Here is a 57,671-nt window from a genome sequence, read left to right as displayed (position 1 = left end):
TCAATTTGGTTGATAGTTAAAATGCCGGTTACATCAACCTTAAAACCAAATAAAACAATGGCGGTTTGGCCGTAGCTTAAGGCGCCCTGGGTTATGCCGTTGCTGGCGCTGTTATAGCCGGTTATGGTAACACTGGGCAGTGCTAACGAAAAATTTGTGCCGTTTACATCGCTGGCAACAGCAACATTTGAGCTTATAGGGCTGCTTTGCACGATGGAGTTTGATGTAGATGTCGCGAATTTGAACTGTGTTGTGCCGGGCACAGTACCATAATAGCCGGAATAAAAATCGCCAACGATAAAGTAATATACCGGTGCTGCGTTTGCAGTATAGCTTTCATTTAAGCCGGAAATAGTGAGGCCCGGTGTTGAACCCGATGTGAAACTAACAGAGGCCGTATTAAGGAGTGTTGCGGTGCCCGTAGAGAAGGTGCTTGATGTTGAACGATAAATTTTTCCGTTATTGAAATAACTTGCAGGGACGCTGGTGCCCGTATTGTTTAAATTAAAGCCAGTTACTGTGGCGGCCGCATTTGTACTTACGCCGAACCCGAATAATACAATGCCGGTTTCGCTTGGTACCAAATTGCCTTGTGTAATGCCGTTTGCCCCGCTGTTTGCGTCGGTTATAGTGTAGGTTGGGTTGGTGAATTTAAAGGAAGCCCCGGTAATATTTGAAGAGGCGGTTATGTTTGAAGCATTACTTAATATAAGGGCGTTGGTTTGAGACGTTTGAAACTTAAATTGGATGTTTGAAGGCAGCGTGCCGGCTGTTTGGTTAAAATCAGCAACCAAAAAATAATATGCAGTGGTGGTGGTAACTGCTTCAGACATGCCGGATATGGTTACGCCAGGTGTATGTTGATATGTGCTGAATGATACAGTGGCCGGGTTTACCTGCGTTGCAGTGAGCAGGGAAAATGTGCTCGACGAAGACCTGTACAGCTTTCCGTTGCCTAAGTATGAAGCCAGATAGCTTTGGGTACTTGACGTATTGATATTAACCGTGCTTACTGTTGCGTTGGCATTGGCAGATAAGCCAAACCCAAACAAAACAACGCCTGTTTGGCCGGGAAGCACATCGCCTTGTGTTATCCCATTTGATGAAGCATTGGCATCCGTAATAGTAAGGGTAGGATTATTAACGGTATAATTTATACCATTGAAGCCACTGCCGTAAGAAGTATAGGGGCTGTTTCTGATGGCCGAACCAAAACTGAATTGAATTGTAGCCGGCAATGCGCCGGTGGCATTAATGTCAACCACCAGAAAATAAGTATAGCTGCTATTGGTAATGGTTTCATTTACACCGATAGCCATGTAATAGCCCGCTGAAAGTGTTGCAATTTGCGTTGCCCCTGAAAAGCTTACGCTGCCCGCCGTAGACCGGTACAGCCTGCCATTAGTAGCGAGCCCCTGATTGGCAGTAAGTACAAATTGATTAAAGTTAACACTTCCACCCGATACAGCAACTTTAAAACCTAATACGACAGCATCTTTTTGCCCATTTACCATCGGGCTTGAACTCACCCCATTGGTCGCTACGCTGTTAGCACTGGTAATCGTTACCGTTTGTCCTTTACTACTCAGCCCAAAAAAACATAAGAATATAAACGATACTAACGCCGATTTGTATATGAGTGCTTTCAATTTAAATTAAAAAGGGTAAATATTTATCAATATCGCGCGTATTGCAAAAATGATGCAAACGCCGGGTTTTAAGCCGTTTAATACCTGTAATGTGGCAATCAGGGCTATTTACGATGAAATAAATACAAAAGATTTTTAACCTTAACTAAAAATCCTGTTTCGGAAAATGTAAAAGTGGGTAAATATTCCACAAAATGGGGAAAAAAAGCCACACTGTGGAATATTGTCTTTGATTTTAACTTTATGTTTATTAATTGAAGAGAAATTTTAGCACGAATGGCGCAATGTTCCTGTGAGTTTTACTAAAGTCATTAATTATAGTTCAAATTCCAGGCCAGATAATTTAATATTTATAGGATGCCAAAATATTATCTAAAACATTTATTTTTAGCATGCACTATTTTTAATGTATGGGCAAAAAATACCCGGCACTGTTTAGTTTCCTTCTGTTTATTGCCTGTACCATTCAGGCATTTGGCCAGCAGCAAATACCGTTTAATGCTGCACGGCAGCAAAAATTAGATTCACTTTCCTTACGGTCGGCCCAAAATTTTATCACCGCTCATCAAAAAGCCCTGCAAATGGCGCCCGCCAAGGGTTGGGCTATCCGCAGGGTCACAAAAGCCGGCAACCTTGTGGCCCTGCAAGGTGTAAACAGCCTGGGCTTTCCGGTTTTTTTGATCACGCATAACAATACTATTTCGGCAGCAACTACGGGCACCAACACGGTGCAGCCCGGCGGCGCCTTAGGCCTGAACCTGAGTGGGAGCAGCACGTTTTTGAACAATAAGCTGGGTATATGGGACGGCGGCCAGGTGTACAAAGCCCACCGCGAATTTGCCGGCAAAACCATTACCGCAAAAGATAACGCGGGTGTGCTTGACCACTCTACGCATGTGGCCGGCACCATGATAGCCAAAGGGGTATACGCCCCGGTAAAGGGTATGGCCTATGGCGCGCAAACCCTGTTGGCCTGGGACTTTGATGACGATGTATCCGAAATGAGCGCGGCGGCATCGGGCCTGCTGCTGTCAAATCACTCGTACGGCGACGTTGGCGGCTGGGATTACAACAGCAATGACGGCCGCTGGGAATGGTATGGACTGCCCGGCGATACTGAAGATTATAATTTTGGTTTTTACGACGCCCGTGTGCAATCGTGGGATAAGATAGCCTATAACGCACCCTATTATTTGATAGTGGAATCGGCGGGTAACAGCAGGTCGAGCAACGGGCCGGCCATAGGGTCAACCTATTACGGCTATGCCAGCCGCACAAACCCAACATTTGTAAATAAAGGGCCACGCCCGGCCAATATCAGCAGTAATAACGGTTATGATATTATCACCACAACAGGTACCGCAAAAAATATACTTACGGTTGGCGCGGTAGGCCCTTTGCCTAACGGGCCGGTTAACCGCGCCGATGTGGCCGTTTCGTTCTTTAGCAGCTGGGGGCCTACAGATGATGGCCGCATCAAGCCCGATATTATGGGCAACGGCGAAAACGTGGTATCTACGGGCACGCAAAACAGTAGCTCGTATATCACACTATCGGGCACATCCATGGCGGCACCCAATATCACCGGGTCGTTATACCTTTTACAGGAGTATTACGCGCAAAAAAACAACGGTAACTTTATGCGGGCCGCCACTTTAAAAGGCCTGGCCTGCCATACCGCGTTTGATGCAGGTAACGTTGGCCCCGATTATATTTACGGGTGGGGCCTGTTAGATATGCGCCGTGCCGCACAGGCCATTACCGATAATGGCGTAAAAAGTATCATCAGCGAAAACACCCTTACACAAGGGCAAACAAAAAGTTTTGATGTGGTCGCATCGGGCGAAGGGCCTTTATCAGTAACCATTTCGTGGACAGATCCCGAAGGTACCCCGACGGCCGGCACAACCATAAACGACCGTACCCCAAAGCTGGTGAACGACCTTGACCTGCGGATAAACGATGACGCGAACATTTATAATCCCTGGGTGCTTACGCCCGACAACCCTTCGGCACCGGCCACAACCGGCGATAATATCAGGGATAACATCGAGCAGGTATACATTGCCAATGCGGTGCCCGGTAAAAAATATACCGTTAACATATCGCATAAAGGTACATTGCGCTCGGGCAGCCAGGCCTATTCAGTTATTATGACCGGAACGGGCGGCAACGCCTATTGCGCCTCGGCACCGGTATCAACGGCCGATTCAAAGATCAGCAAATTTACATTGGCTAATATCAGCTATACAGCGGGAGCAGGCTGTACAGGCTATACCGATAACACCAATTTGTCCGTACAGCTGGAAGCCGGTAAAATTTATCCCTTTAGCCTTACATTAGGTACTTGCGGCGCTGATTTTAGCAAAGCCGCAAAAATATTTGCCGACTGGAACGGCAACGGCGTTTTTGATGCTGATGAGTTGGCAGCTACTACTGATGTTGTTGCCGGCAGCAATACCGTTACAGGAAATATTGCTGTACCGGCAACGGTTATGCCGGGCAACATCAGTCTGCTGCGGATAGTATTGAATGAAACTGCCGATCCGGCCGCTATTAACGCCTGTGGTACCTATAATAAGGGCGAGACGCAGGACTACCGTATACAATTTTTAAAACCATCTGTTGATGCGGGCGCTATTGCTATTGTAAACTCTGAGGCCGGCGCCACCTGCGCAAGGGCGGTAGCAGTTACGGTAAGGCTGAAGAATTTTGGCAGCTCGGGCATAAGCAATGTGCCGGTTACCGTAACGGTTACCTCGCCAAATAATGCGGTGACAACTTTAACCGAGGTGTACACCGGCTCGTTAAGTCCCGAAGAAGAAACCGACTTTACCTTTGCCGGTAAATTTAACGCGGTTGCGGGCTCTACTTACAACATCACTGCCGAAACCACCATACCCGGCGACCCCATAACCGCCAACAACAAAACAACAGGTACCATCACTATTGGTTACCCGCCAGAAATTACCGGGCTGCAAGCTTACTTCTGCACCAATACCAACGCCTACGAATTATCCGGCACCGGCGACGGGCAGTTACTTTGGTATAAGTCGGCTACCGATGCTATCCCGGTAGGGTATGGTTCGCCTGCATCGGTAATGCAGGCCCCGGTTAACAACACTTTTTACGCGGGCTTAAACGATTTTAGCGGCAAGGTTGGCCCGGCTACCAAAAACGTGTTCAGCGCAGGCGGGTATAACCAGTTTACGCCGGGCGTTAAAGTAAACACAAAAATACCGGTGATGATTGAAAGCGCGCGGTTATATGTGGGCAATGCCGGACGGGTTATTTTTACGGCGACTAACGATAACGGCGAGGTGGTATCATCGGTAACACTGAATGTTACCGCAACAAGTTCATCGTCGCAGCCCGGCGAACAGCCCGACGACCCAACCGATCAGGGTAAGGTATATACGCTTAACCTGTTGCTGCCTGACGCCGGTAACTATACCATCACCCCATCGTACGAAGGCGGTGCAACCATCTACCGTAACAACGGCGGGGTAAAAGGTTATCCGTTTACGATTGGTAATATTTTCAGCATCACCGGCAATGATGCCATATCCGATGCAGGCGAAAGCGATACTACCTATTATAGGAACTTTTATTACTACCTGTACGATATGCAGGTACGCAGTCCGGGTTGTCCAACTGCTCAGCGTGCGGCTGTCACGGTTGCCAATCCGGTCATCACGCAAAATGGTGATATATTAAACTCGAGCGTAGCAACCGGTAACCAGTGGCTTTTAAATGGAGAAGTTATTGAAGGCGCTGTAAATGCCAGTTACACACCACTGGTTAGCGGCAATTACCAGGTACAGGTAACGCACGAAAGTGGCTGTGTGACGGTGTCGGATGTGTTTGCGTATGCGCTGGTAGCCAAACACCCTGATAAAACAACAGATATTGGCCTGGCCGTATTCCCGGTACCGGCAAATACTTACTTTAATGTGCTTTTTGAAGCTAAGGCGGCGGGCAATCTGCAGTTATCGCTCGTGAACAGCGCCGGGCAAACCGTGTATCAAACAACACAAACTATTGCCGCGGGTAATTTTAGTACTGCAATAAACACGGTTAACCGCATACCGGGCACTTACATCCTGAAAATAAAACTGGGGGATAAAGTTTATTCAAAAAAGATAATTATCGCGAAGTAATAATAAACACCGGATATCCAACATCCAACTTTTTACTTTATTATTCGATATTGGATATACGATGTTCTACATTTAAAGGAATACTGATCGTTTACTTAAAAAGTATATTTTAACCCAAGGCCGGGGGCAAGGTCAAAAAATGGCCCGGTTGCCAGTTCAACACGTGGGTTTAAATCAAGGCTAATGGCTATAGGGGCATCGGGCAATTTGTATTCAAGGCCTAAAACCCCATCAGCGCCAAGCAAAACCCGGCTGTCGCTGTAATAGTTATCATCGCCAAAGCGTTTGTAAACGCCGCTGCCCACAGCGCCAACGTGCGCGCCAAAACCATAGTAAAACTTAAGCAAGGGAGTATTAAAAGCAGGTTGATGCAATTCGTATAAGCCTGTTACAACAACGCCGTGGTTACGGATGCCTAATATCCCTTCAAGCGCGGTGGTGCTGTTCATGAAATATTTAACAGAGGGGCCATTTTCGTAACCGCCGAATTTAAGGCCGACAGCGGTTTTGTAGTCTTGCGCCTGAGACCGGTTAGCAAGCAGCAAAAAGGATGTTAGTACTACTGCAATAAGGGTAAATTTTTTCATAGTGAATTTTTTTTGATGCGGTTTGTATTCATACCGCATGCGTTGCGTAAATGGTTTAATAGTTAACGTAATTAACGGCATAGATAGCGTTTTATGCTGTTTAAATAAAAATGATGCTGCAATAATATATCACATAACTGATTTCCAGACGTAAAATAATCAACATTTCCACATTGTATTTGTAACCTTAAATACCTTAAATTGCCCCAATATTACCTGTTATGATCAATTTTAAACCTATAATAGCGTACACGGCCGTTGTGTTTTTTGTAAGCCTGAGCTTTGATGCCCCTGCACAGCAGCAAACTATTAATCCCGCAAAATACCGTAAGGGTATGGTGGTGTGTGCCTATCCCGATGCGGCAAACGCGGGGCTTGAAGTATTGAAAAAAGGGGGCAACGCGGTAGATGCGGCGGTTGCTGTGCAGTTTGCACTTGCGGTTACACACCCGCAGGCCGGTAATTTAGGCGGCGGGGGATTTATGGTTTACCGTTCGGCAAAGGGCCTTTCGGCCACGCTCGATTTCAGGGAGAAGGCGCCGGCCAAAGCGAGCACCAATATGTATCTTGATGCCTCGGGCAACGTTATCCCGGATATGAGCCTGTACACCCACCAGGCCTCGGGCATACCCGGCTCTGTTGATGGTATGATTGCTGCACATAAAAAGTTTGGTAAATTAAAATGGGCAGTATTGGTACAGCCTGCAATTAACCTGGCGTTTAACGGGTTTAAAATGACCAAACGCCTGGCATCGGATATCAACCGCAATAGTTCGGTATTTAGAAAACTTAACCCGGGTAAAACCTATTTAATTAAAGATACCCCCTGGCAGGAGGGCGATACATTAATACAACGCGACCTGGGCGAAACCTTGGCGCTGATACGCGATAAGGGCCGGGCCGGTTTTTATGAGGGCAAGGTAGCCGACCTGATTATTGCTGAAATGAAAGCGGGTAAAGGCTTGTTTACCAAAGCTGACCTTCAAAATTATCATTCGGTATGGCGTAAACCGCTTACCGGTATTTATAAAAACTATAAGATCATTACCATGCCGCCGCCGTCAAGCGGGGGTATAGCGTTACTTCAATTGCTCCGTTCGGTAGAAAGCTTCCCTTTACACCGGTATGGCTTTAACAGCGACAGCACCGTTCAGGTAATGGTTGAGGCTGAACGCAGGGTATATGCCGACCGCTCGAAATACCTGGGCGACCCGGATTTTTATAATGTCCCTGTTGATAGCCTGCTTAAGCCACAATATCTAAAAAACCGTATGCAAAGCTTTAACTGGGATGCCGCCACACCAAGCGCGGCTATACAGCCGGGTACTTTTATAGGTTACGAGAGCGACCAAACCACCCACTATTCTATTGTGGATAATGAGGGGAATGCTGTAGCCATCACCACCACGCTGAACGACACTTTCGGTTCAAAGATATTTGTGGCGGGCGCCGGCTTTTTGCTGAACAATGAAATGGACGACTTTAGTTCGAAGCCTGGGGTGCCTAATATGTATGGGCTTGTTGGCGGTAAAGCCAATAGCATACAGCCGGGCAAGCGTATGCTATCCAGCATGACACCCACTATTGTCGAAAAAAACGGCGGGTTGTTCATGGTGGTAGGAACTCCGGGTGGTTCAACTATTATTACATCGGTGTTTCAAACAGTGCTGGATGTTATTGAATTTGATATGGATATGCAGCAGGCTGTAAGCGCAAAGCGGTTCCATCACCAATGGCTGCCCGATGAGGTAGGCAGCGAACCCGGTGCCTTATCTGATGCGGTAAAAGATAAGCTTACTAAAAAGGGATATAAGTTAACCAACAGGGGAGCGATTGGCCGGGTAGACGGTATATTGAAAACGAAGACTGGTTACCAGGGCGGTGCCGACCCGAGAGGGGATGATACGGCAGCAGGTTGGTAAGTAGTGATTAGTGAGTAGAGAGTGGTGAATAGTGAGGTTGAGTTAGTAATACAAATAACCACTCACCATTCACTGCTCACCAATCAACTAAAAACATTATGTTTGTGAGTTATGCGAAGCAGTGTAAAACACCAGGAAACGATTGATTATTTTTTAAAGATAGTTTGGCAAACTGTTGCCAACCGTTATAACCAGTTAGTTACCGAATTTGGTATTACACAGTCTATTGGTTACCTGCTCATCAATATCGACGAAGAGGGTACTACAGTATCGCAGGCGGCAGCGCTACTGGGCCTTAAATCAACCAGTTTATCGCGTATGTTGAACCAATTGGAACAAACCGGGCTTATTTACCGCGAATCGAACAAAGGGGATAAACGTTCGGTAAAAATATATTTAACCGAGTTGGGTAAAGAGAAGCGCCAACTGGCAAAAAACGTTGTAAAACAATTTAATAATTACCTTAACGCCCATATAAGCGATGCTGATAAACAGTATTTGACTGAGATGCTTAAGAAAATAAATCAGCTTACCCTCAACTACAAACCATAAAACACACTTTTTAACGTTATGCTAATTGTTAAAAAGTGTTAAGCTGCTGATTTTGCGATATAAAACAATAAATTTGCCTTTTGAAACTGGGATGAACAGGATACTGTTGATATTATTTTTATCGGTTGTTTGTTTTTCGGCCTGCAAAAAAGGGTATGACCCCATTGCCGAAGAGCGGGTGCAGGCAGAGAAAGATGATAAAATAATACAGGATTACATAGCCGCTACGCCGGGCTTAAGCTCGGTAATAAAAAGAGTGGATAGCGCGGGAGTTGCAACCGGTGTTTACTATGTGGTGTTAGCGCCCGGAAGCGGTAATGCATTGTACACAAACTCTACACGTATTACGGTGGACTATACGGCCAAAATACTTACAACCGGCGAAGTGTTTGCGCAAAGCAATAATTTTCACCCATCCTTTATATTAGGAGTGGATGTTTTCAGGGCCTGGCGGTTGGGGATACCGCAGATACAAAAAGGTGGTAAAATACGGATCATTGCCGCATCAAGGTATGTTTACGGTCCGTACGACCAGCCCGAGCTTAATTTACCCAAAAATTCGGTGGTAGATTTTGAGATAGAACTTTTAGATGTAACGAACTGATTTAGATGAAACAAAAGATTTTTACTTTTTTATTAATAGCAGCCACAGGTTTAACCGCCTGCAAAAAAAATACCGATAACCAGCCGGATATCAGGGAGTACGATCAGCAGCAAATTCAGGCCTATATAAGCGCCAATGGCTTAACGGATTTTAGCCAGGATACCACGAAAGATGGTACCGGCACTACCGGTATGTATTATAAAATTATAACACAGGGCAGCGGCGATACGCTGAAATATGCCGACAGGATATCAATGGTATATACCTTAAAGACTTTGGATGGGAAGTATGTATCATCAGATACTATTACCAACCATTTATATGAGTATTTGGGACACCTTGTTAACGATAACCTGCCGCAGGGTTTACAACTTGCGGTTCATAACCTGTTGCAACACAAAGGGGCCAGTATGCGCGTGCTTATTCCGTCGAGGCTTGCCTATGGGCAAAAGGGTTACGGATCGGGTAGCATAACCAATGTAAATACCCGTATCGGCGGTAACCAAAGCCTTGATTATTATGTACACGTAATTGCCGACCAGGAGGTTTATGATGATAAGGTTATTAATAATTACATAGCCGCCAACAATTTAACCGGATATACTAAAGACCCGCTGGGCTATTATTATAAGATAACTACCCCCGGTACCGGCCCGGAAGGCGGAATATCAGAGTTTTCGAACGTTGATCTGACTTATAAAGGAACGTTGCTAAATGGTTCTACATTTGATGAAAGTACGACCGCTATTACCTTTACACCCTATTCGGTAATTGAAGGGCTGGGCAGCGCGCTTCAAAAGTATGGCGTAAAAGGGGCTTCTATTTCTATGCTGATACCATCAGCGCTGGGCTATGGCACTGCTGCACGCGACCTTATACCGTCAAATTCGATACTTAAGTACGATTTTCAGATAACCGACATTAAATAGCAGCAATTGTTTATTTACTTAAAGCCTTTTTAAAAGCTTTTAAACACCGTTCGCGCGCAAAGGCGTGATCGACAATGGGTTTTGGATACGTGCTGAAGTCGGCATATTCCGGAACCCATTTTTTGATGTATTCCATTTTGGGGTCGAACTTTTTTAACTGGCTGTCCGGGTTAAATATTCTAAAATACGGCGCTGCATCGGTACCGCTGCCGGCCGCCCATTGCCAGCCGCCAACGTTACTGGCCATTTCGTAATCCAATAGTTTACGTGCAAAATAGCGCTCGCCCCAGCGCCAGTCTATCAGCAGGTCCTTGCTTAAAAAACTGGCTGTTACCATGCGCACCCTGTTGTGCATAAAGCCGGTGGCATTAAGTTCGCGCATGCCTGCATCTACCAGCGGAAAGCCTGTTTCCCCTTTGCACCAGGCCTCAAACTGGTCCGGGTTGTTAAGCCATTCAATACGGTCATATTCCGGCCTGAAGGCATGATCCATCGTTTTTGGAAAGTGATACAATATCATCATGTAAAACTCCCGCCATATCAGTTCGTTCAGCCAGGTTTTTTCGGGCGATGCATAGGCATCCCTTGCACATTGCCGTATACTTATAGTGCCGAAACGCAAATGTACGCCTACGTGCGAGGTGCCTTTTATGGCAGGGTAATCGCGTGTTTGCGCATAACGGTCAATAATGTTGTTGTAACTTTTATTGGGGTAACTTAATCCGCTTATCACAAATCCCATCTCCTGTAAGGTGGGTAATGCAGATGGTTCCGTCTGGAGCAGATTGTTTAAGTATTTCTCAGACGGATAACTTTTCAGGTAAAACGGCGTTAGCTTTTGATACCATTTGTTTTTATAAGGCGTATAAACCGTGTACGGCTTACCATCATCTTTAATTACCTCGTCTTTTTCAAAAATAACCTGGTCTTTATAAGTAAAAAGCGTGATGTTATGCTTAGCCAGCAAATTTTTAACAGCTGTATCGCGCGCCGTTGCGTAAGGCTCGTAATCGTGATTGGTATAAACAGCGGCGATGTTGTAAGCCCCCATCAGTTTTTCCCAGGCGTGTTCGGCCGTATCAAATAAAGTAAGTAAGCTGCTGCCGTGTGCCCGGCACAGTTTAGTTAAATCTTCGATAGCTTTATAGATAAACGTTACGCGGGCGTCGTCTTCATCTTCCAGGTGCTGCAGTATATTTTTATCAAAAATAAATATAGGCAGCACAGGGTTACCACTTTTAAAAGCATGATATAAACCCGCGTTATCTTCCAACCGCAGATCGCGGCGAAACCAAAAAATACTTACCGGTATGTTTTTACCCATATATTTCTTTCAAGGCCCCGGTTATATCGGGATAATTAAACTTAAAGCCTGCTTCCTGAATTTTTTGTACCGATACTTTGGTGCTTCCTAATACCAGGCTTGCCATCTGGCCGAATAATAACTTTATAAAAAAGGCAGGAACCTTTGGCGCCCAGAGGGGCCGGTGCAGCTGGTTAGCAACGGCCCGGGTAAGTTCAGAGTTGGTTACAGGGAACGGGGCCGACATATTGAAAACGCCTGTTAGCTGATCATTCGATAAACCGAACAGGTACATTGCTATTACATCATGGTGGTGTATCCATGATACCCACTGCCGGCCATTACCTAAAGCCGAACCCACACCCATCTTTATAGGACGGGCCAGTTGCGGCAGCGCACCGCCTTTAGTTGTTAATACCACCCCGGTACGGAATTTTACAATGCGAAGGCCAAATTGCGCGCCTTCATCCACTGCCTTTTCCCATTCTACGCAGCAGGTGCCAATAAAATCTTGTGCGGGCGCCTTATCTTCAGTAAGGAGTTCATCGCCGCGATTGCTATAATAGCCAATACCTGATGCAGAAAGCACCGTTTTTACCTGATTAGGTTTGCTGCCCATCAGCCGGTAAATAAGAGCGATTGATTTGGTGCGGCTTTCCACAATCTCTTTTTTACGTTTTTCTGTCCAGCGTTTGTCCGCTATGCCTGCACCCGCCAGGTGAATAATAGTGTCGATACCGTCGATACAATGCTCGTCTATCACGTCATTTTTAACATCCCACAAATAAGTTTTTACCTGCGGGTTTTTATGCGCGCTGCGGCTCAAGTGAGCTACACTGTGGCCATTGTTAAGCAGCGCTTTTGTAAGTTCCTGGCCCAGTAAACCCGAGCCGCCGGTGATAAGTATGCTTTTACCCATATTGGTGTTTGATAACCTGGTTATCCGTTTATTAATGCAATTATAAACGGTGGCTTAAAGGTAGCAACCGTTTCTGCAAAAAGTTTGCAGGGTAAGCTTATTTATTGTTCATGGTGTGGGCCCGGATGCTTAACAGTGTTATTGTGACGCTAGCCGGTTGTTACCGATATGTGCAGCGATTTGTAACATTTTTGTTGATATAGCCATTTGCTTCAAAACCCAACAAAATGGATTAAACCTTTTGTTTGCTTAAATGTTAAGGTATTAACAATAAATTATTAATATTATGTATACGCACAGTTTTCAACAATTTTTAATTTGCTTATGCGTGGCAATAATCGGGCTTGTGGCCGCCTATGGGTTGTACTGCCGTAAACGTTATATATCGTTTTTAGGCACAGGAAGAGTTACCGATATACAGACCTGGGAACTTAAAGCCACGCTGAGCTGGATTGCCACATCTGTACTTGTTTTTGCAATGATAATACCACTGATTATTGAATAAAGGCGTACTAAATTCCCCCTATGTTCAATACTGCAAATGGCATTGATTGTTCAAAAAGTATTATTACCAGTTTATGCCCGCAAGATAATTGCGGGCATTTTTATTTTGCGTTTATCTGATCTTGGCTGATGGTTACTGCCCGGCAGCCTCAATATGAGGTTTATAGGTATCCGTTTTTACATTCGCTTTTAACTCGTGCAAAATATTGTATAGCCCGAAATTTGTGCGGTTTACGTAAATAAAGTGTTTTACACCGCGGGCCTGCTTAAACTCGGGCATTTTTGAAACCTTTTCGCCAAAGCCAAACAGATCGTCAAAAAATGCTTTTTCGCCAAAATCAAAAGTATTGGTAATGTATGGCTTGGCAAACAAGCTTATCATTTGCTTATACATGCTGTAATAAAATTCAATTTGCGCAGGTGTGTCGTTTGGCAATATCATTTCCAGCTTGCGGAAAGCTTTGATGGTTTCATCTTTGTCATCGAACAAATTTGTTGAAGTGAGGGCGAAGAAGGGGTAATAAAAATCGTCGGGCATCACTTTTATGCAGCCGAAATCAATAACGCCCAATTTGCCTTCAGGGGTTATTAAAAAATTTCCGGGGTGCGGGTCAGCATGCACGGCACGTAGCTCGTGCTGCTGATAGTTATAAAAATCCCAAAGCGCCTGGCCGATCTGGTCGCGCAGCTGCTGCGCAGGGTTGGTAGCCAAAAACTCGCGCAGGTGCTTGCCTTCCAGCCAATCCATGGTGATAATGCGTTTGCTTGACAGGTCGGGGTAATATTCGGGGAAAACAATATTGTCCAGGTTTTTGCAGGCAATTGAAAACTCTATGGAGCGGCGTACCTCCAATTCATAGTCGGTTTCTTCCAGTAAGCGCTCTTCTACCTCACGCATGTAAATGTCCAGTTCTTTTTCGCTCATGCCCAGCATCCTGAAAGCGAAGGGTTTTACCAGTTTCAGGTCGGACGAGATGGAATCGCCAACACCGGGGTATTGGATCTTTACCGCCAGCTTTTTGCCGTTCAGTTCGGCCTGGTGCACCTGCCCTATAGATGCAGCGTTGGTAGAACGGATGTTGAACTTGTCGTAGATCTGGTCGGGGTTTTTACCAAAATATTTTTTAAACGTTTGCACAATAAGCGGCCCCGACAACGGCGGCGCATTGTATTGCGATTGCGTAAACTTATCTACATAAGCCTGCGGCAATAAGTTTTTATCCATGCTAAGCATTTGCGCCACTTTAAGCGCGCTGCCTTTAAGCTCGCTTAACGACTGGTAAATATCCGTGGCGTTGTCCTCGTTCAACTGCGACTTATCCATCTCTGGGTTAAACAGTTTTTTAGAGTAATGCTTAATGTAATTGCCGCCGATTTTGAAACCTGTTTTAACGAATTTGGCGCTTCGTTCAACTTTACTGGTAGGAATGCTGTTTTGCTCTTTATTGGTATTATCGCTCATGGTATCAATCAAATAATGCGGCCAGTTTTTGCGGCGTTATGTCGGCATAGTCGTCAATTACCATGTTTGCCAGGTCGGTAATTATTGCGGCCGGGTGCGCGGTGGTGATGCCAACTACCTTCATGCCAGCGTTGTTCCCCGCCTTTAATCCCGATAGGGAATCTTCAAACACAACACATTTTTCGGCACGGGCGCCAAGGCGTTCGGCGGCCTTTAAAAATATTTGCGGCGATGGCTTAGGCTGGCTGACCATATTACCGGTGACGATGGCGTCAAAATATTGCCTTATGGGGATGGTTTCAAAAATAAAATCAATATCATCTACTCCTGACGATGTAGCCAAGGCTATTTTAGCGCCGGCGTCTTTTATCTCTGCTAAGAAATTTTCCAATCCGTTAATCGGGCGCAGGTATGGAAAAAAGGCAGCCTCGTAAAGCTGCTGCTTTTCTTTAACCAATGCCTGCTGTTCGGCTTTATCCAAATTATCGCCAAAAAACCTGGTAACGGTGTTCAATATCGGCACGCCGCTTATTTCAGCCAGGTAAGTTTCGTGGCTTAGTTGGGGCAGGCCGCGTTTTTTAAAAAGTTGCTGCCATGCGTCAAAATGGAACGGCGTGTTATCTATCAGCGTGCCATCCATATCAAATATGGCGGCGAAAGAAGCCTCACCTAAATCCTCTCCAAAGGAGAGGACTTTCTTACTTTTATTAGAAATTTTCTGATCGCTCATTTATATGTCTAAGCCCCTCTCCTTTGGAGAGGGGTTGGGGCGAGGCCCCTAAAAACCCATCTTTTCCTTTAACCCGCCATTCTTGGCCAGGAACTTGCCGTACTCAAAAAGGTTATCTATCGGCGAGCGCTGGAAAAGGTCGAAAGTTACGTTTACGCCTTTTTCTATTGCTTCATCGGTTTTCTCGAACCCCGCCGAATCGTCGTTTATCCAAAAATTCAGCACAAACCCAAACTGTACCCAAAGTGCATCCTTATAACGCTTGCTGAAAAACTTGCGGTCGCTAAGCTCCTGGGTTTCTATGCCCTCGTTCAAAATGCCTTCAGCAAAGTTTTCAAACAACTCTTTTGTTGGCTCCAGTACCTTTGGGGTACCGAGGGCACGATGTTTCTTTATACTGTAAACAGCAAAACTGCGGTTGCTTTTCAACAGCTCGAAAAAGCTGTAAAAAAACGACAAGGCTTTTTCGCGCGAAGAGTACTGCGACCAAATTTCCTGTCCGCGTATCTCGGTAAGTGTTTTATTGGTCAGGTCGGCCCAAACGCTCTGCTCAACCGCGTCAAACGATCCGAAAAAACGGTAAAACTCTTCTTCGGCCATTTTATTCTTTTTAGCGAACACATAAACCGATTTTGGCTGCTGCCCCTCGGTAAGTACATGATCGATATAAGCTTTTTGGATGCTTTCGGTAGTTGCCATATTGTTGTGTTTTAACGTTTAAAGGTACCTATAATCGGGTAAACAAATATCATGCTTATGTTATTTAAACGCCTAAGCCTAACGGTTATTTCAGCCCTTAATGGTCCGGATAAACAATTAAAATGTTTAGAAGATGTCAAATATTACCGCTATCTTTTTATCACAACTAAATATTTAGCATTTTTGTAATCGATCTAAATAAGTTTAGATCAGGGGTGTTCATATGAGTGAAAAGATTATACTGGTTTGGTTTAGGAATGACCTGCGCATACACGATAACGAAATATTATCTGAGGCGGTGCGCAGGGCTGATAAAGTTTTACCGGTATATATTTTTGATCCCTTTTACTTCCGCACCAATGCCGGCGGCGCTTTAAAAACAGGCAGCTTTCGTGCCAGGTTCTTATTGGAAGCCGTAACTGACCTGCGTGAAAACCTAAGAAAATACGACGCTCAATTGATCGTCCGCACTGGCGACCCGGCCGACGTGCTCACCCAACTGGCCGAAGAGTATAACGTTAGTGAAGTTTACCACCACCGTGAGGTAGCGCCCGACGAAACCGACGTTTCTGAAAGGGTGGAAGGTGCCTTGTGGAAAATGCAGCTTAACCTAAAGCATTTTATCGGGCATACTATGTACCACAAAGAGGACCTGCCCTTCCCGATAAAGGATATACCAGACAGCTTCGTCACATTTAAAAAGAAGGTGGAGCGCGATAGTACGGTACGGCCTTGCGTTGTTAGTCCGGGACAGATACCAACGCCCGATATTACGGATGCCGGAGCGATACCAACGCTTGAAGACCTTGGGGTGCCCAACCCTGTTGATGATGCACGCGCGGGCGAAAAGGTTACCGGCGGAGAAACAGCGGCATTGAAACAGTTGCATAATTACCTTGAAAACTGCATGCAAAGCAGCGATGGTAAAAATATACGCAGCGCGTTATGTAATTCATCAGGCCTGGGGCCGTGGCTGGCCGTTGGCTGTATATCACCCAGGCAGGTATATTGGGAGGTGGTTAATTATCACCGCGAGCACCGTTTACAAAACACCGACCCGATAATGCTTGAATTGCTTTGGCGCGATTACTTCAGGTTTATGTTTAAAAAACACGGGCAAAAGTTTTTCCGGTCCGAAGGGTTTGGCGATGTGCCCGATATTGCCGCCAACCAGGACGAGCTTTTTGAGCAATGGAAAAACGGCCAAACAGGTGTGCCGTTTATTGATGCTGCCATGCATCAGCTTAATGCCACCGGTTACATAACCAACTACAGCAGGCAGGCGGTAGCTACCTATCTAACTAAAGATATGCAGGTTGACTGGACAAAAGGCGCGCGTTATTTTGAAGAGAAACTTATAGATTATTCGCCGGCCAGCAATTGGGGTAACTGGGCTTTTATTGCGGGCGTAGGCAATGATACCAAGAGCAACCGTTTTTTTAACGCTGCTAAGCCGGTAAGCCAATTGGATGATAAAAGCGATTTTATAACCACCTGGCTGCCCGCTGCCGAGAGCATAAGCTAATGGCTGACACTGGTATAAACGCAACAAAAGCAATATCTTAGCGTATATATAGTATCATGAACCCATTTGAACAATTTACCATCATTATAGGCCTGCTGGCTGTATTGTTCGAAGGGGTTGCCTATCTCCGCAGTTTTCTGCAAAAGTTATTACACTAAAACATTCATCAGGAAATATGTACGCCGTATATGGTTTTGTAAAAAAGAAGTATGCGGTAACCGTATAATGCCATCGTGAAAAATATTACTGTGAATAACGCCGCAGCAACCGTAAAAGCTATGCCGGTTTTATAGAAGCGCCGGGCGGCGATACCCAGGTAAATGCCAAAGACAATAAGGTTAATAAGCGAACTTAAGGCATCAAAAGAAGCCGAAAAGTTGGTTTTATTGAATGCGTAAAACGGGGTGCTTATCAATGTAGTGAAAGCCGCGTAGTAGATAAGGATGAACGAGAAGTAATGCGTTGCAAACACCAGGTGTTCTGAGAAATATTTTTTACGGTTGATAAAAAGTAATGCGAACGCAGCTGCCAGTACGGGTATGAACAGCACGATAAATAATTTAGATTCGGTGCCTATGTGTTCGTTAAAAGCAATGGTTAATTTTTCAAACTGTTTGTTGTTAGTTGCTTTGGCTAAAATGACATTTTTAGTATTGAAGTAAGTGTAGGGCCTATAATCATAAAAAGCCCATAACGATTGCGAAAATATATTGAGCTTACCCGCGAGCAGGAAGAAAATAAGGTTGCATATCAGGAACAGCTGAAACGGCTTAACAAAGTTTACCCTTTTGCCTGCCGAAAAATTAACGGTAAGCATTCCCGGTTTTAATATCAAAACCTTAACCGATCTGAAAAACTTGGTATCGAAATGTGTAAGCCCCTCAAACGATTCCTCAACGTAGTGCTTTAGTACAAAATCATGTTCTGCAATAACTTTTTCACCACAAACGTTACAATAATTACCATTGATGATGTGGCCGCACGATGCACAGTTTACAAAATCAAGATTGGTTTGGTTATGCTTTATAGTTGGCCCAGGTTTACGCACATCAATATCATTAATGCTTAAATGTAATAAATTGCTAAATGCATTAAAAGTAATGTATATATTTTTAGCATTTAGTTCTATAATGCTTAGTTTTGTACCGTTTATAACATTGGTTTCTCATGGATCGCCTCAATTACATCAATAGCGGAAACGCAGCCTATATTAATACATTATATGAAGCTTACAAACAGGACCCCGAATCGATAGATTTTGGCTGGCAAAAGTTTTTTGAAGGCTTTGATTTTGGCAAAGACGGCCAGGGCATGGCGGCTGCTACCACCGAAACGCCTGAGCACTTTCTGAAAGAGATCAATGTATTAAACATGATAAACGGGTATCGCAACCGCGGCCATCTGTTCACTAAAACCAACCCGGTACGCGAGCGCCGCAAATATTTTCCGGGTAAAGAGCTGGAAACATTTGGCTTAAGCGAGGCAGATATGGATACCGTTTTTAACGCCGGCGTTGAAGTTGGCTTAGGCCCCGCAACCCTGCGCGATATACGCCAGCTTTTAGAACAAACCTATTGCCAGTCTATCGGCGCCGAATATACTTACATCCGCAACCCTATTAAGCTTAAATGGTTTGAGGACCGGATGGAAAGCAAACGCAACACCCCATCGTTCACGCTTGAAGAAAAAAAGCTGATGCTGGCCAAACTGAACGAGGCCGTTGTATTTGAGAATTTCCTGGGCACAAAATTCCTGGGCCAGAAACGCTTTTCGCTTGAAGGGGCAGAAGCCCTGATCCCGGCGCTTAATTCGGTTATAAAAAGGGGATCGGTACTGGGTATTGAGGAGTTTATTATTGGTATGGCGCATCGGGGCCGTTTAAATGTACTTACCAACATCATGGAGAAAACCTACAAAGAGGTGTTCTCGGAGTTTGAAGGTAAGAATTACGACTCGGGATCTCCGTTTGGCGGTGATGTGAAATACCACTTAGGCTTTTCAACCGATGTGGAAACAGCCGAAGGAAAAAAAGTGCACTTAAGCCTTTGCCCCAATCCATCACACTTAGAGGCGGTTGACCCTGTGGTAGAAGGCATCACCCGTTCAAAAATTGATTACAAACATAATGGCGATCATTCAAAGATAGCCCCGATATTGATACATGGCGATGCATCTATAGCGGGGCAAGGGATTGTTTATGAAGTTTTACAGATGGAAAAGCTGGACGGCTACCGTACCGGCGGTACCATACACCTGGTAATTAACAACCAGATAGGCTTTACCACCAATTATAAGGATGCCCGCTCAAGTACTTATTGCACCGATGTGGCTAAAACGGTTCTTTCGCCGGTATTTCACGTAAACGGTGATGATGTTGAGGCATTGGTTTACGTAGTTAACCTGGCTATGGAGTACAGGCAGGTGTTTAACGAGGACGTATTTATTGATATACTTTGTTACCGCCGTTACGGACACAATGAGGCCGACGAGCCTAAATTTACACAGCCGGTATTATACAAGGCAATTGAAGCACACCCTAACCCGCTGCAGATATACAACAAAAAGCTGGTTGACGAAGGCAGCATCGACGATAAATATGCCAAACAATTAGAGAAAACCTTCCGCGCCGAATTGCAGCAAATGCTGGATGAGGCAAAAGCTGCCGACAGGTTTACCGATACCATACCGATGTTTGAAGGCGCATGGAGCGGACTGCATTTGGCTAATCACCGCGAAATGATAAGCACAGTTGAAACCTCGGTTGATAAAGATACGCTCATCGAAATAGGGAACAAGTTAACGGTACTGCCAAAAGGCAAGCAATTCTTTAAAAAAATTGAGAAATTGTTTCAGGACCGTAACGAGATGGTTAATAAAACCGGCGTGTTCGACTGGGCAATGGGCGAACTGCTGGCTTACGGCACTTTATTAAAAGAGGGTTTCCCGGTAAGGTTAAGCGGCGAGGACGTTAAGCGCGGTACCTTCTCGCATCGCCACGCGGTACTTACCCTGGCCGATTCGGAAGATGAATACACCCCGCTGGAAACTATAGATACACAAGCAAAGCTAAGTATATACAATTCGCTGCTATCAGAATACGGCGTGTTGGGTTTTGAATATGGTTACGCTTTAGCCAACCCCAAGGCATTAACCATTTGGGAGGCCCAGTTTGGCGATTTCTTTAATGGCGCGCAGATCATTGTTGACCAGTATATTGCCAGCGCCGAAACAAAATGGCAGCGTGGTAACGGGTTGGTAATGTTACTGCCGCACGGTTATGAAGGCCAGGGTCCCGAGCATTCGTCGGCACGGGTTGAGCGCTTTTTAGAGCTTTGCGCTGATGATAACATACAAGTGGCCAATTGCACTACGCCCGCAAACTTCTTTCACATACTACGCAGGCAAATGCACCGCAATTTCCGCAAGCCGCTTATTATATTTACGCCAAAAAGCTTATTGCGCAGCCCTAATTGCGTGTCGCCGCTGGAAGATTTTACAAATGGCAAGTTTCACGAATTGATTGATGACACTTACGCCGATGTTAAAAAAGTTAAACGCGTATTACTTTGTACTGGTAAAGTTTATTACGACCTGTTTGAAAAGCAACAGGCAGATAAGCGCAAGGATGTGGCCATTGTACGCATCGAACAACTATACCCAACGCCGGTACAGCAAATATTAAAGGTAAAAGCCAAATACGAAAAGGCTACCGAGTTTTTCTGGGTACAGGAAGAACCGGAGAACATGGGCGCATGGCCGTATATTTGCCGTAAGTTTCATAGCGATAAGTATTTAAACCTTGATGTGATATCGCGCCTTGAGGGCAGCAGCACCGCTACAGGTTTTGCCAAACAGCATGCTGCGCAGCAATTACATATTGTGTCAAAGGCATTTGAAGCGCCTGCCGGCAAACTGGTTAAAGAAACTATCAAAAAAACAACCGAAAAAATGGCTAACGCGGGGGCAGATTGATAAGAGTTTAAAGTTTAAAGTAGAAAGTTAAAAGTTTTTGAACGCGCACACTCTCTCTACTTTCAACCTTTAACTTTATACTTTCAACTAACAAAAACACTACAACTACTATAAATATGAGTTTAGAAATAAAAGTTCCGCCGGTAGGCGAATCCATTACCGAAGTAACCTTATCAGCCTGGAAAAAAAAGGATGGTGACCATGTAGAAATGGACGAAGTGATAGCCGAACTGGAATCAGATAAGGCGACATTTGAGCTTACTGCCGAAAAGGCCGGAACTTTGAAGACCGCAGCCGCCGAAGGCGATGTATTGGCCATTGGCGCAACGGTAGCAACTATTGATGAAGGCGACGCAGCCCCAACTGCTGCTGATAAAGCGCCCGCTGCACCTGTTGCGGCAAACGAACCTGCAAAGGCCGATAGCCCCGAAGTGCCTGCCAATGGTTATGCACCGGCACCGGACCAGGGCGGTTCGTCATTAGAAATAAAAGTACCACCTGTTGGCGAGTCTATTACCGAAGTAACCCTATCGCGCTGGATAAAAAAGGATGGTGATGCCGTTGAGATGGACGAAGCCATTGCCGAGCTGGAATCTGATAAAGCAACATTTGAGCTTACTGCCGAAAAGGCCGGTACGCTGAAAACTATAGCCAAAGAAGGCGATACCCTGGCCATTGGCGCAGTGGTTTGTACCATTGAAGGTAGCGGTGCTTCTGCGCCGGTAACCCCTACACCTATTTCGCAGTCGATTGTAGATAAAGCGAACGAGTCGCCGCAAACCACACCGTCAAGAGGAACAACTTATGCATCGGGGACCCCTTCGCCTGCTGCCGCAAAAATATTAGCCGAAAAGGGCGTTGAAGCATCGTCAGTGAATGGTACCGGCGTTGATGGCCGCATTACTAAAGGTGATGCACTTAACGCGCAGGTTGAAACTCAAAAGCCAAAAGCAGAAAGTCAAAAGCCTGCCGCTGCTACGCCGGCACCTCAAACTTCGCAACCGGCACCTGGCGCCAGAAGCGACCACCGCGAAAAAATGTCGTCGTTACGCAAAACCGTTGCCAAGCGTTTGGTAGCCGTTAAAAGCGAAACAGCTATGTTAACTACCTTTAACGAGGTAGATATGCAGCCGATAATGGAACTCCGTGGTAAATACAAGGATAAATTTAAAGAGAAACATGGCGTTGGCCTGGGCTTTATGTCGTTTTTTACTAAAGCCGTTACCGAGGCATTAAAAGAATGGCCTGCTGTTGGCGCACGCATAGAGGGTGAAGAAATAGTTTACAGCAATTTTGCTGACATTTCGATAGCGGTATCTGCACCAAAAGGGCTGGTGGTTCCGGTTATCCGCAATGCCGAGAGCATGAGCCTTGCCGAAATTGAAAAAGCCATTGTGGTACTTGCAGGCAAAGCCCGCGAAAGCAAACTCACGCTGGAAGAAATGACCGGCGGTACGTTCACCATCACCAATGGCGGCGTGTTTGGTTCCATGATGTCGACCCCGATACTAAACTCGCCGCAATCGGCCATATTGGGTATGCACAATATTATCGAGCGCCCGGTTGCCGTAAACGGACAGGTAGTTATCCGCCCGATGATGTACCTGGCCCTGTCATACGATCACCGTATCATTGATGGCCGCGAATCGGTAAGCTTCCTGGTACGTGTAAAACAATTATTGGAGGACCCAACAAGGTTACTTTTAGGAGTATAATTACGAATTTTTGAATAATATAAGGCCCGGTTATGCCGGGCTTTGTTGTTTTATATGTCATTGCAAGCGATATTGCGGCAATCTCGTCATATGAAAAGCGTTCATGCATTGGCTACGAGGTTGCCGCGTCGCTACGCTCCTCGCAATGAACTGTGGTTTTATTGTGCCTTCTACACCAGTTTCCTCATTGCCATAATATAACCAATGTGCAGCCCTTCATGAAACGGCAAAAACGCAAGCGCGTCATCTATGCTGGCCATAGTTACCCCATAGCGGGTGGTCCAGGTGGGGTAAGTGCTGAAAATGCCGTTTTTATAGTCGTGCTCCAGCTGGTCTAAACTGGTTGTTAACAAGGTTTTTATTTCCTCAAACCCTGCGGCATCTACCGGGCCTTCAGGTTTGCTTTCGGGCTTATACCTTTGAAAGAACGCATCGTCAACCCAGGTATCCAACCCTGCGCGTTTGTAGCAAACGCCCTGCTGGGCGGCTACCATGTGGCCCAGGTTCCATATAATATTGTTATTAAAGCCCGCGGGTATCTTGTTTAACTGCTCCAGGCTAAAATCGTTAAGGGTGTTAACTATGTTAAGGCGCGGCCTGCGCATAATTTCCAGTTGTTTTTCTATCATAACTCAAATATATAAGTTGTATCGGTTATAGTGGCGGTGTATCCTTAAAATGGCTGCATGTGCACATAAACAATACTACCGCTTTGCTGTTATAATATTAACAAGCAGATATAGGATATTGGTAACGTTATGGCTAAGAAAATTTTAGTTATTGAGGATGATAAGGATATCAGGGACACTGTAACCTTTGCTCTTGAAAGCGAGGGATATGAGGTTATATCATCTGAAAATTCGAGGATTTTAAAATTTATAGACCAGCATAAACCCGACCTGATACTGTTAGATAACTGGCTTACCGAATGGAAAAGCGACGCCAGCGGCCAGCAATTAAGCTACGAATTAAAATCTGATCCTAAAACAAGCCACATACCTGTAATCATTGTGTCTGCGGTAAGCAACGTAGCCGAAATTGCAAAAGCCGGCTTGTCTGATGGTTATCTTAAAAAACCTTTCGATCTGGACGAACTGAACGCCATTGTAAAGAAACATATTTAACTCCCAGCCCCCTGAAGGGGGAGTTTTGGAGAACCTTAAACAAGAAAAGCCCAACTTTTATGAGTTGGGCTTTTCTTATTTAAAATTTACTGCCCCTTCAAGGGGCTGGGGGAGTCTACAGCCTTAACCCCAATCCTACATTAAACGATGTGCCGTCGGCAGGTAAAATACCCGGGCCGGGGTACATATTTATCCTGCGGGTAAAGTATTTCTCGTTCAGAATGTTGTTTACATTAAAGGTAACGTGGTAGTTTTTAAGAAAATTATAGTTAAACGCCCAATCTACTACCTTATAGGCGGGTACTATACCACTTGCACCGGTTGGGTTAAAAGTGGTGTTGTTGGCATCACTGAAGTTGTTGCCAATGTAGCTTAATATCAGGCTGCTGGTAATATGCCCGCTTAAATAGGTAAGGCCGGTGCGGTTGGTCCACCCGGGGGTGCCTTCAACTTTGTTGCCTTTTAGGCTATTGTTAACGCCATTAACGTTGACAGATCCGCTGGTATACCTGCCGTGTGTATAAGCCAGTGTATTGAACAGGCGGATATCGCTGCCCGACTTCCGGTTGAACGACCTGATGAGCGATATCTCGGTATAAGCTTCGATGCCTTTGGTTACCGCGTTGCCAATATTGGTTAAATACAGGTGGGTTACATTTGATGCATCGGTAGTGGTAAGTGTACCGGGGCGGTCGCCGTAGTAAACATAAAAGGCGTTAATATCAAAGCTGAATACAGACTTGATGTGGCCACGGTAACCCAGGTCGGCATCGTAACCTTTGCTGTCCTTCATGTTAGGGTCAACAATGGTTAGCTGGTCTGCCGGGGTAACGGCCGCGTAAATATAGGGACGGTAAGCCTGCGAAAAGTTACCATATAGCTGGCTGCTATTGGTTACCTGGTACTGCAGGCCCGTGCCAAATAGCGGGAAACTACGATTGTCTTTATATGATACCGGTACCGCGCGGTTGGCAACAAGGCCGCTCATATCGGTGTTAATAACCTCTAAGCGTGCGCCCGGCGTAACCGAAAATCTGCCGGTTATTTTTAAAAGGTTTTCGGCAAATACAGCGTAGTTTCGGGTCTTTAATTTAAGATCGATACCGTAATCTTTAACCAGGCCCAGGTCAAAATCGGTGGCGGTTGTGCCGGTACCTTTTTGGCGGCGCTTGGTCAGCTGGGTAAAGTAGCGTACCCCTGCGCTTAAGGTGCTTTGCTGGTTGCCCAATTTATACGTGTGCGCAATACGGGCTTCGGTGGTAAAGGCATCGTAGTAATCGCGGTCGACCTGGCGAGGGTTAAGGGTTTTGAGCGTGGTGTTCAGCGTATCGTTTACGTTTGACGGCGCGATGAACTGCACGCTGTTGCGCTGGCCTATCAGCGCATGCGAGGTAACTTCAAGCCTGGTGTTTTTACTGAAATTATAATTAAGCAAGATAGCCGGGATGTTTATTTCAGGGTTAAAAAAGTTACGGAACCGGTTCGATTGCCTGTGGTTGGCCTCAAATTGCGCATCGGTTAATCCACCGGCAATTTGCTGCACATAGTCTGATCGCGAGAACTGGAACGCCAGGCTGCCTTTATCATTAAACTGATATTTGATATTAGCGTAATAAGCACGGTAATTAAATGCCGCGTGGGGCCGCCAGCCGTTGCCGCTGCGCATATCATAGTAAGCATAATAAGTTACCTTACCCGCTTTGCCGCCAATGGCATTATACGAGTTAAAAAAGCGGTTGGATCCGGCTGTTTGTTCGCTTTCAAAAGTAAATGCCCTGCTGGTATCAGGTTCTTTTATCTTAAAGTTCATCATCCCGCCAAACTGGCTGCCAAATTGTAATGCTGCCGCGCCGCGCACATATTGCACCTCGCCAATAGCCTGAAACGGCAGGTTGTAATGGTTTTCGGGGTAGCCAAATACATCCGAGTTGGTGTTGTAACCGTTTTGACGCATGTTGGTTTCTATCGAGCGGTGCATATCAGTGCCGCGGGTACCAATATTTATCTGCAAGCCCGCGCCGTCCATTTCCCAGGCGTTTACGCCCGGTGTTTGTGCAAACAGTATGCGTGCCAGGTTAGCTGCAAGGTTAGCCTTGCCGGGGTTGGCATAAATTATATTGGTTTTTTTACCGGCGAAAATAGTAGTGCCGCTTACATCGGGTAAACTTTTAGCCCGCGACTCTTTAATGATAACGCTGTCGAGTTTAAGGGTATCCTTTTTTGTGTTTTGGGCCTGCACATTGTAAACGCCCGCTGTAAATGCAGCAAGCAGCAGCCCTTTGTATAAATATTTCATTATAGATTCTTAGAGTTAACTGACGTAGATTTTTAATAATGGAGCATCAGTACAAAGCATAGTAATGCCTTGCCATACGATATAAGATGCTGGAAAAGAGTTGTTAACCCAAAGTTTCAGGCGGCTGCCCCGGTGTACCGATAAACGGATCGGCAGAAAGGTTATATATTTTATTAATGCCCCGTGGCGGGATGTTTTCAAAATTTAAAAAACTGATTACCAGTTGAGGGTGATCGTATTTTACATCCGGTCCGCCTTTTTTTGCAGATGCATCGTTACCCTTGTCGGTAGGGATATCATTTATCTGTTTGGCGTATATCACGTTATTATCTATCAACTTGGTTTTTTCGTAGTTGGGTACGCACATTACGTATAGCGTATCTTTTGTAAATTTAAGCTTTACGTAATTGTAACAGGCATTTTTTAGCTGGATAGATCCGCTTACGTTCTTATAATCCGGCCATTCGTTAATGCCGGGCAAGTTTTGTTTTATTTTAAGCTCCACCAGCGCGTTAGGGTCGTACAGGTTGTGGCTTATCAGGTCGTTCATGTGCCTGTCAGATAGGTCCAGCATATAATTTTGCAGCAGCATGTAGCCACCCCAATTAAAAAAGTGGATAAGCAGCAAAAATATGGCAAAAAATCTTTTCAAGCGTTGGTATGGCTTTTTCACAATTTTAGCTAAAACTTTCAAAACATTGCATCCTCGCGTAAAAAAATAAAAGCGGGCATAATAGTTGCGCTACGTAGCGCATAGTTTAATATTTATTTATTTATTTTACAATTGTTAACATAATTGTCATAACGGCCCTGTGAGTGTTTAGAAGCCGTTTTTTTTATATTTTTACTATTGATGCAAAGCAAAAAGCGAGTGCTTTTTTATTTAGTTGACGGCGCCCACAGCGAAGTTTTACCCGAACTGATAGAACAAGGCCTACTGCCAAACATAAAGCGAATAACTGAAGAGGGTACTTACCGCAAGGCAACTACCTGTTTCCCATCAACAACGGGACCGGCATACCTGCCGTTTTTAACCGGGCATTTCCCTGGTACTATGGACATCACCGGCATACGCTGGTTTGATAAAAAGGAGTTTAAACGCACACGTTTCAATAAACTGGCCATGCGCAGTTATTGCGGGCCCGAGGCGGCATGGTTTAATACTGATATGCCTGCCGATAAACCCACACTGTTTGAGCTGATGGGCGAATCGTACAACCTGTATAACATGATAACCCGCAGCGTGCCCGACGAGTACGACCTGGGCAAAAAGGGCAAAGGTTTATTATACATGCGCGCGCATTTTAAACTGCGCCACCACCCGGTTGATATACAGGGCCACCAGCGTATTATGGAGATGCTTAATTCAGGTAAGGACTTCGACTTCCTGTTCGCGGTTTTCCCAAGCGTTGACTGGGATTCGCATTACCACCATATCCGCGACGCGCGCACGGTTGAGGCATACAAAATTGCCGATAACAGCCTGGGCGAAGTGCGTGCCAAATTAGAGGAGCAGGGCAAATGGGATGATACGCTTTTTGTGATGACATCTGACCATGGCCTTACCCCAACCACAAAACATCTTGACCTGGCCGACTGGATGACCGATCACGGGCTAAAATCTGTTTACTACCCGGTGATCTGGAAAAGCAAGCCAAAATGCGCGGTAATGATATCGGGTAATTCATTCGGCAGTATCCACTTCCTGAACCACCCCGGCGATCATGTACTGCGCGAAACGGAAATCATCGAAGCTATGGGTGCCGAACGCTTACAACTGCTGTTAAACGAAGACGCCGTTGATTTTGCCATTTACCGCGGCGACGAGGAACAAACCTTTATTGTGCACAACAAGCAGGGAAAAGCCAAAATTTCGGTTAAGGATAATGTGTTTACTTACGAACCACTTACAGCCGATGTACTAAGATATGCAGGCAGGGTAGAGGCTAACGGCCATCGCGCCATTTTAAAGGCCACGTTTAACACCGACTATCCGGATGCGGTATTCCAGATCTACCAGTTGTTTCAGAGCCGCAGGGCTGGGGATATTGTGATCAGTGCAAGTTTAGGGCACGACCTGCGTGATTTTTGGGAATATCCTGAACATAAAGGTTCGCATGGGTCGTTACACAGGTACCACATGCATGTACCTATGATATACAATCAAAAAGGCTGGAACGCGGACCCAATGCGCACCGCCGACCTGTTTGACAGTATACTAAAGTGGAAAGGCATCACGCCGGCAAGCTCGGAAGGTGAACCATTATTTTAATTATCTGCCATAATAAATGACACCAACCACGCCGCATAACGCTGAACCCGAAAAGCAGGAAGCAAAAAATGTATTTAACAAAAAGGTTATTATAAAAGGTGCCTTTTGGTTTGCTTTAATTACCATAGCTACAATTGCTGTGGTGTTTTTCTACAATAATACCGGCGATACGGTTAAGGCCTTATCACACATATCATACAAGTATATTGCCATTTGCTTTGTAATGCTGTTTATCGATCTGATGCTGGGGAGCTGGCGTAACCATATCTATATCCGTAAAATGGCTCCGGGAGTTTCGCACTGGGTAAGCTTCAGGGCAAACGTGGCCAATATGTTTATGGGGGCGGTAACGCCTGCGCACGGCGGGGCAGGACCGGCACAAATATTTGTGTACACCAGCAACGGCGTAACTTTTATCGATTCGTTCGCAGTGACTTTATTAAACATGGGCGCTACGCTGATATTTATGCCGCTGGCAGGCTTTGTGGCCATTATGCTGATGGATACTACCGAAGTTGGTAGTATGGTGCCGGCCATGCTTAAGTATGGCTTTAGTTTTTTTCTGTTGTTTTTGCTGGCCTTTTTATTAGCCTTCTGGAAACCGCTTTGGATAGGCAATATCATAAAAAAAATTGCTAACGGCTTATCAGCCGTTTTCCCTAAAAGGAGGGAAAAATTAGCCGGATGGGCAGATAATTCTTTCGCAAGTGTCAGCAAATACCAGCAAACGTGCAGTGTTATTATCAGGAAAAATCCGTTTTTGTTCCCGTTGAGTCTTGTTATCACAACAGCGCTTTATATGAACAAGTATTGCCTGCAATGGGTGTTGTTACTTGGTTTAGGCGTTAACGCTAACCTGGTGCAGGTGATATCCATACAGATACTTATACAGTTTATGATATATTTTGCGCCAACCCCCGGCGGCAGCGGCTTTGCCGAAGGTTTTATATCTACATTATTCGGCAAAATAGTACCCGCCGGTTTAATACCCATTTTTACGTTACTGCAGCGGTCGTTCCTGTTGTTTTTCCCCGCGCTGATAGGGGCTTATGTGGTGTTAAACCTGCTGCGGAAGCAAACCATGAAGAAGGACTAATACTACCCGATTAAATTAATTTTCTGCAAGTAAATATTTTTTACCAATAGCCGTAAATAATATATCTTTAATAACTAAATCTTATTCCCCTGATGAGAAAGTTATTGTTGATGTTACTGTGCATGCCAGTTTTTGCACTCGCCCAAAACCAAAAGATCGACAGTTTAAAACGTGTGTTGGTAGCTGCAAAGGCCGATACTGCAAAAGCCGATACCTACTACAAAATAGCGCTCGAACTACAGCGTATGGATCCGGCCGAATCCCAAAAAATGATAGACCGATCGATGGCTATCTCCCAAAAAATAAAATACCAGAAAGGCCTTGCCAATATTTACTCGTTCATGGCCGTACAAAGCTCGTTCAAAGGCGAATTTGATGCGATGAAGGTATACGCTGAAAAGTGTTTACAGTTAGCAAAAAAAAATAACTTGCCGCTAATAGTTGCCAAAGGCCATAGCAGCCTGGGTGTGTATTACTGGCAAACCGGTAATTACAGCGAAGCTATCAAGAACCACCTTGCAGCCCTCGCCATCCGCGAAAAAATGAAGGATACCACGGGTATCAGCGCATCATTGGGAAATTTGGCCCTCGTTTATTTTGACAACCAAAACCCCGTTGAAGCAGAGCGCTACGGGCTGATGGGCCTTAAGCTGGGCAAAAAAATAAATAACAGTAATATAACTGTAAGCTGCCTGCAATTGCTGGCTAACGTGTACGGGCAGGGCGGCCAGTTTGAAAAGGCCTTAAAGATGGACGCGGAGGCACTATTGATTTGTAAACAGCATAACGATACCCGGGGACTATCGCAGGTTTACTCTAACATGGCCAATTGCTACACTGCCATGAAAGATTACGACAAGGGGCTTAAATATCAGCAGGAGGTACTAAAATTGGATGAGTTTTTTGGCGATAAAAAACAAATTAGTGATACCTACATGAACATCAGCGCTATTTATACCGAAAAAAGGGAATTTAACACAGCGTTGGACTGGATGAAGAAAGGCCTGCGGCTAAGCCAGGAAAGTAAGTACAAACAGGGCGAAAAATCGGGCTGGCAATCATTAAGCCAGATATATGAAAGCTTAGGCGATTACAAGAACGCGCTGGCGGCTCATCAAAAATATCAGGCCATAAGCCTGGCGCTGGTTAACGAGGATAGTAACAAGCAGATAGCCCTAATGCAAACCAAATTTGAAACTGAGAAAAAAGAGCAAAAGATAAATTTGCTTAATAAAGAGAACACTATTCAGAAACTATCCATCAACAAGCAAAAAACTACCATAGCCATTGTTGTGGGGCTGCTCCTGATCTCGTTATTGGTGGCAGGGCTGGTATATAACCGTAACAAACTAAAGCAAAAAGCGCTGTTACAGGCGCAAATGCTGCATCATCAGGATATGCTGACTAAAGCAGTTATTGATGCTGAAGAGCATGAACGCAAACGCATAGGCGCCGACCTGCATGACGGGGTGGGGCAGTTGTTCTCTGCGGTAAAAATGAACCTTAACGGCTTGTTTGACAGGATCACTATACCACGGGAGGAAGACAGGTTTTTAGCCGAAAATACCCTTGCCCTGGTTGACGAAAGCTGTAAGGAGGTGCGCGTAATATCACACCAGATGATGCCGAATATGCTGCTGCGGTCGGGCATCGCATCAGATCTGAAGAGTTTCATCAAAAAAATTGATGCAGACAGCCTGAAGATAAAGCTGGAAACCACCGGTTTTAAAGACCGCCTGGAGAGCAACGTAGAGACCATGCTTTACCGTATTATACAAGAAAGTGTTAACAACGTAATTAAACACGCCAAAGCTACACAGCTTGATATTATATTGAAGCGTAATGCGGGCCAAATCAGCGCCGTTATAAAAGATAATGGTATAGGCTTTGATGCCACTAAACCCAACGGCTTTGCAGGCATAGGATTAAAAAACATCCTTACCCGTATCGAGTATTTAAGGGGAACTATTACTTACGATTCGGCACCGGGGAAGGGCACTACCGTAACGGTTAATGTACCTGCATAGTAGCCAAGTGTAATGTGCCGGCGTTTACTTGTACTTCCAATGGCGGGTTTTGCCTTCGCTTATCCAGGCAATGCCTTCTGCTAAGCGTTTATCGCGTGTTGTTTCTGTTTTAGCTTCTTCAAACCAGGTGATATATTCCTTTTTTTGCGACGGACTAAATTTTTCAAAATAGGCCTTTGCATCCGGATTTTTATCAAGCAATTCGGTAAGATAACCGGGTGTATCAGTTAGTATGATTGCTTTAGGTGCTGCCTTTTTTACAGGAGCTTTCGCAGCGGCCGATGGCATGTTTTTTAATTCCATGGCCTGGCGAATGTACCAGATCAATATATCGTCAGCTGGCAAGTCGGCAAGGGTAACGAGCTTGCCAATGCTGCCGGCATTGCCCTCATCCTGTATTATGCCATGCGGGTCGGGCAGAGTATCGGCTTTCCAAAAGCCAAAGCCGGCGTGCTGTTTAAAGGCCATCATAAAGCATAGCACACCTTTGTATTCAAAAAACGGAGCGCTCCATTTTATGGTTTCTGTTATCCCGGGCGATGCACGGTGCACCAGTTCGCGCAGGTGGGTTAATATTGGTTTTGCAAAGTCTGCCGATTTTTCGATATACGCATTAATACGGCTGTCGTACTGTTCCATGATGCAATATAAATAAATTACAAAGAATTGTCATGCTGAACGTATGTGAAGCATCTGATCGCCGACATATGCCTTGCCGATAGATCCTTCGTTCCTCAGGATGACAATGGATGTCGCTACCGCAAAACCTTTTTTACCGCGGGGTGTGATTGTGATGCCAGGAACTCCGTTATCTCAAATTCTGCGAGCTTGTGCTTATAAAACGGATCGTCGGCAATGATCTTCTCCAATATCTCTTTCGAATCGGCCTGGGCTATGATGATGCCTCCTGTGCGTGGAACTTTGCGTCCGCTCATGATGAATACATCGGCAGCATAGTATTTCTTAAGATACTTTACGTGGGCTTCCATGTGCCTGTCAAGCTCTTCAAGGGGGGCGGTATAGTTTAGGCTGATGATGAACATGCCGTTTAGTGATTAGTGACTGCTGAATCAGAGAAGAGGAAACTGTAATAGTTAATTAACCAGATCCCCAAACAGCTGTATATGCCAGCTATCTTTAAAAGGCACCTCCCATTTGGTTTGCAGTTCGGTTAGGTTTTGGGCCAGATTGTTAAACACAATGGTTTCGGTAGTTATCCGGCCGGTTTTCAACAGCTCTTCAAACTGATGGCGGGGCACCGAGCGTATCTCTTCACCATCGCGGTAGGCCAGGTTAAACCTGTCGAAAAGGCTGATGCCGAATTGCTGTTCCAGTTTTTTCATAAAGTTAACCGAGCTGTCAATTGAGCAGCCGCTTGCGCCGGCCTGGCTCTCGTCCACCATTAATATAAAAAAACGGTTGTATCTTATTTCGGCTTTGGTAAGTAATTTATTGCCGTGGGCTGCCCAGCCGGCAGTAAAATTATCCAGTAAAACCTGTGCCTGCAGTACCTCTGCGTCGGTTAGTTTTCTGTCCGACTGGTATATCCAAACCCGTGAATGTGAAGAAAATTCCATACCGCAAATTTATCAATTTATTAATTTAGGTTTATTATAAGTTGTCATGCAAACATCACTTATGCCGGTAGGGAAAAAAGCGCTGATAATTGCAGTAATTTCCTTATTGTGCCCTTTTTTTGGTGGTTTCAGGCCCGTTATGACTGACCAGGAATGGCTAAACTGGGGCAACCGCATGCTAAATGAAAGCTATGACGCTACTGCTGAACCTAAATTGAAAAAGTACGAAATGATCCTTACCCCGGACCATTTTATGCGTCTCCGAAAAACTTATCAACAGGGTAAACAGGAGTATTATTCATTTAACATACAGCGGTTTGCAGCGCTGAATTACCTGCCCGGCAAAGCTGCTACCGACACCCTCGAAATAAAGACCCAAGCTGATGATATCATTTACCAAACCTATGAAGACCCCGCAGGTGATATCGATTCGATGGCCACCCGTTGGGATATACCCATAAAAAAGTTACCACCTCAAAGGGTGGACAGTTTGAAACAGGCACTGCTTTTTTTGAAAGGGAAAGGTTTGTAAAATGATGTGTAAAAGGATATTGTAAAAGTGAAATAAGTGATAAGGTTTAGGGTTATTAAAATTAGTTATTGCTTTATTTCTAAAGCAGCTATTTTTACCCTATTTGCTTACCTATAACACCCCTGTTTTAAACTTATCAGGGGTCACTTATGCCTTGTTCTTTATAAGCCGTTTGCCCGCACTGTAATTTCGGCAATATCCAGCACCTTTATTTCCTGTTCTTTCTCCATATGTTTCACCCCATCGGTAAGCATCGTCATGCAAAAGGGGCAGCCCGATGCTATAACGTTGGCGCCGGCTTCAATTACATCAAGCATGCGTTCGTCATTGATGTCCTTTTTGCCGGGTTCGGGTTCTTTAAACATTTGCGCGCCGCCTGCGCCGCAGCACAGGCCGTTGCTCCGGCAGCGTTTCATTTCAACCAGTTCGGTATCTAAAATCTCTAACGCCGCGCGCGGGGCTTCGTATACGTTGTTACCGCGGCCCAGGTAGCATGGGTCATGAAAGGTGATTTTACGGCCCTTAAAACTTTCGCCGCCTTCGGCCTTTAGCTTGCCTTCATCAATGAGGCTTTGTATCAGTTGGGTATGATGGATCACTTCGTATGTTCCGCCCAGCCCGGGGTATTCGTTACGGATGGTGTTAAAACAATGCGGGCACCCGGTTACTATTTTTTTGATATTGTAGGCGTTCAGCACTTCAATATTGGTCATGGCCTGCATCTGGAACAAAAACTCGTTGCCCGCGCGTTTGGCCGGGTCGCCTGTGCAGCTCTCCTCGGTACCCAATACCGCGTAGCTGATACCCACATGCTGCAATATCTTACAAATATCGCGGGTTATTTTTTGGGCGCGCTCGTCAAAGCTGCCTGCACAGCCTACCCAGAACAATATCTCGGGTTCTTTGCCTTCGGCAGCCATTTCGGCCATGGCTGGTATCTTCTGTTCCATTATTCTTCTTCGCTTATCTCGGTTATAAACTGGTTTATGCTATCGTAATTGGTAAATGTTATGGCCGAGTTGATAGTATTCAGCCTGTTTAAAATATCAAGCGCTACCACTAACGCGCCGGCTTCCGTCCCAAACATTTTGGCATCCCAGTTGATGCCTGCAAGGGTTCCGTTCTCGGCCATGCCCATGCACCAATCCTCTAAAAAAGCAGCTAAAGGTATTTCTGTGGGCAGGTAGCTTTTCCAGTCGTCGCGGGCGCATACCTTGGCAAGCGCCCTGTCGCTCCAAAAGGGGATTACGGCCGTATCTTCTTCGTCGGTAGCTTCGGCATTGGCCCAGCCTGTTTTACTTTTTAAGCCCCAAACCTGTTTGGTTGCAGCTACTTTCTCTATAAATGCTATATATTTTGCTTCTAATTCTGCTTGCATATTTATTCCTTTTCAGCCCAGTTGAACCTGTCGGCCTGGCTGTATTTCCAGGGCGCGCCGTTGTTTTCCATATTGCCGAACATATTGTTAAGGCTTGCAGGCGCCTGTGATTCTTCCATCACAATGTAACGGCGCATCTCGGTGATGATCTCCAGCGGATTAATGTTTACCGGGCAGGCCTCTACACAGGCATTGCAGGTAGTACAGGCCCAAAGTTCCTCGCGGGTAATGTAGTTATCCAGCAAGGTTTTATCATCGATATGATCCTTGCCATGCTTATCAATATTGTTGCCCACTTCCACCAACCTGTCGCGGGTATCCATCATAATTTTACGAGGCGATAACAGCTTACCCGTGATATTTGCCGGGCAAACTGATGTGCACCGCCCGCACTCGGTGCAGGTGTAAGCCTCCATCAGGTTTTTCCACGTAAGGTCGGTTACATCCTTAGCGCCAAAACGGCTTACTTCAATATTCTCGGGTACAAACGATGGATCAAGCATGGCTTTAACCTCGTTGGTTACGGTTGCCATGTTAGTGAACTCGCCTTTGGGTTCCCATTTTGAGTAATACACATTTGGGAATGCCAGCAGTATATGAAAATGCTTTGAATACGGCAGGTAGTTTAAAAAAGCCAGTATGCCAATAATGTGGAACCACCAGCAGCCCCGCTCTATGCCGGCCAGCGCGCCGGTGCCCGACGGCAGCAGTGGTGCTATAAACTCGCTTACCGGAAAGCTACCCGCGGTAACGTAATGACCAAAATGTAAAGCCTGTAATTTATAATCGGCGGCGTTCATGGTCAGGAAGGCCGTCATCAGCAGTATCTCGGTAATAAGGATGTAGTTGGCATCCGATCTTGGCCAGGCGGTCATCTCGATGCCGCTAAAGCGTTTTAATTTAAGAACATTACGACGGATAAGGAATACCACGCACGATACCAGCACCAGCAGCGCCAATACCTCGAAGCCGCCTATCAGCAAACCATAAAGGCTGCCCAGGGGTTTGGAAAATACCCGGTGCGACCCAAAGATGCCATCTATCATTATCTCCAGTACTTCCAGGTTAATGATGATAAACCCAACATATATAAAGAAATGCATTACCGCGGCAACCGGGCGTTTTACCATTTTGGTTTGGCCCAGGGCTACCTTTGCCATAATGGCCCACCGCTCGGCAGGGCGGTCGCTGCGGTCGGTATCACGGCCCAAAAGGATGTTGCGGCGTACCTTAGCCACATTTTTACCAAACAGGTAAGCAGCCCCAAGCAAAATGATGATAAATACGATTTGTGCGATCATTATATTATGCGTGCATAGTAATTTAAAGCTAAAGTAGGTATTTGATTTAATCTAAAGGTAGATATTGCCGAAATGTTTTAAACTTAGAATTTGTTTAAATAACACCGTGAAAAAGGGTGGACCTTTAAAAAAATATAAGATTTATTTGACTTTATAATTGCCTGAAATTCAATTGAACAGCACGGTGGTGATAGATCCGCGCAACTAAAGTTTAAAAAAATGTTTACAGAAATAAAAAAAAGGCTACATTTGCAAACCTTAAACGGAGCGGTATCATAGCTCAGTCGGTAGAGCAAAGGACTGAAAATCCTTGTGTCGCTGGTTCGATCCCAGCTGATACCACAAAAAGTTCGCAAGTGCTACACTCTTGCGGACTTTTTTATTTTAACAGACTTCAGATTAACACCATAGTCAGACATTGTTCAATCGGGTGCTAAAAACGGGATTGATTATTGCGTTGATATATTTGCTTCACAACTTGTACATTTTCGGTTCTTTATCCCATCTCTCGTGGTTAGCATCTTTAAATTTTGATTGTTATAACATTTCGGACAATATAGGTTTTCATCCGGTGGAAAGGTAAAGCAACCCCATTTGACTTTAGGTGTCTCGTTTTGTCTAACTGATTTTGTAGCTTTTGGTAGGGGTTTTAACACAGACTTCCATTTATTTAAAGCCCCGGTGATTTCGGGTGATATTCCCCAAGTCCCGTCGCAAAAATCTTTTTTATATAAAAAGTAATTCAACACTCCAAGATCAAATATTCCTCTACTAACTGTATCATGATGAATTATCAGAAGCGGTAAACCCAAGGCGTGCGCTATACCAGCTTCTATATGATTCCATTCAGTGGACAATTCCAAGGCCTTGTCTATTTTATGATCTTTAATTTTACCGCTGACGATATTTATTTGTGGATAACCGAGAATAATGGCTCCCTCGCACTCATTAAGCAAATCAATGACAGCATCCATAGGAGATTTATTAGGGTAGTCAGTCGTCCCTATAGTCCGTGGATTTAATTCATGACTCTTTAATAGGCTTAAGAAGTTATCGAGTCCTGCTTTGAAGTTTGGAGAAACCCAATTAGGGCGACTAAGGAATATATTCTTCATATATGATATGGTTTCGTTAAAATAATCTGCCAAACACACCACAAGAATCTTAACATTAACTTAGGTAAGTGCCCATCAGCAGAAGGTTCAATTGTTGTAAATATACATATTAGAATGAATGGTAATACATTTTAAAGAATCGGGCTATTTGTATAGTTAACTTTATTTCAATAGTCCAATGCCTTTAGTCGAAAGATTAAAGGTTTTTTCATTTAATGTGTTTTTGATGCTATTATCCCGCTGATTTGCACTTCAAAAACCCTTTCCTGGGTTTTTACTACCTTTGCACCGCATGGTGTTCAGAAAATGGTTTTACATATTTATTGCTGCATGGTTTATAAATGCGTTGGTTTGCTTTAATGCAACTGATGGCTTTATTGATGCCTGCTGTAAAACCGCACCTCAAAATTCAGGCGAGACCCTTTTTGATGTCAGCCCGCTTAAGCTTTCCGATCATGCAGTAAAAGACAATGTTGAGCATGAAGACCGCAAAGGCAGCTATCGCAACAGATACCTTAATCCGCGCCTGCTCGACTATGACATTCAGCCGCTATCTTCACAAACTTTTGGGCGACTTGCCTTTTTAAACCGTTCCGCCCTTATTATTTCAGCGTACGGAGAAAAGCTGTTTACGCCGCCTTTGCATCATTTCCTTTTCCGGCTAAGCCCATTTTAACCTTGCTGATAACTACGGTTTACCGTCATGTTAGGTGTTTCGCTCCTGATCATAACATATCAGGCGGTTAAACCAATGTAAAAAAACTGCAGTAATTACGCTCAAATTAAAACAAAACGGGCTTATTTCACTTAAAAATGTAGCAATAACGCGACACTACGTAGTGGCGCGGGGTTATCCCCTGATTATTGCAAGCGACGCTTTAAAGCCCGGCGACGCCAGACAAAAATGACATCGCCTGAGCGAGTCAGGGCTATGTGCCGCTTTAGCGGTTTGCATAGCCGCCTTTAAATATCAGTACTATGAATAAAAGACTTTTAATTATTTCGAACCGTTTACCATTAACTATTGAAAAAACCGGCAACGAGTTAACCTGCCGCCAATCGTCGGGGGGGCTTATTGCCGCGGTAAGCGCATATTTAGGTAACGACGGTAAGGATGCCTTTACCGAGAAAATATGGATAGGGGCGCCAGGCTGCTCTTCAGAAGACTGGAGTGTGGCATCTAAACCCCACCAATCAGATTACCAATACAAGCCGGTATTTATCGAGGCTGAGCAATACGAAGCATATTACAATGGCTTTTCTAATTCGCTGCTTTGGCCGCTGTTTCATTATTTTCCCTCATACGCAGAGTATCAGCCCGAAACTTTTGAAGCTTATATGGATGTAAACCGGAGCTTTGCCGAGATGCTGTCCACGCAAATAAGGATAGGCGACGTGGTATGGATACATGATTATCATTTACTACCGCTGGCCGGCATGCTGCGTAAACGTTTTCCCGACCTTACTATTGGCCTTTTCCTGCACATTCCTTTTCCCGCCTACGAATTGTTTAGAGTGATCCCGAAAACATGGCAGCGAGAATTGCTCACTGGCATGCTGGGCGCCGACCTTATTGGTTTTCATACTATGGAGTATGCAGCGTATTTCCTTTCGGCATTAGAGCTCGAATTAAAGCTAAAATCAGAGGACTCTGTAGTGTTTTGGGATGATCGCCACGTAAAAGTGGAGGCCTTTCCAATCAGTATCGATTTTAAAAATTTTCAGGAAGCGGCGGAACACGAGGCTGTTGCTGCAAAACGTCAGAATTATCTACAGCTGAAAGAAGATAAGAAAATGTTATTTTCTGTTGACCGGCTGGATTATACCAAAGGCATTTATAACCGTATAAGGGCATATAAAAACTTTTTGCTGGAACATCCGGAGTATATGGGGAAGATCGTTTTCACGCTGGTGATTGTGCCTTCCAGGGATGGGATAAAAACCTATACAGACCGTAAAAGCGCGATAGATGAGTATATAGGCGATTTAAATGGTACACTTGGCACGCTGGATTGGAAGCCTATTATTTACCAATACCAGCACCTTGAATTTGAAGACCTGGTAGCGCTTTATACTGTTTGCGATGTGGCCCTGATAACACCCATGCGCGATGGCATGAACCTGGTAGCCAAGGAGTTTGTAGCCAGCCGTACAGATCAGCAGGGCGTTTTGATACTTAGCGAAATGGCAGGGGCCGCCAAAGAACTCACCGAGGCACTGCTCATAAACCCGAATGATGAGCAGGGGATTGGCACTGCCATAAAAACCGCGCTGAATATGCCTGCCGAAGAGCAACGCGAGCGGATGACCGCTATGCAGGAGCGTATAGGCAGTTACGATGTAAACACCTGGGCGGCAGATTTTTTTGAACAGTTGGCCAAAGTGAAGACCTTACAGGAAAAGTACGCGGTGCAATTATTGGATACCTTTAGCCGCGCACGGCTTTTAAATGATTATGCAGCCGCAAAACAGCGATTGATACTATTGGACTACGACGGCACGCTGGTGCCTTTTGCAAGCGAACCGCACCTTGCCCAACCTACCCCGGAGTTATTGAGCGTGCTGGAAGAATTGGGCAGGGATGAGCGTAACGACGTTTATATCATAAGCGGCAGGGACGGTACAACGCTGACCAAATGGCTGGGACATTTGCCTGTGGGACTAATTGCTGAACACGGCGCAAAAACGAGGCTGAAAAACGCTGAATGGACAAACAAGACTACGGTTCCGGAAAACAATTACCTTTTAGGTGTAGAAAAGCTGATGACAACCTATGTGAATAAGTGCCCGCATTCATTTATCGAGCATAAAGAATTTTCGCTGGCATGGCACTACCGCAAAGCCGAGCCGTTTCAGGCCAAAATCAGGGCCGACGAATTGTATAAGGAACTGGTAAATTATACAGGCCCTTTACCGCTTGATGTGCTGAACGGGCATAAGGTTATAGAAGTGAGGAACCGGATGATAAATAAGGGGATGGCCGTATTGGAGATACTTAAAACAAAAAACTACGACCATATTTTATGCCTCGGCGACGACCAGACAGATGAGGATATGTTTAAAATACTTACATCGGTAAAAGCGGCCTGCACTATTAAAGTAGGCGATACCCCGTCATTTGCACACTACAACATTTACTCGCCTTACCAGGTACAATCGCTGTTGCAAACAATGGTTGAATACCCAGAAGTAGTAAAAAATTAAGGTAAGTACAAATCATTTGCCGCCGCTTTTTAACGCCTTATTATATTCGTCGAGGCATTTATCAAGCGGCTTGCCCTTTTGATGGATGCAGTCGCAGAAAATGTTGCAGGCGCCAGGGTTTTTACTGTTGGCGCATTGCGCATTACATTCCGCCAGTGTATTACGCGGCCTGATGCTATACAAGTTACCAACTACGGCAGCTACTATAACAACCGTAGCAAATACACCGGCGAAAAACCGGACAGGGAATTTTTCGCTGATAACGGGTTTTACCGGTGGTTGGTTAGCGCTTGCCGGCTCATAAAACGGCAGGATGTATTTGATCTTGTCGTAATTCCAGCATATCAGGTACAAATTTGCCAGCACCATTAAAGGCGACGACAGGAGCGACCCATCAAACCGCACCGCGAACGACAAAATGCAAATGTTTAATATTATAGGGAAGTAGAGCAGCGCACCAAGCACCGCAGTACGCGGGATAAGTAGTAGTATGGCTGCTGTAACCTGTAAAACGCCAATAAATGTATAATAATAACCGGTGTGGTGCAGGGCTTCTAAATAATGCCCCATGGGGTGGTTGTTAGATAACGAGGTAAACCGCTCGCCCATGATCTTAACAAATCCCGATGGTATAAAGCCTGCTGCCAGGGCTATCCGGTTAAAAACTGAAAAGTAGCGCAACCATTTATTACCCTTCGCGCGGGCGTGAAGCTGATCAAGACGATATGAAAGCATTGTTGTAAGTTTTATAAAAGTACTTTGAAATACAAAGTTATAATTTTTATATAATTTACAAATTCTTTTCTACCGGATATTTATAAATCCCTTATTGCAAGGGTGGTATACCGAGTGTAAAATTATTGGTTTGAAAATTAACGTGTTACGCAAAAAGTGCCAAATCAGACAATCAGTTAACAAACATTAAACAATATCAGCACGTTTTTCATCGTCTATGTAAAACATCGCTCTACAACTAAAAGCTATGAGACACAAAATAAAACTACCCGACGGGACCTTGCAACTCATCGACATTACAAGCGCGTATTTTAAAACCTGGCATGTGTGGAACGTTAAGTTCGCCGACGGTAAAGTAGCTATGCTTTTTAAGATCGGAAGCGAATGGATGCAGCGTAACGAAGACTTTTTAGACGAGCACGTAGTAAACGCCATCGGTAAACGGATAGACAGCATACTGCTAAGGCGCAAAATAGCTTTTTAAGCTAAGAACAGGCAACGCCCCTCCTTGCTTGTTTATCGCTTTATGCCGGGTTACGTCTAAGTACAAGTAGCGGAACACCCCGGGAAAATCAATGTAGCTGATTTGTGAAAGTTTTTTAATTATAAGTTGTTGTTTATTAGTACCTTCGCGGCCCACTAATTAATTATGATTAAAAAATACGCACTGTGTTTGTTGATTGCCACGGCTATAGCCGGTTGCAAAAAAGAGGTAACTATAAAAACACAGCCAAAGCCGCCGGTTGTTGCCCCCGATAGTGTTTCGTTTACATCGGTAAAGCTGGAAGCAAAGAAAAACCCCGGCATTATTACCAAAGACCTTGTTTGCGACATTACAGACGACCAGATAACCGCGGTTATACCACAGATGGAAAAGCTGAGTAAAAAGCTGGTGGTAACCTTTACTACTCAAAATTCAACAGTTACCAAAAACGATACTTTACAGGTAAGCGGAAAAACCGCTGTCGACTTGCGCAAGCCTGTAACTTATACACTTACATCTGCCAAGGGCACTACACGAAATTACCGCTTTACGGTTAAAGTTTTTACAGGCATCCCCGTTTTATACCTTACTACCAACGGCCCGGTTGTATCAAAAGACGACTATGTTACCGGTAAGGTAGACGTTGACCCTAACAATAGTTTTGAGCAGGAGAAATTGAGCATCCCACTGAAAATAAAAGGCCGCGGTAACTCAACCTGGTCAGAATTCCCGAAAAAACCATACCGTTTAAAATTTAATGATAAGGCCGCCATGCTGGGGATGCCTGCCGCTAAAAATTGGGTGTTGCTGGCCAACTACGATGATAAGACCTTAATGCGTACCCGTATAGCATTTGAGTTTGCCCGCCGCATAGGATCGGATTTTGCACCGCAGAGCCGTTTTGTTGAGGTGGTTATGAACGGGAAGTTTTTGGGTAATTACCTGCTAACCAGCCAGGTTGAGGTACACGAGAACAGGGTGAATATTACCGAAATGACCGAAAATGATAATAGCGGCGACGCGCTTACCGGCGGCTATTTGTTGGAACTTGACCAGCGTAAAGACGAGAAATTTTGGTTCGTAACAAAAAAGAACCTGCCATTCACCCTTAAATCGCCCGAAGAAACTACGCCTGCACAACTTAAATATATAAAAAAGTATATCCAGGATACTGAGGATGCCCTGTTTGCAGATAACGCTAACGACCCCGTGAACGGTTATGCCAAATATATTGATGTAAATTCGTTCATGAACTGGTTTTTTGTAGAAGAAGTGGTTAAAAATCAGGATGCCCGGGATTTTAGCAGTATATTTTATTATAAAGAACGCAAGGGCAAGTTACACATGGGCCCCGTTTGGGATTTTGATCTTAGTAGCGGTAACGTAGATTACTCGCCAGCAAAAGACCCTAAGAGCTGGTATATACGCGATGCCACGTGGATGGTACGGCTGTTTAAGGATGTGGCGTTCAGGAGCAAGGTTAAAAAACGCTGGAACGAGATACGCAGTACGGCGGTTGAAGCTATTTTTAAAGATATTGACGACAATGCGGCTTACCTGAAGCTCTCGCAACAGCAAAACTTTAGCAAATGGCCTATATTGGATAAATATGTTTGGCCGAACGCTGTGGTATTGGGCAATTACGACCTGGAAGTGGCTTATGCAAAGGATTTCCTGATGCAGCGTATAGCCTGGATAGATGCGGAGATAGCGACCTATTAACATATTAAAGATAAAAGCCCATACCGGTAAATCCCCCAACTTACCGGATATGGGCTTTGTAATATGCCGCAAAATACGGCATTGCTCATATCAAACACTGGATTACCCGGGTTAGTTATGAGGTTAGTTACTTTAATTAGTAACACTGCTAAAATAAAATGCTGCTGGCGTTAATTACGGGTTAAAACACCCCATTTTAAAAGTGAAATAGCCCATCACGTGATCATTTCGAACTTATCGATAATTATGGGCAGGCAGTTTTTCCTAAATACGCCGTTTATTTTCTCAACTGTTCATTAAGCTTTGCGCTACAGCCATCAGGCGGCATCATGAAAAATAACGCCCAGCGTATGCCTGTCGCCACGGGTTACTTCGCTAACCCCATGTTTCATATTAACGCGATAATAACCCTTGCTGCCCATTACCGGCCTAAAGTTGGTGGTGAATAACAACATGTCGCCTTTGTTGGGGTTCAATACCGTCGCTTTCGATTGCATCCTTGGCCGCTGTTCTACCAATACAAACTCGCCGCCATCATAATCTTTGCCGTGTTGGTTAAGGCATACTACCAGCTGCATAGGGAAGTAAACCTCGCCGTACAGGTCCTGGTGGAGGGCGTTGTAGCCGCCCTGGTTATACTTTAATATTAAAGGAGTTGGGCGTAGTTGGTTATGCTGATGGCAGAGCTGCGTAAGTTCGGATAAGCTATCCGGGAACCGCTTATCGATATTTAGAACCTCCATCCACTTATTGGCGATGGGGGCAATGTGCGGGTACACCTGCTCCCTTAGTTGCTGCACTATGCCCGGCAATGGGTAGCTATAATATTTATACTGGCCAAGCCCGTAACCATGGTGCTCCATTACGATGGTTTTGCGGTAGAGATCAGGTTGCGCGTATTGGCTAACCAGTTCATCGCACTCGTTAGCCGATAATATGCCCGGTATTTTAGCATAACCCCTGGCGTGCATGCTTTGAGTTACTCCGGCCCAGTCGGCCCCTGAAATTATTTGCTGTAGATCCATACTGCTGTGTTTTGAAACAAATGTAGTGCGCTAACACTACCCTTGAAACCCGAATGTTGCGGTATTTTACAATACCGCTTTCCGGCCACGTCATTGCGAGGTACGAAGCAATCTCTACACAGGACAAGCGGCTATGCAAAGTTTGGAGATTGCTTCGTACCTCGCAATGACGTGGTTTATTCGCCGTTAGCCGACGGGGTTAGGAGATTATTTCAACTCATCCAGCACCTTAAACATTTTTACCCTGATGCCGCTGCCGGGGCCATAATAATTGTTTACCATGATAGAGAAACAAAGCTGGCGGCCGTTGTGCGTTTGAAAGCCCGCGTAGGCCTGCACGCTGTTGATGCTGCCGCTTTTCATCTTCATATCGTTATATACCGGCAGGCTCTCATAAAAATCGCTGAACCACGCCTCTTTTTTTGCTGATTGCAGGATGCGCGCCATGGTCAATGTGGTGATCCTGTCTTGCGGTGACAAACCGCTGCCGTCAAAAATATTCATCGAGCGTTTGTCAATGCCCTTCAGTTCCCAAAAATCTTTCATTATGTCCACGCCGTCGGTGGTCGAGGCGGGCTTGCCGGCTTTAACGGCAATGGTGGCCAGCAGTTGCTCGGCATACAGGTTAATGCTTTTTTGATTGAGCCAGTAAACGATCTTGCTTAATTCGGGCGATTGTATGGTTGCAACATTTTTCGTTGCTTCGGGAACAGTTTTCCCCTTATCTGCCAGCATAACCGAGGATACAGGCTCGCCGCTTACCGCAATGCCAATACGCTCAAGTGTATCAGTCAGGCGCAGGGCCGCATCGTATGCCGGGTCGGGTATAGCGGCGGCTATGCGCTTTTTGGTTTGGTCTACCGCGTATGTACCTCGTATGTACATTACTTTGCTGCCAAAGGCCGGCAGGTAAGAGTAAGCCAGGTCGCCGGTTTTCGGTTCGCCGTTGGTTAGCTCGCTTTTATATTGCAGGTAATTGGTAGCCGGAATGGTACCTGATACACTGATGGGGCTGCCCACAGGGCCGGTATGCAGGGTAATATCAAACTGGTTTTCGCGCCAGCAAAGGCCGGCTATGCCCGCACCGTAGTAGGTGCCCAGGTCTTGCCAGATCCAGGCATCGGGGATAGACTGGTTTTTAAAAAGGCCGTTATCGCCAATAATGCAGCCCACTATTTTTTTGATACCCGCTTTTTTTAGCGCGGTAACCATGGTATTTAAAACTACACCTTCGCGGGTTGATGCCCAGCGCCAGCTGCCCAGGGTAGGGTCGCCGCCGCCTTTGATGATGATATCGCCGGTAAGTGTGCCGTTGGCGCTGATGGTACCTGTATAGCCCACCTGCGTTTGAAACTGAAAATCCTTTCCCAAAACATTAAAAGCGGTTATACTGGTAACCGTTTTTAATGTTGAACCGGGTGCAAGCCCCATATCAGGGTTTACGGCAAATACCTGTTCGCCGGTTTTGGCATCCAGCACGGTTAACGATACAGATGCATAGCGGCACTGGTCGTCCTGCTGAAAACGGGTAAATGCCTTTTGTAAATTTTGCTGCAGGGTTTGCGCCCCCGCAGCGTTTGCTATAAATAAAATACTAACTAACCACTTCCGTTTTATCCTCATTATTAACGTTTCGTTGTGATATATAATAAATAGGGATACCGATTAAAACGATGCCTAAACCAGGCCAGGTAAAATCTGGCTTGTAAATAATTAATAACGTACAAAAAGCCAATCCCATTATAATGTACACCACAGGCAGCACAGGGTAGCCAAATGCTTTGTAAGGCCTTTCGGCATTTGGCATTTTTTTACGCAGGATAAATATACCGACGATGGTAAGCACATAAAATAATACTACCACAAACGATATCATATCCAGCAGATCGCCATATTTACCGCTTAAGCAAAGTATCGAGGCCACAACGGCCTGTATCCATAAGCCAAACTCGGGTACGTCAAATTTGTTTAAAGTGCCTGTCCTTTTAAAGAATAAGCCATCCTTAGCCATTGAATAATACACCCTTGATCCGGCAAGTATCAACCCGTTGTTACATCCAAAGGTCGAGATCATGATCATCACCGCAATAACAAGGGCGCCCTTGCTGCCGAATATCACAAAGGATGCAGCCACGGCCACGCGATCTTTATCGGCATTAACAATATCATGCAGGGAAAGGACACCGGTATAAACTATGTTGGCGCATACATAAATGATGGTTACGATCATGGTGCCGAAGAAAAGGCTCAGCGCAACATCCCGCTTAGGGTTCTTCATTTCGCCGGCTATAAAGGTTACGTTGTTCCAGGCATCGCTGCTGAAGATAGAACCCACCATCGCTATGGCGATAGCACCCAGGGCGGCGCTCATGGTATAATCAGTTGTAGTGCCATCCTTGGCCAGTTTGTGCATATCCCAGGCGTTGGCCCAGTTGGCGGTCCAGATATCGCTCTTAAAGGCCAGGAAACCAAAAATGATCAGCCCGAATAAGCTTAACAACTTGGTTAAAGTAAAGGTGGTTTGTATCAGTTTGCCGCCTTTAACGCCCCTTGTATTGATAAATGTAAGGAAGAATATCAGCACAATAGACACGATCTGCGCCGCGCTGATCTTTACAAACCCTGCATCAAACAAAATATTGTCCTCGCTTACCGCAGGTATCAGATAGGCTGTAAATTTAGAAAACGCCACACCCACGGCGGCTATCGTCCCGGTTTGTATTACCGCGAAAAAGCTCCAGCCGTATAAAAAAGCAATCAGTTTATTATAAGCCTCTTTCAGGTAGATGTACTGGCCACCTGCCTTTGGGAACATAGCGCTTAACTCGCCGTAGCTTAAAGCAGCGGTAAGTGTCATAAAGCCAGTTATCAGCCATACAGCTATCAGCCAGCCGGCTGAGCCTACATTACGTGTGATATCGGCACTTACGATAAAAATACCTGAGCCGATCATGGAACCTGCTACCAGCATGGTGCCATCCAGCAGGCTTAGTTCGTGCTTTAAATGAGGTTTAGAAGTTTCCTTAGTCATTAGGGTTTAGTTTAAACTACTAAACTATTCAAAAACTTTAAATGACAGACTATTGTAAAGAAATTAATTTATATTTTGCGGCAACCAATTATATTTGCAAGCTTTTTGCAAAAACTGATCAAGCACTAACTAAACACTAAATTTAACATATGGATCTTCTGAACAATTACTTAATTTATTTAATACCTGTAATGGGCCTCATCGGGATCATTGTGATGGCGATAAAATCGGCATGGGTTACCAGTCAGGAAACAGGCGATGCCTCGATGAACCAGCTTGCCGGTTACATTGCCGATGGCGCAATGGCCTTTTTGCGTGCCGAGTGGAAAATACTAAGCTACTTTGTAGTAGTCGCCGGTATATTGCTGGCCTGGAGCGGTACCACCGTTGCTACATCAAGCCCGATAATTGCAGTTTCGTTTTTGATAGGCGCGTTCCTTTCGGCGTTTGCAGGTTACCTGGGTATGCGCATCGCTACAAAATCAAACGTACGCACAACACAAGCTGCTAAAACAAGCCTTGCCAAAGCGCTGAAAGTATCGTTTACAGGGGGTACCGTTATGGGCCTTGGCGTTGCAGGTTTGGCTATCATAGGTTTAGGCTCGTTATTCATTGTGTTTTATACCATGTACGTAACCAGTAAGGGCGAAGCCGTTAACGGCGAGGCTATGGCTAAAGCGCTTGACGTTTTAGCCGGGTTCTCGTTAGGTGCCGAGTCTATCGCGCTTTTCGCGCGTGTGGGCGGTGGTATTTACACCAAAGCTGCCGACGTAGGTGCCGACCTTGTAGGTAAGGTTGAAGCAGGTATCCCTGAGGATGATGTGCGTAACCCTGCTACCATTGCCGATAACGTAGGCGATAACGTAGGCGACGTTGCCGGTATGGGCGCCGATTTATTCGGTTCGTACGTGGCTACTATGCTGGCTACCATGGTACTGGGCCGCGAAATTGTATCGCACGATAGTTTTGGTGGTATCGCCCCGGTATTGTTACCAATGGTTATTGCCGGTTTGGGATTAATATTCTCGATAGTAGGTGCATCGATGGTTAAAATATCAAAAGAAACAGATAGCGTACAAAAAGCTTTGAACATAGGCAACTGGGCATCAATTGTGTTAACAGCAGTTGCTACTTATTTTGTGGTACAATGGATGCTGCCTGCAGATAGTTTCCACATGTTACGTGACGAAGATGCAAACGGCGCTGTTAAAGCAGGTTCGTTAGTGTTCACTAAAAACGGTGTGTTTGGTTCTATCCTGGTAGGTTTGGTAGTAGGTACCTTAATGTCTATCATCACTGAATACTACACCGCAATGGGTAAACGACCGGTGCTGAGCATTATTAAACAATCATCAACCGGCCATGCAACCAATATTATTGGTGGTTTAGCTATCGGTATGGAATCAACTGTATTGCCTATCCTGGTATTGGCTGCGGGTATTTATGGTTCCTATTTTTTCGCGGGTTTATACGGCGTGGCTATTGCTGCTGCAGGTATGATGGCAACAACGGCTATGCAATTAGCTATCGACGCGTTTGGCCCAATTGCCGATAACGCCGGTGGTATTGCCGAAATGAGCCGCCTGCCCGAAGAAGTGCGTGGGCGTACAGATAACCTGGATGCCGTAGGTAACACTACCGCAGCAACAGGTAAGGGTTTTGCTATCGCCTCTGCCGCGCTAACCTCACTGGCCTTATTCGCGGCGTTTGTGGGTGTTGCCGGCATCGAGCATATCGATATTTACAAAGCCAACGTTCTGGCAGGTTTATTTGTGGGCGGGATGATACCTTTTATCTTCTCGGCTTTGTGTATTTCGGCAGTAGGCCGGGCGGCTATGGCCATGGTTGAAGAAGTTCGCCGCCAGTTCCGCGAGATACCGGGCATTATGGAGTACAAGGCACGCCCTGAGTATGAAAAATGCGTGGAGATATCAACCAAGGCATCAATCCGCGAGATGGTTGCACCGGGGCTTATCGCTTTAATTACCCCGATCATCATTGGTTTTGCATTCGGTCCCGAAGTATTGGGTGGTTTGCTGGCCGGTGTTACCGTATCGGGCGTGTTGATGGGTATCTTCCAGAGCAACGCCGGTGGTGCATGGGATAATGCTAAAAAATCGTTTGAAAAAGGTGTTGAGATAAACGGCGAGATCTACTACAAAAAATCTGAGCCGCACAAAGCATCGGTAACAGGTGATACTGTGGGAGATCCGTTTAAAGATACCTCGGGCCCGTCAATGAACATCCTGATCAAATTAATGTCAATCGTATCGCTGGTTATCGCGCCGCACCTGAACAGCGCCGATAACACCAGCAAAATGATGCAGAAACAAGAGAAGGTACAGTCCATGAATGTACACCAGATACATGTAGATAAAAAGATCTAAGCATCTTTAAAGTATATAGAAAGCCTCCCGATTTTTCGGGGGGCTTTTTTGTTTTGGGGAAAGATTTATATTAGCATAAATGAAAGCCTTTACCGGGATCGTCCTTTACACCCTCTGCCTGTACGACATCTACCTTTACCTGCCGGATATATTCGACGTATTTAAGTTGGATATCCAACCGCCAACAACCGATTACCTGCTATACTTTGATGGCGCTATGTTACTAATAGGAGGAATAGTTTTAGGCATTATGCTGATACGTACCGGCGGTAAGTTCAACAAGGCTTTAGGTGTGGCTATGATGTTGATGAATTTGGTATTGACCCCGTGGTTTATATTAAGGGGGTTGCCGGGATGAAAAAACAAACACTTAAACTTATAATGATATCAGGCATGATGGCAATTGGCTGTCACGGTAAGAATACCGGTCAACAAACCGTGACAAAAGCCTTGGTTGCGAAACCTATCGATGAAAATCGATCTGCATTAATAACGGGTTTTGAAGTTTTTTTCAAAAGGTTTAATACCGATTCGGTATTCCAGATAGACCATGTTGATTTTCCGTTAAGGGCTAAAATTGTTGATGAAGAAATCGATACTACCATTTATATTCCCAAAAGCAAATGGCAGTATGTAAGCCTGTTAAATAACAAGACAGATATTGTAAAAAAAGTAAAGGTAAGCGAAAGCGAAATTACCATAATACATATGGTTGAAGATACGGGTTTACATGTAAGTTACCATTTTACACGAAAAAACGACGATTGGTTATTGGTATCCGTGGTGGATGAGTCGGATTAGATACTTATTTATCCAACTTTACGATCATCAAATTTGATACATGGCCATAATAATTAACACATGCAACGACCAGGGGAGATCAGTTTTACTGGAATTTTCGGTTAATCGCAACTGCTGTATGAATGGATAGCCCGGCCGCAAGCAACGCTATTAAAAATGAGGACCATTAAATCAGGAGTTAACACGGAAAGTTCGTTCCTTATTTATTTAAAACATCAGTTTTGAAATAAGCTGGTACTTAGTGTTTTCAACCGGCGCAGTTTTGCGGATAAAAAACAAACTTTAATCCACTCATAATCACAAGCTTTTATTCTGTATAAATCATCAATACTGTTGTTACATTCTGCTCTTTAACTTTTCAATAAATTTAAGTACGTTTGGGGGAAACTGATTTCAAGACTATCATAAACTGATCTTATTAATTAAAACATGAAGGTATTTGTAAAAAAATCTATTGAACAGCTAACCAGTACGGTTGATACGGAAGGCAGCCTGAAGCGCACGCTTGGCGCGGGTAGCCTTATCGCTTTGGGTATTGGTGCAATTATTGGCGCAGGTTTGTTCGTACGGACCGCTGCTGCTGCCGGCGAACACGCCGGTTCGGCAGTTACCCTGTCATTTATCGTGGCGGCTATTGGCTGCGCGTTCGCGGGCCTTTGCTACGCCGAATTTGCTTCTATTATCCCTATTGCAGGTAGCGCGTATACTTACGCCTACGCAACCATGGGCGAAATTGTTGCCTGGATCATTGGATGGGCACTAATATTAGAATATGCGCTTGGTGCGGCAACGGTATCCATAAGCTGGAGCGAATATGCCAATAAACTTCTCGACGGGAGGATACCGTATGAGTGGTGCCACTCCCCGATGGAATCTATCATGGTAAACGGGCACAGTGTGCATGGTATTGCCAACCTGCCTGCCTTATTGATACTTGTTATATTATCGCTGTTATTAATAAAAGGTACGCAGGAGTCTGCTACCGTAAACGGTATCATCGTATTTATCAAAGTGGCTATCGTGTTGGTGTTTATTGCTATAGGCTGGCAATTTATTAACCCTGCTAACCACACGCCATACCTTATTCCTGATAATGCGCCGGACATTATTCAACAAAATGGTAAGCCCTATTCTTATGCGCCGTTCTTTAACCACGGCTGGGGCGGTATTATAAGCGGTGCCGGTGTGGTGTTCTTCGCCTTCATCGGTTTTGATGCCGTATCAACAGCCGCTCAGGAAGCTAAGAACCCTAAGCGCGATATGCCTATTGGGATATTAGGTTCGTTAGTGGTATGTACTATTCTTTACATACTGTTCTCGTGGGTTTTAACCGGCGTTGCGCCTTACACCGATTTCATGAAATCGGGTAAAGAAGCTTCGGTAGCCTATGCTATCAGTAATTACATGCACGGTTACAATTGGTTGTCTACCATGGTTACTGTGGCTATCCTTGCCGGTTTCTCTTCAGTTATCCTGGTGATGCTGATGGGCCAGTCGAGGGTGTTCTACACCATGTCTACCGATGGTTTATTGCCAAAAGTATTTTCAGACCTTCACCCAAAATTCAGGACCCCATACAAAAGCAATATGATCCTGTTCATATTTGTTGGTGCTTTCGCGGCATTTGTGCCGGGCAGCGTAGCCGGCGACTTAACGTCCATAGGTACTTTGTTTGCCTTTATCCTGGTTTGTGTGGGTGTAATATTACTCCGCAAAACCGATCCGAACCTGCCAAGGCCATTCAAAACGCCACTTGTACCATTGGTGCCTATTTTAGGTATTATTGTTTGCGCGGCTATGATAATTGGTTTACCCCACGAAACGCAGATCAGCGCTTTGGTTTGGATGATAGCCGGGTTGTTAATTTACTTTGGTTACAGCAAAAAACATAGCAAACTGGGTACCGCTGGCGATATATTGCCTAAAGCCTCAGATTTCGAAAAACAGTAATTATTTTATTACATCAGCAAAAAGGTTCTGCAATTGCAGAACCTTTTTTGTTTTGAACCCTTTTGTATGGGATGAAAGCCAACCGCATAATTTGGGTACTTGTAGTTATTGCTATTATCAACTCTATGGGGTTTGGTATCATCATACCCCTGCTGTACCCTTACGGAAAAAAGTTTGGTATAACAGAGCATACCATCGGCCTGCTTACGGCGGCATTTTCAGTAGCGCAGTTTTTTGCCACCCCCGTACTGGGCTCGCTTTCAGATAAGTGGGGGCGCAAGCCTTTGCTGGTTTTCAGCCTTATTGGTACTGCTGCGTCGTTTGTTTTGTTTGGGTTGGCCAACAGCATTTTTATGCTTTTTGCCGCCCGCATACTGGATGGCTTAACCGGTGGCAACATATCAGTAGCGCAGGCGATGATATCAGACATTTCGACGCCTAAAGAGCGGGCCAAAAACTTTGGGATACTGGGCTCGGCATTTGGGTTCGGCTTTGTAATAGGCCCGGCTATTGGCGGCCTGCTCAGTAAGTTTGGTTTAAAGGTGCCTTTCTTTTTTGCTGCAGGTATTGCGGTTATCGGCGTTTTGCTCACGCTGTTCTTACTAAAGGAAACCAATCAGAAAAAAGGGAGTAAAGCAAAGCAAAAACATAGCTTTAGCTTTATATCGCTTTATACGGTATTAAAAAAGCCGGTTATCGGCACGGCTATATTCACCGGGTTTTTACTCACCATGGCGCAGTTTACCATGCTTATAGGTTTCCAAACCTTTAGCGTTGACCAACTTAAACTTAACCCTACCCAAATAGGCCTGTTTTACGGCGGTTTTGGAGTAAGCGGTATACTGATGCAAATGCTGGTTCCTGCGGTAAAAAAAATAATATCATCGCAGGCGGTGATACTTTTGCTATCAACTATTTGCTGCCTGGGCATGATGGTTTTGGCGGGGTTTGCCACAGCGCTGTTGCTGTTTGCCATAGCAATTGGTATTTATGGGTTGTTTAACGGCTTGCGCAACCCCATGTTAAACGCTATTATAGCCGACCACAACGACGATAGCGAGCGCGGCGAGGTAATGGGTATCAATCAGTCATACGCCTCAATAGGGCAAACGCTGGGGCCGGTAACGGCAGGGCTGGTCACAGCAATTTCTGTTCATAGTATATTCTTTTTATCATCTTTATATATTTTAATTGCACTTTTGTTTAGTATTCGTTTAATTTCAAAAGAAAAAACAAGCTAAACCTATGCATCCAATTATCTTTAAAGAGGTGTTATCTGTTACGATGATCCTTTTTGCCATTATCGATATACTTGGCGCTATCCCTGTAATAATACAACTGCGCCAAAAGGCGGGGCATATCGAATCGGAAAAGGCGAGCATTGCTGTATTGGTGCTGATGGTTGCGTTTTTATTTGTTGGTGATGAGCTGCTGGCCGTGATCGGGCTGGATATCTCCTCATTCGCAATAGCGGGCTCCATTGTAATATTTATCATCGCGCTGGAGATGGTGCTGGGCGTAAACTTTTTTAAAGAGGAGATGCCCGAATCGGTATCAATTGTTCCGCTCGCGTTCCCCCTTATAGCCGGCGCCGGTACCATGACAACGCTGCTATCCCTTAAATCGCAGTACCAAACCCAGAACATCATCGTAGGCATTGTGCTGAACACCATATTTGTTTACCTGGTGCTCAAAAATGTAAAATGGCTCGAAAAGCTTTTCGGCCAAACCGGCCTGCACATCCTGCGCAAAGCGTTCGGTGTAATATTGTTAGCTATCGCGATAAAATTGTTTAGAAGTAATAGTGGGTTGTAAGCCTCAAATCATAACGACCCGTCATTGCGAGGTACGAAGCAACTCCCGATAGACAAGACGTATGCAAAGTTTATCTATAGTCCGAAGGTCGCTTCGTACTTCGCAATAAGGCGTGTTCAAAGTCGTCCTGAACTTGTTTCAGGAACCCTCAGGACAAGTTAGCACGATGTTTAATTGCATGAGAGATGCCCAAATAAATTCGGCATGACGATATGTTATTCCAAAACTACCCCGTCTGGAGGCAGGGGGGCCACCATCCTGGCCACAAACATGGTATCTGCCTTATTTTCATAACCGGTTAACACCTTTATTTCTTCCAGCTGCAAGCCCAGTTGTTTGGTGATGAAGTTCACCGCGTCTTCATTCTCGGCTTTAAAGGCCGAGCAGGTGATGTAGATAAGTGGCTTGCCCGGTTTAAGATGTTTGGCTACGTTGGTAACAATAGCTTGCTGCAGGCGCTTAAAAAAGTCGGTTTTATGGATCTCGAACTGACTGATCATCTCGGGCGTGCGGCCCCAGGTGCCCGAGCCGCTGCAGGGCGCGTCCACTATAATGCCGTCAAATTCGTAGTTGTATAAAAGCTGCTCGTTGTTCTCGGTAAGGTCCATTACCTTTTTCTGGTACTTGCGCAGGCCCGCGTTTTGAAAACGTTCATCGAGGTTGGCCAGGATAGACTCGCGGATATCAGACACCACCAGTTTGATGTCGGGTTGCAGGCTATGCAGCAACAACGATTTACCGCCCGATGCCGCGCAGGCATCCCACCAGCTATCCCATTTCTGGGGCTTAAAGTAATTGGCCGTTTGCTGCGACGAAAGGTCCTGCACCTCAAACCAGTGCTGTTTGGGGAAGATGTTTTCGAGCCTCGTACCATTGGGCATAGATAAGCAGCCGTTACCTTCATCTTTGAAGGTAATACCGGCCTTGGTCAGTTCGGCCTTTACCTGTGTTTCAAAACCCTTGTTTACACGGATAAACAGATCAGGCTGTATAAAAAAAGATTTGAGGAAAGCGTCTTTATCAATTCCGGCAGAAAGCTGCTGTACCCAAGGGAACACGTCTTCAAGCTTAAAATCGGGATAAGTGGCTTTTATCAGATTTATTTTGTCGTCGATAGTAAAACCAACACAGGCTGCCCAATCGGGTTTAAAATGTTGAAGGAACGAATTTGACTGGCTGTTGCACAGAAACTCAGCTACCATCAAGCGGTCTTCGGCAGGCAATTTGGCGAGTGCACGGCCCAGGCGAAAATAGTTATAAATAAGCCTGCCTGCTACGCGGCGGTCAGTAGACCCCATTTGTTTGTTCTGGCGATAAAAGCCGGGTAAAAACTTACCTAAAGGCGTATCGGCAGGGTAGTCCCCTAATATTCGCTGAAACGTCTTTAACTGGTTAGTGGCTTTCATTGTACCTTCTTTAACTCAAAGTCTTCGTATTTAAGTATATCCACGTGAGTATTTATCCACCCCAGCCCCGGTTTTTTTACAAAATGAAAGCTGTTGTGTATGCCGGTAAAATCATCCAGATCGGGCTTGTTCATGTCTTCGCCATCGGCTAAAAGCTTGCCAAAATACATGCCGTGGTCAAAGCCTTTTATGGTAAATTCGGTAGGTTCAGCGTGATAAACTCTGCGGTAGCTTCGTAAAAAGTTATTTGTTTCAGCGCCTTTATAATCTATTTTATCGGTAGCGGTGATGTGGGTGTTCAGGCTTTGTAAAAGCGCGGCCTTTAAAAAGGCGAATTTATCCCAATTAGGGTGGCCAAATACCACCACGGGATAACTTTTTGAAAGGCTGCTCAACGCCCTAAGTGTTACCATTAAAAAGGCCTGTTTGGTAGAGGGTACCACAAATATATTTTCCTTTTCCGGCGATAGCTGAGCCATTATCGGCTCCAAATTGCCACGCGAAACCGTGATGGTAACTACCTGTATCTTCCGTTTGCCCAGGCTATCAATAGTGCGCTTAAAAGGCGAAGTGTATTGCTTTTCTTCGCTAAAGCCCGAGGTGAGTATAAATATTTTTTTTGGTTTGATCTCTTTGGCTATATACGTAGCCGCGCCTATTGCATGGTAAACCAATGGCGGCGTAATGGTAACCAACTTTTCGTTTTTGTATGTGGCCGGCCATGCGGGTGATAGCGGCGATACGATGGGCTTGCGCCAGCCAGTTAATGCCGAAGTGAAGCTTTTGATATCATCAGGGAAAACCGGGCCAACGATCAGGTCGCTTGCCTTAACCTGCGGGTTTAAGCCCAGGCTATGCGCCTGCGCGGCATCTGCCTTGCTGTCGAACACCTGCAGCCTGAAGTTGGCCCCTGTGAGGGTTATCGAATCAAGCGCCAGCTTAAAACCCTGGTAGTATTCAACCGACATGTTAGCCGATTTTAAACCTGCAGAAGTGTACTTTTGACCGGCCGCAGCATGGTCTAATCCAAGGGGAAGTATCAGTGATATAACAGAGGGTTTTATCTCCGGTATTTTCACCGGTTTTTCTTCAATTTTCTCTGTTTTTTTCGGATTTTTTTCAGTTTTTGTTTTTACAACAGGCGTAGGTACAGTACGCACT

Annotated in this window: 47 protein-coding genes and 1 tRNA gene (2 of these 48 only partly in view); 24 read left to right on the top strand and 24 right to left on the bottom strand. The window is 45.2% G+C overall.

The window, feature by feature from the left end:
- On the bottom strand, window positions 1-1,649 hold the 5' portion of the coding sequence (locus HDC91_RS08695) for a T9SS type A sorting domain-containing protein (RefSeq protein ID WP_183550609.1). It extends 3,397 nt beyond the left edge of the window; 1,649 of the gene's 5,046 nt are visible here — the first part of the coding sequence; its start codon is at window positions 1,647-1,649; its stop codon lies beyond the left edge, outside the window.
- A 410-nt stretch (window positions 1,650-2,059) separates the two neighbouring features.
- Here HDC91_RS08695 and HDC91_RS08690 point away from each other — a divergent pair, with 410 nt between their 5' ends.
- Complete coding sequence (locus HDC91_RS08690; protein ID WP_183550606.1) at window positions 2,060-5,809, top strand: S8/S53 family peptidase; 3,750 nt, start codon at window positions 2,060-2,062, stop codon at window positions 5,807-5,809.
- Between the two features lie 95 nt (window positions 5,810-5,904).
- Here the strand turns inward: HDC91_RS08690 and HDC91_RS08685 are convergent, their stop codons facing one another.
- Window positions 5,905-6,396: a hypothetical protein gene (locus HDC91_RS08685; protein ID WP_183550602.1), complete on the bottom strand. Its 492-nt coding sequence runs from the start codon at window positions 6,394-6,396 to the stop codon at window positions 5,905-5,907.
- A 221-nt stretch (window positions 6,397-6,617) separates the two neighbouring features.
- Between HDC91_RS08685 and ggt the strand changes: the two genes are divergently transcribed.
- The 4 genes from ggt to HDC91_RS08665 all read left to right on the top strand — a co-directional run bounded on the left by ggt (window position 6,618) and on the right by HDC91_RS08665 (window position 10,403).
- Window positions 6,618-8,318, top strand: a complete 1,701-nt coding sequence (gene ggt / locus HDC91_RS08680) for a gamma-glutamyltransferase (protein ID WP_183550599.1) — start codon at window positions 6,618-6,620, stop codon at window positions 8,316-8,318.
- 111 nt (window positions 8,319-8,429) lie between these two features.
- Entirely contained in the window at window positions 8,430-8,870 is a 441-nt protein-coding gene (locus tag HDC91_RS08675; RefSeq protein WP_129876297.1) for a MarR family winged helix-turn-helix transcriptional regulator, read from the top strand.
- A 91-nt stretch (window positions 8,871-8,961) separates the two neighbouring features.
- Complete coding sequence (locus HDC91_RS08670; RefSeq protein WP_162431240.1) at window positions 8,962-9,474, top strand: FKBP-type peptidyl-prolyl cis-trans isomerase; 513 nt, start codon at window positions 8,962-8,964, stop codon at window positions 9,472-9,474.
- A 5-nt stretch (window positions 9,475-9,479) separates the two neighbouring features.
- A complete protein-coding gene (locus tag HDC91_RS08665; RefSeq protein ID WP_183550596.1) occupies window positions 9,480-10,403 on the top strand; it encodes an FKBP-type peptidyl-prolyl cis-trans isomerase in 924 nt (307 codons plus the stop codon).
- A gap of 10 nt (window positions 10,404-10,413) precedes the next feature.
- Here the strand turns inward: HDC91_RS08665 and HDC91_RS08660 are convergent, their stop codons facing one another.
- From HDC91_RS08660 to HDC91_RS08640, 5 genes are all read right to left on the bottom strand, one after another.
- On the bottom strand, window positions 10,414-11,727 hold the full coding sequence (locus HDC91_RS08660; RefSeq protein ID WP_183550593.1) for a deoxyribodipyrimidine photo-lyase: 1,314 nt from the start codon (window positions 11,725-11,727) through the stop codon (window positions 10,414-10,416).
- On the bottom strand, window positions 11,720-12,625 hold the full coding sequence (locus tag HDC91_RS08655; RefSeq protein WP_183550590.1) for a TIGR01777 family oxidoreductase: 906 nt from the start codon (window positions 12,623-12,625) through the stop codon (window positions 11,720-11,722). Before HDC91_RS08655 ends, HDC91_RS08660 begins: the two co-directional genes overlap by 8 nt.
- A 637-nt stretch (window positions 12,626-13,262) precedes the next feature.
- Window positions 13,263-14,591: an AarF/ABC1/UbiB kinase family protein gene (locus HDC91_RS08650; RefSeq protein ID WP_183550587.1), complete on the bottom strand. Its 1,329-nt coding sequence runs from the start codon at window positions 14,589-14,591 to the stop codon at window positions 13,263-13,265.
- A gap of 4 nt (window positions 14,592-14,595) precedes the next feature.
- The gene (locus HDC91_RS08645) at window positions 14,596-15,321 is read right to left on the bottom strand and encodes an HAD family phosphatase (protein WP_183550584.1); all 726 of its coding nucleotides are present in this window, start codon (window positions 15,319-15,321) and stop codon (window positions 14,596-14,598) included.
- A gap of 48 nt (window positions 15,322-15,369) precedes the next feature.
- Complete coding sequence (locus HDC91_RS08640) at window positions 15,370-16,020, bottom strand: TetR family transcriptional regulator C-terminal domain-containing protein (RefSeq protein ID WP_183550581.1); 651 nt, start codon at window positions 16,018-16,020, stop codon at window positions 15,370-15,372.
- A 223-nt stretch (window positions 16,021-16,243) separates the two neighbouring features.
- Here HDC91_RS08640 and HDC91_RS08635 point away from each other — a divergent pair, with 223 nt between their 5' ends.
- Window positions 16,244-17,545, top strand: coding sequence for a DASH family cryptochrome (locus HDC91_RS08635; RefSeq protein ID WP_183550579.1), 1,302 nt, complete (start codon window positions 16,244-16,246; stop codon window positions 17,543-17,545).
- Window positions 17,546-17,711: 166 nt separating this feature from the next.
- On the opposite strand, the gene HDC91_RS08630 is transcribed toward HDC91_RS08635, so the two are convergent.
- Entirely contained in the window at window positions 17,712-18,593 is an 882-nt protein-coding gene (locus HDC91_RS08630) for a DUF3667 domain-containing protein (RefSeq protein ID WP_183550576.1), read from the bottom strand.
- A 119-nt stretch (window positions 18,594-18,712) separates the two neighbouring features.
- Between HDC91_RS08630 and HDC91_RS08625 the strand changes: the two genes are divergently transcribed.
- The gene (locus HDC91_RS08625) at window positions 18,713-21,517 is read left to right on the top strand and encodes a 2-oxoglutarate dehydrogenase E1 component (RefSeq protein WP_183550573.1); all 2,805 of its coding nucleotides are present in this window, start codon (window positions 18,713-18,715) and stop codon (window positions 21,515-21,517) included.
- A gap of 116 nt (window positions 21,518-21,633) precedes the next feature.
- Complete coding sequence (gene odhB / locus HDC91_RS08620; protein ID WP_183550568.1) at window positions 21,634-23,232, top strand: 2-oxoglutarate dehydrogenase complex dihydrolipoyllysine-residue succinyltransferase; 1,599 nt, start codon at window positions 21,634-21,636, stop codon at window positions 23,230-23,232.
- Window positions 23,233-23,402: 170 nt separating this feature from the next.
- Here the strand turns inward: odhB and HDC91_RS08615 are convergent, their stop codons facing one another.
- On the bottom strand, window positions 23,403-23,861 hold the full coding sequence (locus HDC91_RS08615; protein WP_221262130.1) for a DinB family protein: 459 nt from the start codon (window positions 23,859-23,861) through the stop codon (window positions 23,403-23,405).
- A gap of 129 nt (window positions 23,862-23,990) precedes the next feature.
- On the opposite strand from HDC91_RS08615, the gene HDC91_RS08610 reads away from it, so the two are divergent.
- The gene (locus HDC91_RS08610; RefSeq protein ID WP_183550565.1) at window positions 23,991-24,356 is read left to right on the top strand and encodes a PleD family two-component system response regulator; all 366 of its coding nucleotides are present in this window, start codon (window positions 23,991-23,993) and stop codon (window positions 24,354-24,356) included.
- A gap of 115 nt (window positions 24,357-24,471) precedes the next feature.
- On the opposite strand, the gene HDC91_RS08605 is transcribed toward HDC91_RS08610, so the two are convergent.
- Window positions 24,472-26,652 (bottom strand): TonB-dependent receptor domain-containing protein, encoded by a 2,181-nt coding sequence (locus HDC91_RS08605; RefSeq protein ID WP_183550562.1) that lies wholly within the window; start codon window positions 26,650-26,652, stop codon window positions 24,472-24,474.
- Between the two features lie 103 nt (window positions 26,653-26,755).
- Entirely contained in the window at window positions 26,756-27,304 is a 549-nt protein-coding gene (locus tag HDC91_RS08600) for a hypothetical protein (RefSeq protein ID WP_183550559.1), read from the bottom strand.
- A gap of 219 nt (window positions 27,305-27,523) precedes the next feature.
- On the opposite strand from HDC91_RS08600, the gene HDC91_RS08595 reads away from it, so the two are divergent.
- The 3 genes from HDC91_RS08595 to HDC91_RS08585 all read left to right on the top strand — a co-directional run bounded on the left by HDC91_RS08595 (window position 27,524) and on the right by HDC91_RS08585 (window position 32,047).
- Window positions 27,524-28,924, top strand: coding sequence for an alkaline phosphatase family protein (locus HDC91_RS08595; RefSeq protein WP_183550556.1), 1,401 nt, complete (start codon window positions 27,524-27,526; stop codon window positions 28,922-28,924).
- Between the two features lie 16 nt (window positions 28,925-28,940).
- Entirely contained in the window at window positions 28,941-30,020 is a 1,080-nt protein-coding gene (locus tag HDC91_RS08590) for a lysylphosphatidylglycerol synthase transmembrane domain-containing protein (RefSeq protein WP_183550541.1), read from the top strand.
- A 92-nt stretch (window positions 30,021-30,112) separates the two neighbouring features.
- Window positions 30,113-32,047: a sensor histidine kinase gene (locus tag HDC91_RS08585; RefSeq protein ID WP_183550538.1), complete on the top strand. Its 1,935-nt coding sequence runs from the start codon at window positions 30,113-30,115 to the stop codon at window positions 32,045-32,047.
- Between the two features lie 24 nt (window positions 32,048-32,071).
- Here the strand turns inward: HDC91_RS08585 and HDC91_RS08580 are convergent, their stop codons facing one another.
- The 3 genes from HDC91_RS08580 to HDC91_RS08570 all read right to left on the bottom strand — a co-directional run bounded on the left by HDC91_RS08580 (window position 32,072) and on the right by HDC91_RS08570 (window position 33,624).
- Window positions 32,072-32,686 carry a YdeI family protein gene (locus tag HDC91_RS08580; RefSeq protein ID WP_183550535.1) on the bottom strand — a complete coding sequence of 205 codons (615 nt, stop codon included), beginning with the start codon at window positions 32,684-32,686 and terminating at the stop codon, window positions 32,072-32,074.
- Between the two features lie 116 nt (window positions 32,687-32,802).
- Window positions 32,803-33,090, bottom strand: a complete 288-nt coding sequence (locus tag HDC91_RS08575; protein ID WP_183550523.1) for a YciI family protein — start codon at window positions 33,088-33,090, stop codon at window positions 32,803-32,805.
- 51 nt (window positions 33,091-33,141) lie between these two features.
- On the bottom strand, window positions 33,142-33,624 hold the full coding sequence (locus tag HDC91_RS08570; protein ID WP_183550520.1) for an ABC transporter ATPase: 483 nt from the start codon (window positions 33,622-33,624) through the stop codon (window positions 33,142-33,144).
- Window positions 33,625-33,670: 46 nt separating this feature from the next.
- On the opposite strand from HDC91_RS08570, the gene HDC91_RS08565 reads away from it, so the two are divergent.
- The gene (locus HDC91_RS08565) at window positions 33,671-34,156 is read left to right on the top strand and encodes a hypothetical protein (RefSeq protein WP_183550517.1); all 486 of its coding nucleotides are present in this window, start codon (window positions 33,671-33,673) and stop codon (window positions 34,154-34,156) included.
- A gap of 161 nt (window positions 34,157-34,317) precedes the next feature.
- Here HDC91_RS08565 and HDC91_RS08560 read toward each other — a convergent pair whose 3' ends face one another.
- From HDC91_RS08560 to HDC91_RS08550, 3 genes are read right to left on the bottom strand one after another with little or no spacing between them, the layout of a single operon-like run.
- A complete protein-coding gene (locus HDC91_RS08560) occupies window positions 34,318-35,106 on the bottom strand; it encodes a (Fe-S)-binding protein (RefSeq protein ID WP_183550514.1) in 789 nt (262 codons plus the stop codon).
- Entirely contained in the window at window positions 35,106-35,534 is a 429-nt protein-coding gene (locus tag HDC91_RS08555; RefSeq protein WP_183550511.1) for a DUF2750 domain-containing protein, read from the bottom strand. The genes HDC91_RS08560 and HDC91_RS08555 overlap by 1 nt, the downstream gene beginning before the upstream one ends.
- Window positions 35,535-35,536: 2 nt before the next feature.
- The gene (locus HDC91_RS08550) at window positions 35,537-36,835 is read right to left on the bottom strand and encodes a (Fe-S)-binding protein (protein ID WP_183550508.1); all 1,299 of its coding nucleotides are present in this window, start codon (window positions 36,833-36,835) and stop codon (window positions 35,537-35,539) included.
- 269 nt (window positions 36,836-37,104) lie between these two features.
- Between HDC91_RS08550 and HDC91_RS08545 the strand changes: the two genes are divergently transcribed.
- Window positions 37,105-37,177 (top strand) — tRNA-Phe (locus tag HDC91_RS08545).
- A gap of 107 nt (window positions 37,178-37,284) precedes the next feature.
- Here HDC91_RS08545 and HDC91_RS08540 read toward each other — a convergent pair.
- Window positions 37,285-37,950, bottom strand: a complete 666-nt coding sequence (locus HDC91_RS08540) for a hypothetical protein (protein WP_183550505.1) — start codon at window positions 37,948-37,950, stop codon at window positions 37,285-37,287.
- Window positions 37,951-38,242: 292 nt separating this feature from the next.
- On the opposite strand from HDC91_RS08540, the gene HDC91_RS08535 reads away from it, so the two are divergent.
- Both HDC91_RS08535 and HDC91_RS08530 read left to right on the top strand, forming a co-directional pair.
- A complete protein-coding gene (locus HDC91_RS08535) occupies window positions 38,243-38,626 on the top strand; it encodes a hypothetical protein (protein WP_183550503.1) in 384 nt (127 codons plus the stop codon).
- 302 nt (window positions 38,627-38,928) lie between these two features.
- Window positions 38,929-41,154: a bifunctional alpha,alpha-trehalose-phosphate synthase (UDP-forming)/trehalose-phosphatase gene (locus tag HDC91_RS08530; RefSeq protein WP_183550500.1), complete on the top strand. Its 2,226-nt coding sequence runs from the start codon at window positions 38,929-38,931 to the stop codon at window positions 41,152-41,154.
- A 12-nt stretch (window positions 41,155-41,166) separates the two neighbouring features.
- On the opposite strand, the gene HDC91_RS08525 is transcribed toward HDC91_RS08530, so the two are convergent.
- A complete protein-coding gene (locus HDC91_RS08525) occupies window positions 41,167-41,889 on the bottom strand; it encodes a DoxX family protein (RefSeq protein WP_183550497.1) in 723 nt (240 codons plus the stop codon).
- 247 nt (window positions 41,890-42,136) lie between these two features.
- Here HDC91_RS08525 and HDC91_RS08520 point away from each other — a divergent pair, with 247 nt between their 5' ends.
- Window positions 42,137-42,373 carry a hypothetical protein gene (locus HDC91_RS08520; RefSeq protein WP_162431269.1) on the top strand — a complete coding sequence of 79 codons (237 nt, stop codon included), beginning with the start codon at window positions 42,137-42,139 and terminating at the stop codon, window positions 42,371-42,373.
- 165 nt (window positions 42,374-42,538) lie between these two features.
- The gene (locus tag HDC91_RS08515) at window positions 42,539-44,095 is read left to right on the top strand and encodes a CotH kinase family protein (RefSeq protein WP_183550494.1); all 1,557 of its coding nucleotides are present in this window, start codon (window positions 42,539-42,541) and stop codon (window positions 44,093-44,095) included.
- 317 nt (window positions 44,096-44,412) lie between these two features.
- Here HDC91_RS08515 and HDC91_RS08510 read toward each other — a convergent pair whose 3' ends face one another.
- The 3 genes from HDC91_RS08510 to HDC91_RS08500 form a co-directional block, all read right to left on the bottom strand.
- Window positions 44,413-45,120, bottom strand: a complete 708-nt coding sequence (locus tag HDC91_RS08510; protein WP_183550490.1) for a 2OG-Fe(II) oxygenase — start codon at window positions 45,118-45,120, stop codon at window positions 44,413-44,415.
- A gap of 207 nt (window positions 45,121-45,327) precedes the next feature.
- Window positions 45,328-46,743, bottom strand: coding sequence for a D-alanyl-D-alanine carboxypeptidase/D-alanyl-D-alanine-endopeptidase (dacB, locus tag HDC91_RS08505; RefSeq protein ID WP_183550487.1), 1,416 nt, complete (start codon window positions 46,741-46,743; stop codon window positions 45,328-45,330).
- Complete coding sequence (locus HDC91_RS08500) at window positions 46,715-48,151, bottom strand: APC family permease (protein ID WP_183550484.1); 1,437 nt, start codon at window positions 48,149-48,151, stop codon at window positions 46,715-46,717. Before HDC91_RS08500 ends, dacB begins: the two co-directional genes overlap by 29 nt.
- Before the next feature lie 149 nt (window positions 48,152-48,300).
- Between HDC91_RS08500 and HDC91_RS08495 the strand changes: the two genes are divergently transcribed.
- The 6 genes from HDC91_RS08495 to HDC91_RS08470 all read left to right on the top strand — a co-directional run bounded on the left by HDC91_RS08495 (window position 48,301) and on the right by HDC91_RS08470 (window position 55,104).
- A complete protein-coding gene (locus HDC91_RS08495; RefSeq protein ID WP_183550481.1) occupies window positions 48,301-50,538 on the top strand; it encodes a sodium-translocating pyrophosphatase in 2,238 nt (745 codons plus the stop codon).
- Window positions 50,539-50,617: 79 nt separating this feature from the next.
- Window positions 50,618-50,896 (top strand): hypothetical protein, encoded by a 279-nt coding sequence (locus HDC91_RS08490; RefSeq protein WP_183550478.1) that lies wholly within the window; start codon window positions 50,618-50,620, stop codon window positions 50,894-50,896.
- Window positions 50,893-51,339 carry a hypothetical protein gene (locus HDC91_RS08485; protein ID WP_183550475.1) on the top strand — a complete coding sequence of 149 codons (447 nt, stop codon included), beginning with the start codon at window positions 50,893-50,895 and terminating at the stop codon, window positions 51,337-51,339. Before HDC91_RS08490 ends, HDC91_RS08485 begins: the two co-directional genes overlap by 4 nt.
- 429 nt (window positions 51,340-51,768) lie before the next feature.
- Window positions 51,769-53,289, top strand: a complete 1,521-nt coding sequence (locus tag HDC91_RS08480) for an amino acid permease (protein WP_183550472.1) — start codon at window positions 51,769-51,771, stop codon at window positions 53,287-53,289.
- 71 nt (window positions 53,290-53,360) lie between these two features.
- A complete protein-coding gene (locus tag HDC91_RS08475) occupies window positions 53,361-54,530 on the top strand; it encodes an MFS transporter (RefSeq protein ID WP_183550469.1) in 1,170 nt (389 codons plus the stop codon).
- A gap of 4 nt (window positions 54,531-54,534) precedes the next feature.
- Entirely contained in the window at window positions 54,535-55,104 is a 570-nt protein-coding gene (locus HDC91_RS08470) for a MarC family protein (RefSeq protein WP_162431281.1), read from the top strand.
- Window positions 55,105-55,319: 215 nt separating this feature from the next.
- Here HDC91_RS08470 and HDC91_RS08465 read toward each other — a convergent pair whose 3' ends face one another.
- Both HDC91_RS08465 and HDC91_RS08460 read right to left on the bottom strand, forming a co-directional pair.
- On the bottom strand, window positions 55,320-56,510 hold the full coding sequence (locus tag HDC91_RS08465; protein ID WP_183550466.1) for an RsmB/NOP family class I SAM-dependent RNA methyltransferase: 1,191 nt from the start codon (window positions 56,508-56,510) through the stop codon (window positions 55,320-55,322).
- A protein-coding gene (locus HDC91_RS08460; protein ID WP_183550463.1) for an ABC transporter substrate-binding protein crosses the window boundary here: on the bottom strand, window positions 56,507-57,671 show its 3' portion. The gene runs 95 nt beyond the window's last position; only the last 1,165 of its 1,260 coding nucleotides appear in the window; its start codon lies off the right edge, out of view — the gene reads right to left on this strand; the stop codon is at window positions 56,507-56,509. The genes HDC91_RS08465 and HDC91_RS08460 overlap by 4 nt, the downstream gene beginning before the upstream one ends.

The organism is Mucilaginibacter sp. AK015, from assembly GCF_014200785.1.
In the GTDB taxonomy this organism is placed as follows: domain Bacteria; phylum Bacteroidota; class Bacteroidia; order Sphingobacteriales; family Sphingobacteriaceae; genus Mucilaginibacter.
This window is presented reverse-complemented; position numbering and strand designations above follow the sequence as displayed.

Bases quoted from the DNA above. Each gene is read 5' to 3' on its own strand.
- HDC91_RS08625 (WP_183550573.1), top strand. From the start codon at position 18,713: ATGGATCGCCTCAATTACATCAATAGCGGAAACGCAGCCTATATTAAT.
- HDC91_RS08530 (WP_183550500.1), top strand. From the start codon at position 38,929: ATGAATAAAAGACTTTTAATTATTTCGAACCGTTTACCATTAACTATT.
- HDC91_RS08550 (WP_183550508.1), bottom strand. From the start codon at position 36,835: ATGATCGCACAAATCGTATTTATCATCATTTTGCTTGGGGCTGCTTAC.
- HDC91_RS08480 (WP_183550472.1), top strand. From the start codon at position 51,769: ATGAAGGTATTTGTAAAAAAATCTATTGAACAGCTAACCAGTACGGTT.
- HDC91_RS08535 (WP_183550503.1), top strand. From the start codon at position 38,243: ATGGTGTTCAGAAAATGGTTTTACATATTTATTGCTGCATGGTTTATA.
- HDC91_RS08520 (WP_162431269.1), top strand. From the start codon at position 42,137: ATGAGACACAAAATAAAACTACCCGACGGGACCTTGCAACTCATCGAC.
- HDC91_RS08635 (WP_183550579.1), top strand. From the start codon at position 16,244: ATGAGTGAAAAGATTATACTGGTTTGGTTTAGGAATGACCTGCGCATA.
- HDC91_RS08675 (WP_129876297.1), top strand. From the start codon at position 8,430: ATGCGAAGCAGTGTAAAACACCAGGAAACGATTGATTATTTTTTAAAG.
- HDC91_RS08575 (WP_183550523.1), bottom strand. From the start codon at position 33,090: ATGTTCATCATCAGCCTAAACTATACCGCCCCCCTTGAAGAGCTTGAC.
- HDC91_RS08485 (WP_183550475.1), top strand. From the start codon at position 50,893: ATGAAAAAACAAACACTTAAACTTATAATGATATCAGGCATGATGGCA.
- HDC91_RS08670 (WP_162431240.1), top strand. From the start codon at position 8,962: ATGAACAGGATACTGTTGATATTATTTTTATCGGTTGTTTGTTTTTCG.
- HDC91_RS08660 (WP_183550593.1), bottom strand. From the start codon at position 11,727: ATGGGTAAAAACATACCGGTAAGTATTTTTTGGTTTCGCCGCGATCTG.
- HDC91_RS08665 (WP_183550596.1), top strand. From the start codon at position 9,480: ATGAAACAAAAGATTTTTACTTTTTTATTAATAGCAGCCACAGGTTTA.
- HDC91_RS08470 (WP_162431281.1), top strand. From the start codon at position 54,535: ATGCATCCAATTATCTTTAAAGAGGTGTTATCTGTTACGATGATCCTT.
- HDC91_RS08610 (WP_183550565.1), top strand. From the start codon at position 23,991: ATGGCTAAGAAAATTTTAGTTATTGAGGATGATAAGGATATCAGGGAC.
- HDC91_RS08540 (WP_183550505.1), bottom strand. From the start codon at position 37,950: ATGAAGAATATATTCCTTAGTCGCCCTAATTGGGTTTCTCCAAACTTC.
- HDC91_RS08525 (WP_183550497.1), bottom strand. From the start codon at position 41,889: ATGCTTTCATATCGTCTTGATCAGCTTCACGCCCGCGCGAAGGGTAAT.
- HDC91_RS08515 (WP_183550494.1), top strand. From the start codon at position 42,539: ATGATTAAAAAATACGCACTGTGTTTGTTGATTGCCACGGCTATAGCC.
- HDC91_RS08640 (WP_183550581.1), bottom strand. From the start codon at position 16,020: ATGGCAACTACCGAAAGCATCCAAAAAGCTTATATCGATCATGTACTT.
- HDC91_RS08690 (WP_183550606.1), top strand. From the start codon at position 2,060: ATGGGCAAAAAATACCCGGCACTGTTTAGTTTCCTTCTGTTTATTGCC.
- dacB (WP_183550487.1), bottom strand. From the start codon at position 46,743: ATGAGGATAAAACGGAAGTGGTTAGTTAGTATTTTATTTATAGCAAAC.
- HDC91_RS08560 (WP_183550514.1), bottom strand. From the start codon at position 35,106: ATGGAACAGAAGATACCAGCCATGGCCGAAATGGCTGCCGAAGGCAAA.
- odhB (WP_183550568.1), top strand. From the start codon at position 21,634: ATGAGTTTAGAAATAAAAGTTCCGCCGGTAGGCGAATCCATTACCGAA.
- HDC91_RS08490 (WP_183550478.1), top strand. From the start codon at position 50,618: ATGAAAGCCTTTACCGGGATCGTCCTTTACACCCTCTGCCTGTACGAC.
- HDC91_RS08555 (WP_183550511.1), bottom strand. From the start codon at position 35,534: ATGCAAGCAGAATTAGAAGCAAAATATATAGCATTTATAGAGAAAGTA.
- HDC91_RS08570 (WP_183550520.1), bottom strand. From the start codon at position 33,624: ATGGAATTTTCTTCACATTCACGGGTTTGGATATACCAGTCGGACAGA.
- HDC91_RS08585 (WP_183550538.1), top strand. From the start codon at position 30,113: ATGAGAAAGTTATTGTTGATGTTACTGTGCATGCCAGTTTTTGCACTC.
- HDC91_RS08655 (WP_183550590.1), bottom strand. From the start codon at position 12,625: ATGGGTAAAAGCATACTTATCACCGGCGGCTCGGGTTTACTGGGCCAG.
- HDC91_RS08650 (WP_183550587.1), bottom strand. From the start codon at position 14,591: ATGAGCGATAATACCAATAAAGAGCAAAACAGCATTCCTACCAGTAAA.
- HDC91_RS08590 (WP_183550541.1), top strand. From the start codon at position 28,941: ATGACACCAACCACGCCGCATAACGCTGAACCCGAAAAGCAGGAAGCA.
- HDC91_RS08565 (WP_183550517.1), top strand. From the start codon at position 33,671: ATGCAAACATCACTTATGCCGGTAGGGAAAAAAGCGCTGATAATTGCA.
- HDC91_RS08685 (WP_183550602.1), bottom strand. From the start codon at position 6,396: ATGAAAAAATTTACCCTTATTGCAGTAGTACTAACATCCTTTTTGCTG.
- HDC91_RS08605 (WP_183550562.1), bottom strand. From the start codon at position 26,652: ATGAAATATTTATACAAAGGGCTGCTGCTTGCTGCATTTACAGCGGGC.
- HDC91_RS08475 (WP_183550469.1), top strand. From the start codon at position 53,361: ATGAAAGCCAACCGCATAATTTGGGTACTTGTAGTTATTGCTATTATC.
- HDC91_RS08495 (WP_183550481.1), top strand. From the start codon at position 48,301: ATGGATCTTCTGAACAATTACTTAATTTATTTAATACCTGTAATGGGC.
- HDC91_RS08465 (WP_183550466.1), bottom strand. From the start codon at position 56,510: ATGAAAGCCACTAACCAGTTAAAGACGTTTCAGCGAATATTAGGGGAC.
- HDC91_RS08615 (WP_221262130.1), bottom strand. From the start codon at position 23,861: ATGATAGAAAAACAACTGGAAATTATGCGCAGGCCGCGCCTTAACATA.
- HDC91_RS08580 (WP_183550535.1), bottom strand. From the start codon at position 32,686: ATGGAACAGTACGACAGCCGTATTAATGCGTATATCGAAAAATCGGCA.
- HDC91_RS08645 (WP_183550584.1), bottom strand. From the start codon at position 15,321: ATGAGCGATCAGAAAATTTCTAATAAAAGTAAGAAAGTCCTCTCCTTT.
- HDC91_RS08510 (WP_183550490.1), bottom strand. From the start codon at position 45,120: ATGGATCTACAGCAAATAATTTCAGGGGCCGACTGGGCCGGAGTAACT.
- HDC91_RS08500 (WP_183550484.1), bottom strand. From the start codon at position 48,151: ATGACTAAGGAAACTTCTAAACCTCATTTAAAGCACGAACTAAGCCTG.
- ggt (WP_183550599.1), top strand. From the start codon at position 6,618: ATGATCAATTTTAAACCTATAATAGCGTACACGGCCGTTGTGTTTTTT.